Origin of the sequence: Gemella sp. GH3 (assembly GCF_013415425.1) — a bacterium.
Taxonomy (GTDB): domain Bacteria; phylum Bacillota; class Bacilli; order Staphylococcales; family Gemellaceae; genus Gemelliphila.
The window spans coordinates 1-54750 of sequence record NZ_JACBYC010000202.1; the positions used below are offsets into that span (position 1 = coordinate 1).

Genomic DNA, 54750 nt, shown 5'->3' on the forward strand with positions numbered 1-54750 from the left:
TCACTATATTCTATATTAAGATTTTCTAATTTTTGTTTTACATAATTAAAATTCTCTTTATCTGTTTCAAAATAATAAAACCCCACAATACCTTCATCAAAAGAATTTGAAAGATTTTTCACATTAATTTTTACATTGTTAAATATTTCAAGATCTGTTTCTTTTAGATTAATATTTTCTATATTAATATCTTTATTTTTTATGCGTAAAGCTTTTATAAACCTTTCTTTATCTCCAATAGATACGTAAATATTTCTATTATATTGGGATACAATATCTTCCTTAGTTGACTGTCTGTATATATTTATTTTATTATCTTTAGCAAATTGTTCTAAATTTTTGAATATATCTTCTGAACTACTATTTGATTTAATATATCTAATTGTTATCATCAAATTGCTAGTATTACTAAAATATACGCTATCATATTCTTCTTTCATTGAGAAAAAGAATATACTTAATATTAAAATAAAGAATGAACCTACTAAAAATAATATACTCCATATTTTTTTCATTTTACTACCTCTTATCTAAAAAAGGATAAATATTATTTACTAAATATTTATCCTAAGCAAATTAACTATTAATATTTTTTATAACACATTATAATAAGCTTGCGATGTTTTGAACCAACTTGTAGCCATTGAGGCAAATGCCCAATGACCAGGAGATTTCCATCCACTACTATTTGTTCTATCCCCAACTCTTACAGCAGAAGAGTGCGTCATATAATGGTTTTGATAGTCAGAATGAATATCACCATCTTTAGTATAATAGTGCCAATGCCCCCTTTCCATTGATCAAGTGCATAAGCTGTAGATGTATATACTGCAGCAACTGTTAATAATGTAATAAAAATACCCGTAAGTTTCTTTTTCATATTTAATCTCCTTTATTTGTTGTAGCCGCTTACAATCATATAATACTCTTCTCTATATTCTATTGTCAATCAATATGTTATATATCAAAAAATATATTTATATAATATATTTTTGCTCTTTTAAACATTAAATTGTACATATTATAATATACTACTAATTAAATTATAAGAATATTACTTTATATATTTTTAATTTATGTTATAAAACACTTAAAAACTACAATTATTAGTAATAAATAAAAAAATATCAGTTATCTTTTTATATATTTTTTAAAAACTAATCCTAATAAAAACAAAAAAGCTGTATAAAAACGATACAACTTAATTGTTTTTTATATAATTTTAAAGATTATTACTATTTACAACATATCTAAAGTTCCATTTTTTATAGATAACTTTTCCATAAATTTTAAAATACCTACTCCTGAAATTAAAAATATAAATGCTAAAATTAATTCTCCATGGATAAGATATAAATTTGTAATTACACTTTCACCACTTATTAATTTTTGTGCTAATAGTATTGAACGAGTTAATGGCAACATATAACAAAATTGTTCTACAAAATATGGAAAATTACTTACTGGAAAGTTTGCTCCAGTAAATATTAATAATACTTTGTCAATTGTATTAGTTACTAAGTGAAGTTCTGTTGTCAATAGTATAAAACAAGAGAATAAAAATCCAAAACAAGTAGCCACAAAAATTGCAAGTATTAATACTAAAATAAATTCCAATATCTTTTGTCCAGTCCAAGCCAATCCTAATGATAAACTAAGTATACTTACCCCAGAAACTACTGATACAAAACTCAAAAACATAGTAGAAATTGCACTTGATAACAAAATTTCGAAAATACTCGTTTTTGTCGCAATCATTAATGATAGAGTTCCACTTGCTCGCTCTCTTGCTAGTTGAAGCCCTACTCTATAAATTGCTGAAAATGCACTTGTTACTATCGCATTACTTATAACCCATTTTTCAATATTTTCTGCACCATAAACATAGTATCCAACTAGTGAGTAACACATCATTTGCATTAAAGGAACTAATAAATCAATAGTAAAAAATGTTCGCCAATCACTTAATACGGAAGCCATTTTATATGAAAAGCTAATTCTTCTAAAAAATCTATACACATTCTCCATATTAAAATACCTCCAATGTTCCCTTTATTACACAAAGTTTCTTAATTTTTCTAAATGAAACAAAACTTATAATAAAATAAATGATAGTTATAAAAACAAGTATTAGTGATATTTTTAAGAATTGTTCACTACTTCCACCTTGGACAGCTAATTTATATCCTTTCATCGCCCACGTTGGACTCAACAAATACGAAATATATTGAACAAATTTTGGAAAAATTGATATTGGAAAAATCATTCCAGTTAACATTATTATTGTATAATCAATAACATTCATAAGTAAGCTTATTTTCCTTGATAAAGTAAATAATCCTGCCATCATAAAACCGACTGCTATCATAGAAATTATCATTAAAATTGTTATTAATATAAAATATGAAAAGCTAGAAAATACTATACTTATATTAAAGAAGATTTTTACAGTTAACATATTTAATCCAAAGCTAAACACACCCCAAAATGTATTACCTATTATTTTTCCGAATATTATATTTTCAAATCCTATCGGAGAAGTGAAAATCATTGGCATTGTTCCCATTCATTTTTCTCTATCCATATCACTTGCTGATGAGAAACAAATACTTCCCCAAAATGTACTAATTCCCGCTCCTATAAAAGCATATAACATAAAATCGCTAGTACTACGATTTTGATAAATCATTCCTAATAATATTCCACTTAGTATTGGACTAATAAAAACACAAAATCTAAACATTGGACGTGCTATTGATTGTTTCATCTGTACTTTTGCACTCATTAAAATAGCTCTCATATTACTTCTCTCCTAACAATTCTATATAAATATCTTCCAATGTTATTTCTAAATTTTTCTTATTTCTTTCTTCTTGTTCTCGTGCTTTTTTCGCTTTTATTTCTTCTTTTCGCTCATAAGAAACTAAATTTTGTAGTCCTACTACATTATCTAATGCAACTATTTCACCTTTTTTTATTATCGCAATTCTATCACAAAGTTCCTCTGCTTCTGGCATATAATGAGTAGTCAACAATATAGTTACACCATCTTTAGCTAATTGTTTTATAAGTTCACGAAGTTCCATTGCTCCTACTGGGTCTAGTCCAATACTGGGTTCGTCTAAAAAAATTATTTTAGGATTATTTAATAAAGAACGTGCGATTTGTAATCTTTGTTTCATACCTTTAGAAAAGTTTTCCACTCTTTTATCAATAAATTCACTAAGTCCTACACGCTGTATCAAACTTTCAATTAATTCACTTTGCTTTTTTCGTGGTATTTTATAAAGATCAGCAAAGTACGCTAAGTTATCTCTAGCACTAAGACGCCAATATAGACTTCTTTCTCCTCCAAAAACAAAATTAATGTATTCTCTAACTTTTTTAGAATCTTTGAAAGTATCAAAACCTAAAATTTTAGCATTTCCTTCACTTGGTGCCAACATCGTTGTTAAAATTTTTATAGTAGTAGTTTTTCCTGCTCCATTTGGTCCAAGTAAACCAAAAATTTCACCCTCTTTTACTGAAAAGTTTATCCCTTTTAACGCTACAAATTCATTGTTTTTTGATTTGAAAATTCTTTTTAAATTATCAACAATAATTATATCCACAAAATCCATCTCCTAAATATATAAATTTAAGTTAATTTATACTAACACTCATTTAAATTTACTTAAATTATTCCTATTGTATCAAAAAAAAAAAAATATCAATATATTTTACAATAAAATTTTAAAATTAATTTAAGTATATTCTATTTAAATACATAATAAAATCAAACATTATATATTAAGTCTTAACCAAAGATAATCACTTTCTATATTTTCTGAAATATAAAATCCTAACTTTTGCCAAAAGTATAGAGCTTGTTCATTATCCTTGTAGACAGGTAGCGATATTTGAGTTGCATTTAATTCGTATGCTAAATAATCTATACACAATTTTGCTGCTACTTTTCCATATCCTTTATTTTGAAAAGCATCATCAATTAAAAAATTAATAATTTGATAATGATCTTCCTCTGTATACATAGATACAAAGCCAATAACCTTGTCATTTAAATTAATCGCAAATAAATTATAATATTCATAATCTAGCCATGCTTCAGCAAAAGAATAAACAACTTCATCTACATAATTTTTATTTTTAACAGATGTACGCAAAGAAAGGCAATCTTGAAAATTATCGTCATCTATTTTCCTTAGTTCAATCATATACTTCTCCTTAACGATATAATTACATACACAAAAAATTATAGCATATAAAAGCGTACTTTAATATCTTTAACAAAAAATTAAATTCTATTTTAATATTTTTTTACTAAATTATGATTTTTGATTATACTTTCAAAATAATTTTTAGAAAAGTTCTCGTATGACACATTATTATCCCCTAAAATATTTAAAACTTGTTTTAGACTACAATAACCGCTTCTAGCTACTACAATATGATCTAGAACTTCTATTCCCAAGATATTTCCTACATTTAACAACTTATAAGTAGTTTTTATATCTTCTAATGATGGTGTTGCATCGCCAGACGGATGATTATGAACACATATAATACTTGCTGCACTATTTTTTATTGAATTTTTAAAAATCTCTCTAGGATGAATCAAAGACATATCTAAACTTCCTCTAAATACTTCTCTCTCCTCTATTATCTTTCCTTTTACATCTAAATCTATTACTAAAAATATTTCCTGTTTTAGTTCCTGTAACTTATACCTTAAATAATTAGCTACTACCTTAGGATTATTACAAGTTATCAACATTAGCATTAAACATATTTTAACACAATTCAAAATAATACCAACAAAGCATTGATATAATAGCATTTCCGCTACATAATAATTAAAGACAATACTATTTGTGTATTACAAATTTTTAATACTTTTTCTAAAAAATCGGCACTTTTTAGGCACTAAAAAAGCCCACCATTACAGTGGGCTTGATTGTTTGAAAAAATTCAAACGGTTATCATGTTGGACTTTCATTATAGCATTAATTATTTTTAAATGCAAATTTTTAAAAAATATAAAAAAGGGAGCAATTACGCTCCCTTAAAATCTACTCATTAGTCATTTTTAAAATTTAATTTTTTATAAAGAGTTAACAACCCATCTTTATCAGATTCTTCATATAGTTTAGTAAACTCAAATTTCTTATAAAATTTTTCAAACATTTTTCCTCTACATTCTAGAACCAATAATTTTCCACCTATAATAACATTAGCTTTTTTAATTGTCGAATAAGCCTCATTTAAAATTACTTCCCCACTCATATAATTAATATGATTATCGTTTTTTCCGAGCTGCCCTATTAAAAATGCAGGAATGTTATTCAACCTGTCTCTTCCTGGATAATTCCCTAACATCTTTCTCTTTTTCTTTTTAGATATGCTACTAATATCTATAGATGTATATCCTATGGTAAAAAATGCTAGTACATCATAATCTTCAGATAAAAATTTATCTTTATCAAAAAATAAGAAAGTTTTCCCAAAATCTGACAACTCATAATCTAATGCTTTACAATGTAAAAAGTTCTCTAAATCTTTTTCGCGTCGACAAGAGAACTTCCTAAATACTTCGTTTAATAAAACTTTATCTTTATTAAGATTTTCATAAAAATCATTCAAAGAAATAACTATATAATTGCCCAATTATTCTACCTACTTCCTTTCTGATTTTTTAAATCTTCAATAGTAGTATACTTTGAATTAAAATCTTTTTTAATCGTAGGTTTAACATTTTCACTCATTTTATTAACGAACTTGTTAATGTTTTTTTTACTTACAGCGAAGTTTTTCTTAAAACTTGATGTCGCCATAATAATCCCTCCCTGAATAATATCTTTAATATATAATACTATATAACGTGTATAAATGCAACATTTTTTGTATACAAATGAGAACATCTTAAACTCAAATAGGGATATACGGGTACTAAATCAAACTATGTCAGAACATATGTGTACAATACATTAGTATATTGCAAATAAAAAAGGGAGTAACAAAACGTTACTCCCTTAAAACTTATCTATCTAAAATGACCATAATCCATTTGATTTCTATTGTTTGTAAATATTCCTGTAGCTACATATCTTCTTTGACCACTTGATCCTATATAACTAATCCATACAAAACCATTTGCTATACAATAGCTATCATAGTTTATTATATCTCCTTTTTTGTAAGTCGCTACGACTTTGCTATTTAAGCTAGGTGCTTCTCTAACATTAAGCTCATCAACTTCAACAGTAAAATGCCATTGTTCTGGTACTCTTGTCCAGTTTCTATTGTTTGCTGAATCAATAGTATAAGGTGGTCTTATTATTGCAGCTACTAAACTATCATATCTATTTACTACTCTAGCAGGGCCACCTCTTGTTAATGCGTCTGCATTACCATCTACGTTCTGTTCTACACAAGTAAGTAGGTTGCCATTAACTGCAGTACATATTCCTATATGCCCCCAAGGTAATGTCATATTCCATACAATTATATCTCCTGGTTGAATTGTTACTTGACCTTTCTTATATCTTTTAAACCCGTTAGGTAAGGTATTATTAACATAATGAATAGCATTACCATTCACTCTACCTTTCCAAAGTTCACCAACATAAGCCATTATTAAATCTACACACTGAGAGCCATAATATCCGTCCCAGTCAACTCTACCTCCTATCTTACTCTTCGTCCAATTAATAGCTTGAGTTTGTGTCACCATATTTTTTACCTCCATAATAAAAAGCCAACTAGTTTTCTAGTTAGCTTTGATTTTATATTAAACAAAAGTCTATCTTATCTATTTTTCTACATTTTTCTTTTTTTACTTCAGCTACTTTATGCTTTGGTAAAAATTTAAAAACAAATTTTAAAAATAAAATTTTATAAGGATTTCTAAACACGTACATGTGGCACATTAAACTAAAGTACCACCTTAATATGCTTCTATCCATACTACTTCCATACTTTATAATATTCCTTAATTCCTGATTAAAATCATCTATTATATGATCAGATAAATTTATACTAGATTGTTCTATCTCTTCAAATGTCATATCTCTGTCAGTAACATTATATACATTACTTATTATACGATGAACATTAGGATAGTCATTTTCTAAGTAATCTATATCTAGTTTATTAAATCTAGCTGTATATAATACATTTAAAAAATTACACCTTTCTAAAGTTTGTAAAGTTCTTTTCTTTAAATATATATACGGAATTACAGTTATAATAAAAATAGTAGAATAAGTTAAAATATTCATTTTTTATTTCCTCCTTTTGGACTAGTCATAATCAAATTTTCTAGCTTATGAATTCTAATATTTTTCTCTTTTATATCTTTATTTTTATCTTCAAGTTGCAACCTATAATTTTTCAAATGATATATCATTTGTTGCTTAAAATTTTCCCTAGTTTGTTTTAGTAAAGAATAAAAAATATAAACAGTTAAAAACCATATACATACTGCTACAAACGCATTTATATTGTGATTAGATAATTCTCTTAATTGATTTATAAACATTTTAACTACTCCTCCTATTATAATTTTATACCTAAATATTATAATATTAAAATGTGAAAATCAATTTTTTAGTTTCTGAAAATGTTTTTATCCTTAATTCCAAAAAATCATTAAGTTGACTTTGCAAACAAAAAAAGAGAAGAACATTAAATTCTTCTCTAAGTGGGTTAACTTCGATTTTAGGTTGGGCGGCGTATCCAACATCTCAGGTACCATATAGGTGTGTAGAGTGCCTTTTCTACTTCTAAAATCTTATGTTAACCTTCCAAACTAATTATAACATATTTTAAATATGTTTAATATCATTCCCTAACATCACTAACACCTTTAACAACTGAGTGTACACCAGTTGACATCCAACCACTTACTAACCCAGTAATAATTACCTGGAACGATAGTTCTTGTTTTAATCCTATACAAAATAAAATACCTACTACTCCTAAGATAATAGGTATTAAATTATTTTTAATAGGCGTACTGTCCTTAATAATTTTCCCAAATAGTAGACAAAACGCTACTATTTCAAAATTAATATATGCTTGCAAGTTATCCATTTTTATTACCTCCTAGAAATGTTCTATCAAATTTCTTATCTAAAATATCAACTTTTTTAGTTATAGATTCTAAATTAGCGTCTAATCTAATTATTACATCATCTCTATCCTCTAAACGTTGTATTCTTATATCTTGCTTTTCTATAATTTTTTCATTATTTTTAGCTATGTGCTCTAATTTATCAATTTTAATAAGTTGCTCATCACTTCTATTTTTAAAATTAATCGCCAACGTAATAAAAGCGATAATTACTGATACTAAAGCTACAACTTCTGTAATTGTCATGTGCTACCCCCTAACTCCCCAAATTTTTAAATTTGATAAAATTACATCGTTATAACAACCAATGTATATATTATTAAAATCTTCAATCTTGTTAAATGCTATAACTCCCCTAGCAGTACCGCCAATATTCGGTACAAATGTATCAGTGCTTTCAAAAGTAACTTGCCCTTGTTCAAATAATTTAACTGTACTATCTTTTAAATATTCAATATCAAAAGTTGCACATAATTCGCTAACATTCGACAAGTCAGGTACATCAATATTAACATAATTGTTATCATTACTAAACCTAATCTCAATATTATGCTCATAGATACATTCACGGTTTGCGTCAAATTTAAGCTCAGACAATCCAGATTCGACTCTCTGAACAAGCGAATCAAGTTCTTGTTGTGAATGTACATAGCACAAAATAGCGTCATTTTTAAAATTCATAAAATCTGTAATATGATCGTAGGCTAGTTTTGATTCATCACACTCATTTAATGTCTTGAGTAATTTTTCATAATTTGCAAAATCTAAATTAGATATATTGATATTTTGCTCCAAACCATAAGCTTCTTCTTCCAACAAATCATTGATTTTTGATATTAAGTATAGTCTTAAATCAGCCACTGAATCTCCTTTGGATTTTAAACTGCGAACAATAACTTTCGGCAACCCATCATAATTAATTTTAGAATAATTAGTAATAACTGCCTCTATGCCAGCAGTATCGATATCAAAATAAGAATTGTTTTCTTTTAGTTTCTCAAACTTTGAACTAGGATTAACAACGATTCTGAATTTGTTGTTGCTCGGGAATATGTACCCGCCTGCGTGGATTTCTACATAATACTTACCTACTGGGAGTCGTTCTAATATTTTAAACTCAACTGCTCCGTCTTCTACAACGGATTGTCGGTTGTAAAAGACTTCTGACGTTTGACTATCGCATAACACAACAGCTGCCTTTTCTCCGTTAATATCAGATACAGGATTATTATTTTCATCTAGCAAGTTAAATTTAAAATTACTTGAATAATCGCCTTGCTTAATTACTTGACCGCCGTCTATTTGTTTAATATTTGTACTATTAAATAATTTTGCCATTTGTTGTCTCCTTTTTTTTGACATAATAAAAAGCCAACTATTTTAGTTGACTTAATAATTTTCATTTTAACTTTGACTTATAATTCTTAATAAATCATAATTGTAATATTTAACATTTCTTTTCATTGATTTATCTTTATCTAATAAACCTAAATCTACTAAATTATCCAAAGCTTTTTTTACCGTACTTTGATGATTTCCTGTAATTTTAGAAATTATATTTGATGTAACAATAGGATGTTTAAATGTTTCTAACCATACATTTTTTTGAATTTCTGTCTTACATTTAGACAACCCATATAACGCTAAGTTGTCAGAATCATCAATTTTTTTTAGAATTTTATCGGCCATTCTTTCGCTAGCATTTAGGAAGAAATGTATCCAAGTAATCCAATCTGGATCATCTCCTCTAGTTCCATTTAAAGAGTTATAATATCTAATGCGCTCTTTTTCTAGTTCTTCACTAACAAAGAATAAAGGAGAATCCATTATTTCTTCTTGTACAGCCATTAAAGCTATTAAAATTCTTCCTAACCTACCGTTACCATCTAAAAATGGATGTATAGATTCAAATTGAGCATGCATTATACATATTCTTAAAAGAGAATCTATAGAATGATCCAGTGATGTATTATTATCTTGAATTTCAATTTGAAAATCTCTATGCATTTCTCCATTAATGAAATACTCTAAATTTGTCATGTATTCAGGTATTTCATTTGCATTAATAGGTATATACGTAGCATTTTCAATTTTCTCATCTGGTCCTATATGATTTTGAATTTTTCTAAATTCTCCTTTATTAGCAGTCGTACCCCTTGCATTATCCATCAATATAGTATGTAATTTCTTTATCAATTTACTTGTTATTACGCTTCCTTCTTTTATTTCATTAACCCCAAATTTAATAGCTTTTCTGTAATTTTCAACTTCTATTTCTTCCAAAGATTTATTTTTTCTATTCTGACTCTCCATAATTTCATGAAAAGTCACTTGCGTTCCTTCAATTTTTGTAGATTGAACTGATTCATTATACATTAACAAGCTTAAGAGAGAACTATTAATAAGTGATTTTTTTAAGCTAACATCAAGTTTTCCAATTTTTTTATTAATGGCTGATAATTTTTTAAATATTATTAGCGCCTCTTTATCACTAACTATAACAGGAAGTTTTAAAACTCCTTTTAACATAGAAAATCACTCCTTAAGATAATTTTAAATTATTTTTATATTATAAATGTTTTTAGTATAAAAATCAATAGAAATACTTTTAATATCACACAAAAAACAAGAGGAAATTAATCCTCTTGCTCTTTTGAATCTGCATAATTTAATAACTGTCGTACTTTTTCACGATATTTCTTAGGCACATCGTCAATTGTAATCCAACCTTTATCAATTTGCATTGCGTAATAATTAATTCTCATTGCTTTCACCCCCTTTACTGTCCTTTTTACCATCTTCTTCGATTCCTTCGCTAAAATCTTCATCTCCATTATCATCTGCTTCATCCTCCTCTTTTAATAAGTCATTTACTGTTAATGTTAATAGTCTTTGCATTTCTCCCATTTCTGAAATTTTACTAGTAATCTCAGCGACAGTTTTCTCTTTAAATTCAAGTAAATCCGCTTTGATTTCTTCAATGCTTTCGTTTGTCGCTCTAACCGGGAATAATCCGTCATATAGTTTTTTCTTAACTAATTCTAATATTTCATCGTTCTCAGTGACAACTTTATTTAAGTGTATAAACAAATTACCACTATCTTGTTTGTCACTCTCCAAAGACACACTGGCAACAGTATGTGTTGGTGTATCATCTTTATAAACATTATAGCTATTATTTAATATTAACCTCATTATTCATTCTCCTTTAATAAAAGTTTAAATTTAGATTCAAGAATAGACATCCTATCTTCTAATTTTTGGTTTTGTTCAATTAATTCCTGAACACCTTTTAGTGCATACATAAGAATTTTAGGGCTATTCAAAATGTATCTACTGTCTTCATCTTTAATTTTATCAATTAATGTAGGGTCTAACTGTTCTAGTTGTTGGGCTATAACTCCTAAAGTTTCTCGTCTTTTTTTAGCATCTTTCCAATCAAACTCTACAAAATCTATATTTTTAATAACACTACTAGCATTAACTTTAGTGGATTGTATATTTTTCTTTAGGCGCACATCAGAGTTAGACTCAGGTCTAACAGTAACCCATCCTCCAGATCTGAAATAACTTAAAGTCTCGTATCCTTCCTGCCAATCGTGATACATATACATAATAGGCGCCCCATTCTTATCGGCAGACTTTCTTGTAGGTATCCCATAACCTTCGAATTGATTACCGTTACCGTCTCTATAACTCGAAAATTCAATCATACCATTTACAGTCAATAGTACTTCATTAGTTCTGTATGTAGTACTTCCTACTGAAAAATTATCATCTGGATAAATAAATAATCCTTTGGGATAATTCTTACCATTTTTTGAATAGCCTTGGCCTAATACTTGTAATCCCACACCATAATTAGCGTTGCTAGTAGCTGGAGCATTTATTTGTAGTCCGTTTTCTACAGGTTGTAGAAATCCATGTGTACCTAATTTTATTTTAGAATTTCCTTGAATAGTAGCTCCTGTTATTGTTTTACCATATAAATCATCAACAATTGCCCCTCCTGAAATCTTAGTACCTTCTCTGGATTGATTAATCTCTGCAATAACTTTTCCTTTTTCTACGGTTTTAATAGCTACCTTATTTATTCCTACTTCAACTGCCGATTTGACATCATCGTTAGTGGCTAATTTATCTTTTTTAAACCACCAAGCCCAATCTCCTTTATATATTCTTACATTTTTAACATTAACCTTATCATTTAAAGGATATAAGTTAATTTTTCTATTTTTTGGGAGTTTCTCTGGATTATAACTAAATACAAATACATTATCTTTATCAATTAAAGATTGACCTTTAGCATCTATTGAATTATATATACGGGGATTTAAATCTACCCCAGATTGTAAGTTACCAACATCAAATACTAATGTATATAATTGATACGCTTCTAAATCTTCAATAACAGGGTGGTACTGGTCAGATCCAGTTATTACATCCGCTTGAAACTGTGCTATATTCGGCCTAGGTTCAAGTATAGATAATCTTTTCTCCGCATCAGCGACAGATAAGGTAATACTATTCTTAGTCTGTTCAATCAAAGAAACAGTTTCGTGTACCGAATTTTCGACAGTTCCTATTTTATTAGTTACCTCTCCTACACTTGACCTAAGTCCATTTATATCACTTTGAAAATCTCTTATCTTTTCAACAGTTTCTTTAAGAACACGTACATCAACTGTGTTATCAAGTCTAGCATTAGCAACAACGTTTAAATCCTTGTATGATATTAATGCTATAACTTCAAATGACGAACCATCTCTAACACCATCAGGAAATGCTAAATTATGCAAATAACCATCAGAATTGTATGTTGTATTTTTAAATTCTGTCCAAGCAGACATTCCTATACCTTTATATTTTGTTTTTACTGTAAAACCTGATGTTATCTTGCTTCCATCATAATAAACATCAACAAACGCTTTAAATCCAGTCAAATTATTATTTAAATAACTTCCCTCAAGTCTTAAATTCCCAGTCAAAGAATGACCTTGTAAGTCAATAAGAGCTGGACTCCACATTTTCGGTACTTCCGAACCGTATGACATATACGGCTCAGCTATTTTGACATGCCCATTTTTTTCAATTGAAATATAGAAAGAATTATAATCTTCAAAATTAAAATTATTTTCGGCAGTGAATTTTAATTCTTTGATGAACCACTGATTGGTTGGAGTACCTTCACTCAAATTAAATTCTTTTAGAGTTGTATTTTTTTTATGATTTTTCAATCTTAATTTTATACCGCCGTCAACAGCGACATCGTTAAATATGTAGATAGGCAGTCTAATTACAATTTTATTTCCTCTTTTCAGCGAATTAATACTACTATTGACTGTTATCCCTCGCCAACCATTTGCAGCAAGGTTAGACGCTTGCCATTCAATAGAATTGTGACCATTGTAATCATTAACATTTAATTTAGCATTTAAAGTATTAACAAGATTAACATCACTCAAATTTTTAAATTCTGTCGCTATAAGTAAGTTCCTATCGGGTATTACTCCGTCATCACCTTTAATTTTAGCCCATTTATAAGATTCTTTATCAGTAGGAGCTGTGTTAGATGTAGTTATAGCTGTCCCCATATAAGTAGGTTGTCCTTCTGCTGAATTAAAAAAATTGCTTCCATCAGGATTATTAGAATATTTTATAAAAATATTCTTTTGGGCAGGCGTTCTTCTAGTTACATCCATCCATTCATAATCTCTAGGAGAATCAGGTTTATTTACACCCCTACCTGTACCAAAATATCTGTATCTCATGAATTGACTAGGTTCATTAGTAGGGTAATCGTTATAAGTCTTATTACCTTCGCACAAAACATACCAGTCAATCCCAGCTCCGAGCCAACTACCGTCCTCAGGGTATAACATACCTCGTATATTAAATATTTGACTAGGGTCTATATTACCGGTAGTAAAAGTAGTATGTTTTATCTCATAAGTAGGATTTGTAAACTCTAAATATTCTTGACCTGATGTTCTTTTTATATCGCTAAAAATTGAATAATCGAAGTTATCAGGGAAGTGCTCACTTCTTATATTTATCTCCAAACTATCAGCTAAGTAACCGTTTGTTTTTGTAACAGCTCTACATCTAGCAGACATCGTATAAGTTGTATTAGGTTTTAACTTAATTGGAATATTTGATTGCCAAACGTCCGTAATATCATTGTCATTTGTGAAATTTATTCTTGGTCTATTTTTAACTACAATTTTAGCAGTAGGACTTGTTCCAACGGATGTGAAATCTCTTACTCCATCCGGACTATTAGCCCATGCATAAGATGGAATAAACTCCAGCTTACGATTTGATATTTCTGTCTCAACAGCTTTAGGAATATTTAGATCTATCTCATTTACCTTATCCGTTACTTTTTCTTCAACTATATTTTGTAATTCTTTATTTTGCCTTAAATCCATTTTAAAAACACCGTTATCTAAATCCCAATAACTTCTACCGTCAGCACTTTCTATTCTTCCTGTTCTTAATATCCCACTATTCACAGCATTTAGGGTTATCCCGTCCCCGTCAGCTAAAGTTGACCAGTTCCAATCTCCTTGAGCATTTTTAGAATTAGCGATAGCCATTCTCCCAGAACCTATGTAAATAACTTTAGTCGGATTCTCGTTAATAGGTTTGTTAAATGAATAAAGTCCAGCTGGTAAGTTATACTCATTTCCTGGTTTCAAATCATAATTATAGCCATTATCACTATTTATATTATCTACGATTCTTTGTTTTAAATTGTCTAACCAGTAAATAGTGTTATTCTCTAAATTATCTATTTTTTTTGAAATCTCATTTTGTCTTGAAAAAGGAGAAGTCGTAATCTTATCACCTAATATAAACTTGGATAATTTTCTATTAACAAGATTACGTTCTATTTTAAAAACTCTAGTTTTATATTTTATTCCTAATTCTTTTCTGGCGACGCCTACAGTATCCCCTAAGTTTAGATTCCCAACACTTAGGACATCGGCACTATATTCTACTTGAGGGCGACTATTGTTAACTAACCAATCATAAGTTAATTGAAGCAGGTTCTCTGGATCTTCTTCCTCTCCAAATTCAATTATCTTCAATCTTGCTTTTTTTCCTTTATCAAGACCATATTCTGAGGTAATATTAGGTAGCTCTACCCACTCTTGACCAAGAGGTTTATTTACAGGATGTCCTAACTCTGTACGCCATACTACATCACTAAAATTTATCTTACGACCATAGCCCCCTGTAGCTTGACCTTCACTATCCTGTATTTCTTCTCCTTTACCGCGGCCTACTGCTGCACTATAAAATACTTTTGAAACTTTTTCATTGACTGATATTAAATCTTTTCCATGCACAAATACTCGACCGCTATCTTGTCCTATACGGTCAAAAACATCTAAGTACCTTTCATGGATTGCTCCTTTTTTATAAATAATTCTTGGTCTAACTTCTACTTGAGAGATTTCTATCAATTTAGACAAAGCTTCTTTTCTGCTAACATAGTAAAAATTAGTAGTGATTCGTTTTTGTGTTTTCAGCACCCCTAATTTCCAGCTACTTCCATCTAGAATTTTATTGACAATTTCCGTAATAGTTCTATTATTTGGGCGGTAATCTTTAATATATCCATCACTATTCATATCATCAAAAAACGTATGAATAGCCGTTATATACACAGTTTTATCCGTATTTTTGTTTAATTCTTCCACTCTATATAAATGAAAAGTAGATTTATTTTGAGGATCTTTATGACCTAAGTAATAAATTTTAGATAAATCTGCAGTAAACATAATCTTAGCCCTTAGAACTTGTACGGCATTAATTTCTTCTTCGTACACACATTCTAACGGATTTACAACTTTTATTAAATTTTCTTTGTTATCAAATAAGTAAATCATTATATAGCCTTCCCTTTAATAGATATTGTTAATTCAGAACTATATGGAGTAACAGAAATTGTATTACCATTCTTTATATAAAAATCAAAATCCGTCTCTATAAAATCAATCCATTCTGTTTTACCTTTACCATTTATAGTTACCGGATATTCTTCATTTAATCTTATATGTATGACATCGTTTACTACAAAAGTTCCATTTATTACTATTTTTAAACCTAAACTATTATTGTATATAATAACTTTAGAGACATTATCTTTCACTTTTACAGTGATGAGCTCTGGGACAAAATCAACATTCACTAACTCTAAGGGTATAAAATCAACATTAATGCTTCCAGTAGAAGTTTTATTTATATTCTCGCTAGTTGAATATTTCCAAGGATCATAGCAAGTAAACGTTATTGTACCTACCATAGAATTACTAACTTCTTCTAAATCAGAAACATTAGTTACTATTGCTTTAAAATAATAATTAGGCTCATCTGAGAATATTAAGCTACACTCTTCTTTGAAATGTAAAAAATTATTAAGTATTATAGTCGCTCTTCTGTACTCTGCGGTATTAGGAGCATCTATTTGATATTTTAATAAGATATTCCTTAGTGGAAGTTTATTATCTAAAATTACAGCCCCATCTCTTCCCGGTAAAGAAGCAGTTTGAACTTCTCTACCAATAAGAGTTCTCCCTTGAACAGTTAAAGTTTTAAAATATGGGACTTCTCTGTCTAAAACTTTTCCGTTAAAACTAGTATGTAGCTTATTAGCATAGCTATTGATAATAGCACTCTGAGTTGTATCTATAAAATTGTAAAAAGTCATTACTACTCCTTTCTATAGACTATATTCTTCCAATCTTATATTAGAGTTATTAATATCATTAATATCATCAACAAAACCTCTTAAAGTTTTATTGCCTAATCGGAAGGTTATTTGCATTGGTTGTTTTGAAGTATATAATTCGTTATTTAATGACGCTTGGTAACTGAAATCTGATTTAGCTATTTTAGAAGTTAAGTCTGCATCAGGGATACCTGCTAGGGCTAACTTATTAGCTGAATTTTCTACATACCCCAATGTATCTAAAAGCCCTTCTCCAAAACCTTCACCAGTAAAAGCACCTAAAGACTTTGTAACTCGTGATGGCGAATGTATATCTAAAGCACTCCTAATAGTATTAGCAACATTATTGGCTATATAACTAGCTAAAGAATAGATACTACCTTGCGTACTAGATAGACCATTATAAAATCCGATACCAGCATTGTATCCAGCGTTATGTAAGTCAGAAGATAAACGGTTAAATTCTTGATTTATATTATTACAAACATCTCTGATTTTATTAAGGGTGTTATTCATAGAATTCTCCACAGATTGAGTTAAATTTTTAAACGCTGCTTCGAACGTTTCCTTAATTTGATTAGACGAATCCCTAGCAGTATTAGTCATATCATTCATACCACTTTTTGTAGCGTTATTAATATTATTCATTTCGGTAGATACTGATGATGCGGTACCTCCCATATTTCCAGATACTGTTTCTTTTATAGAAGCACTTTCAACACTCATTGTATTAGCTATACCAGCCATAGATCCTGAAGTATCAGATTCCATTCCACTAACATATGATCCTACTTCATTATTCATTTCAGCAAAATCATTGCTAACATTAGTGCTCGCATCTGATGATGAAATAGACGCGTTTTGCTGCATATTAGAAAAATCGTTAGCCATTAAGCTAGCCATCTCACTAGTATCAGATGTAACATTATTTTTCATCTCTTCTGTATAGGTCTGAGTAGAATTTGACATACTTTGGAAATCTTCACTAACCTTTTTATTACCTTCATCACTCTTTCCTGTAATCCAGTTCCACAAATCAGTAAAGCCTTGTTTTATACTTTCCCAAGCTTTTGTTAATATATTAGGTATAGCTTCTATAATACCTTTACCTAATGCCTTTATTAACTCCCATCCCATTGATACTAGTTTGGGAAGTCCTGTTACTAATCCGAATACTAACTGAATAACTAATTTTATACCCATAGCCAAGATTTGTGGAAGAGAACTTGCAATACCTGCTATTAATTGACCTATGAATAGTACTCCTTGATATAAAAGAGTCGGTAATTGCTGCACTAAGCCAGATATAAAATTACCTATTACAGATATACCTATCTGTAATATTTTTGGTAAGTTCGTAACAATACCAACTATTAACTGTCCTATAAGTTGAACTCCTGCCATTAATATTTTAGGAATTTCTCCAGATACGCCCATTAATATAGACCCAATAATTTCTATACCTGATGCTAATAAACTAGGTAAATTTTGTGCAACTCCCATAACTAATTGTTGTATTATTGAACTTGCTCCTTGAATTATCGCTGGAGCATTAGCTACTATAACTTGTGCCAACTTTTGAACCAGTTCTACCCCACTATTTATTAAATCCGGAAGTCTTGATGTTATACCTTGCACTAAATTAGTTATTATTTGAGGACCTTTAGTTATAGCTACTTGTAATATTTGATTTATTTGTGTTCCAAATTGGCTATTTAATAAACCTAAAGCAGCTAGTCCTACACCTATAATTGCTGCAGGAGCTATTGCAAACTTCATTATGGCTATTGATGCAGCAGTTACCGCTCCGCCTACTCCCTGTAGTGCGGGAATCAAAGTTAAAATAAAACCTTTCAATCCTATAAAAATATTAACTACACTTGCAAATGCTTTTTTTAGTATTGGCACTTTCCCTGCTAAAACAAGAATAGCACCTCCAATGCTGCTAATCACTCCATACATTGCAGACACGAACGTAATAGTAAAAGTTGTAGCAAATGCCGCTCCTAAAACAGACAGTAGTGGCAGAATGGGTTCCAAAACTTTTCTGATTATCGCTAATTTCTCACTATTGTTCGCTGCTCCACTTAATGCTGAACTAAAAGCAATCACATTTTCAGTAGCTTCGGTTAATATATTAGTTAACATCTTCATTCCACCTATTGCATTTTCAAAAAATAGATCTCCTACTGTTGAACTTAAATTCTTCCAAGCTTGTTGCAAATTTCCTAAGACATTTTCGTAGCCATCAGCTTCTCGTGCTGCTTGACCTAACGCTCCTGAAACTTTATTGGCATCCTCAAACATTTTTAGCAACACTTCTTGCTGTTGAATACCTTCTAAATCTTTAAATTTCTTACCAAAAAGCTCCATAGCTTTTGCATTTCTTGTAGTTTCCGTAGAGAGTATACCTAGGTTATCAGCAACTTGATAGTTCCCTTTTAAATATGATTTTAAAGTTTCGGTAGTTTCTTCAATAGACTTATCATAAAAAGCTGCGCTATCTGCCGCTGCTCTTGTAGCTCTTTCTGTAAATTGTAAAGCCTGAGCTGTATCCATTCCTGCTACTTTAGCAAATGAAGCAATCTGGCTAAAAGATGGTTTAATCCTATTAGACAAGGCTCCTACTTCATTTGATACCCTATTCAACGAATCATGAGATTCTCTCGCGAAACCTTCAAAAACTTGTGAGAATTGCGCATCCATAGCTCGCATTTCACCAGCGTTTTTTATGGCCATTGTAGTAAAGGCTCCTCCAGCAAATCCAGTAGCTGCAACAACTTTTCTAGCTGCATTAAAGAAGCCTGTAGCAAATTTATTACTAAATTCACTAGACCACTTAGTAAAACTTTGCATTGTATTCTCTGCATTTTTAAATGTCTTTGTGAAATTTAAATCTGACGCTTTTAAATAAGCTTCTACGTTATATGTCTGAGATGCCATTTGTATTATCCTCCTTTCTAGCTTGTATTCTCCTAGCTATTTTTACTAATTTTGAACTCGCTATTTTATTTTTAATACCTGTTATTTCAGCTAAACGTGCTTTTTTGTCATAAAAATCATTAAAGCTATCATATAGAGGCGCTCCATTTTTTTTAGTACCTTTGGCCCGTAAGTTAGCAAAAGCAATCATATGGGCATTATATTCATTTTCAGCTACTTTTAAAAGATATCCTTTCATTCTCAAATTATACTCTTCTAAAGTCATTCTCAACGCCGAATTATAATCCTTCACTTCAAATAATCCAAATATATTAGCTATTAATTCTTCATAAGTTTCCTTAGAGGTTTTCAAGTCTACTAATTTGTTTGATTTTTCATCTTCAGAATTGTTGGTCTCGTCATTGGTGAAGTTTCTAAGCTCAATAAAAAATCGTTAAATAATAGTTCTAAATCTTGCTCTTCTAGCCAACTTTCAATTTCTTTATGTGTGGGTCTAACTTTAGAAGTCTTTGAAGCACATAATATTAAATTGAGTAATACTACAGGATTCCTCATTTCTATGTAATACATCACACTTTGTAATCCAGCTCCAAAGCTAGCCCCGTTAAAATCTACAGTATATAATTTATCTAACTCGCGTATAAAGTTTAGCCCAAAGTATAAGTCACATTCTTTGTTATTTATTGTTAATTTCATTTTATTTCTCCTTTTTTATATTATTGATATGCCACGGTATCCTTGAACGCGTACATAATTTCCTCTTGTTGTTGTGCTGATAAAGTTGCAAATCCAGCTTGTGGTACCCCTTCAATAGTCATTTCTGTAGAAACCTGTTCTAAATCTTCAACGTTAGCGGGTACTTCCCAAGTAGCTAACCTTCCAATAGCATATAGTGCTGCAAATTTCCCACCTTGTTTTTCTCCAGCTAAGTCTACCTCCCATACTTCTAATTTAAAACCTTCTATAACGGAATTTTTTAATAATGTATTTAATTCATCTTTAGTGGCAATCGCTTCTATCGTAAGCTTTGTTTCTAGTCCACCATCACTTACTACAGCTCCGTCTTTTGTCTTTGTAATATCAGTAGAACGCTCATACTCCCACTTATGTTCGATTTGAAGTGCTAATTTTGCAGCCGCTTTTTTATCTCCTAATTTTCTAAACATCAAAACCTTATCTTTCCCAAATTTTGCTTCTGTCATTTTATTATTCTCCTATCCTATAAATTTAAAATTCACGCTAATGATACCGTGATATAACTGTTCATCAGTGCTATTATCTTTGATAATTTGACTATCACTACCTAATTTCATAGACCACTGTCTTTCATCTATCCGTCTTATTTTACTAAAACTGTGCAATAAAGAATGTATAATATCAGACACTTTCTTCCTACTGGTCATATCAGACCATACATGAATATTAAGAGCCACTTCTCCTATTAAAAAAGATTTTGTTGCTGTTGGTAATAAATGAGTATCTCCAATTACAATAAAAGGATACTTTGTCCCCTCTTTTGGTAAAAAAGTGAAAACTCGGTATCCTAATTGGCTAACTATTTTATAAATTTCATCATGTATTTCTTGATCAGGGTATTTCATCTTGATATTCTCCTTAAAAAATTAATAAAATCTGTAGATATTAATTCAAAGGCTGGTTTCACAAAAGGTTGGGCTTCCATAAATCTAGTACCAACCTCAACATATCCAGAATATTCAGAAGTAGTCTTTACGCACCCCACCATTCCATTATTTTTTATTTCTGGAACTACACTCCTTCTAGTAAAACCTACTGAGTATCCTTTAACAAAATAGGCTCTTCTAACTACTTCGGTATCCAGTTTAGCAGTATAATGTTTTATACCTTCTTTAACAAGTGTCATTTTTTGTATTTCTTTCAAATCTTTCTTTAGTTTGTTTGCACCACTAATCTTTATCATTGCTTAACACCTCTCGAACATAAATAACATTTCTTCTTCTCATAAAAGTATTATTATAGTTTATAGCTACATATTTTTTATCTTTAATTAATATATAGTTAAAATTATCCAATTCACCTGAGTTAAAGCGTATTTTTTTTGCATCTAAATCTGACTTATCAAAATACTGATTTTTAAATTCAACACTTAAATTAGAAATTTGACAGGGCACCGTCTTTTTTAAAACTTTACCTTGAACCATTTCCCCCAAGTTGTAATCATAATATGATTTCAATTCTCTTACTAAGGTAACTCTTTCACTTTCTCTCATAGGAAAACAACACTCCCTGAATTAACTTTTTTATTTTGAAAATCTTCTCTAAGTATATCGTCCCACTGCGCGAACTCGTTATCTATATCTTCATATACCATTGAATGCCCTTCTACAGTTTCTGATGTGGCACCTTCAGCACCTCTCCTGTTATATCTTTTAATAACACAATCTTCAATAATAAAACTATACTTATCATCTACATAGTCTTGTCTGTATACAAATTTAAAATGGCTCACTACTTTTATAATGAGCCTTTCTAATATAGTATCTTGTAAGTCGTCTGATATATCTAAATCTTCTTTTACATTATATAGTACATCATCGTTGTCTAAAATTGCCATTTTACTAAACTTCCATCATTAAAACATTATCTATTTGTTCAAATGAAGGTAGAGCAATCATAGATACTTTTGTTTGTACGTTTACTGGGTCTGTAAGTTTAGTAGTAGTAACAGCTATTCCTTCTTCTACAATTTCTACCTCTGCGTTAGCCACATTACCTCCTAATAAATCTGATTCTTCAGGAGTAGTACCAAATACTGTTGTCCCTAACGCACTATTAGGTGCCAATGTCGCATAACCATCTGGATAGAATTTTTTAGTTACCCCGTCATCATCAATATAAGTTCCATTTACTATAACCACAGTTAACTCTAACTCATCTTGTAAATATGACTTAAGCTCATTTTTAGTAACCGCAGCTCCTTTAGGGGCTAAAGGTTTAATAACAGTTAATGTGCTTGCAGAATTCTTAATATTTGCAAATGTTTTTGAATTTAAAATTAATACTTCTGCTTTGCTTCCTAAATCTTCTAATTTTTGTGTAGCTTCTGTTAAATCTGCTAAAGGAGTTGATTTTGCAGTATCATCCCATTTTTTAGAAACCGCTAGTTTATTAGAATCTTTTATTCCATAATCATACTCCATCATAACCCCGTTATTATTAATATCAATTTTTCCTTTTGCTAAAACTGAAAATCTCATTGCTTCTATACGAGCTTTTGCTCCAGCCAATAAATGAGCGGTATCATTAAATATACCTTTAGTTACTACATCAATCAATGTTTGATTTCCAGTTTGAGCTAAAGTGTTTAATTCTTGTCTATCTGCTTCCTTAACTAAAATAGCTTCTTTAAAGAACGGCATTTCTGTTTCCGTTAAGTCTAAGTTCATTCTTTCTCTTAACGTAACTTTAGAATCAAACGCAGACGGTCTTAGTACAACTGCTCTTCCACTTGCACCTTTAACAAAAGCTAACTTCAATCCTAATTGTTTTTTAGCAGGAAATAGCTTTTCTCCGGTAGTCTGATCTACATTTTCTTGAGTAGCGTTATAGTACCCCGCTATATTATTTGCTGTTAATAAATCATAAATTAGTGCCATATATTTGTCCTCCTATACACCTTTCACAAATTTTATATGCGATAATTTTAATTTAGCATTATTATCTACAGAGCCACCATTGACCTTATCTTCTCTCAGGGTACCCTTATAAACACAAGTTCCTACCCCATCGCCATCAGAAAGATCTACATCGTATAATAATACTCCATCTACATACTCTGCAGTAGCTTCATTTGTTAACTTTTTAACCTTTTTAGTTCTATCGTCAAAGATAGAAGCCCCGTCACCACTAATCAAAGTTCCTGCTTTTAAAACCTTTTTACCGTTGATAATTTCTGTACCAGTAGTAGACTTGTCCACCGTAACAGAAATAGCTTCAAAATCTAAATTATGAAGTATTTCTTTATGAAATTGAATTGTTGAATTTTTCATTTTTTTACCTCCTAGAAAATTCTTCCGTTTTTATTATTTGTTTTAGTTGCTAATTTAGCACCATAATTTTGAGAGCCGTCTATCCCTACACTCTGAGTCGGTGTATTTTGACGTACCGTTGATTTTACCTCTTCATTTACTGCTTTTCTGAATATCTTTTCAAAATCAGTAACAGCTTTTAAAGCTTCTTCTGAGTTTCCGCTATTAGCAAAAGTTTCCGCTAATTCCGGTGGCAAGTTCTTAGAAATTAAATCCTCTTTTACTTGCATAATTAATTGTTTACGATTAAACTCAGCTTCTCTCTCATCTAATGACTTTAATTGCTCCTCAAACTGTTTTTTAGCTTTTTCCTCTGCAGATAATTTTGAATACTCTCTATCTTTATTCACGGCTTCATCAATCAATCGTTGCATATTATCATTATGTTTTTTATTGTTATTCTCTAAAGCTTTATTTACCGCTTTTCCAATTAGGCTATCAAGTTCTGATTGAGATGCAGGTGGTATAAACTCATTCTCCTGATTTGTACTTTCAATATTATCTTCCGCAAAAAACTGTAAATTCAAAGGTAATAACCTTTTAAAATCTTTCATGTATTTTCTCCTTTAATCCACGTTAGTTACCTAATAATAAAAAAATAGACCCAAAGTTTTATCTAAGTGTCTATTTCCTTACTCTTTAGCACCCAACAAGTATTTTATAAACAGTTTAATGTCTTGTTTAGGACAAAATAAAAACACCTAGTATCTAACTAAGTGTTAATTTGATATTGAATAATCTTTAATTTTAAAATCTAATTTGTCTTTTATGATATCTAATAAAGTAGATATTTCTTTAGGAGTATCTTTTTTAAAAACTAAGATAATACCATTATCAGTTATCTCTTCAGATAGAATCCAACTATCCACTTTATCAAAATATATTAAAGTTTCCTTTTTAGGTATAATCATTGATTCCATTCTAATACTCCTTTCACTTTGTTTAACAGCTCTTTATCTTCAACTATATCATCTAATACTTCAACTTCTGCAACTAGCTCATTTATATTTCCATTTGAGTAGGCAACCTTGGCATTTTTACTAATGTTTGATAAATATTGTCTATCCAATGAAACTTGTGTTTTCACATAAGCCATCAATTCAGAATCTAAATCACGTTTTGCACTTTCAATATTATTATAGCGTTTAGGGTATTTTTTGTAAAGCGATTTTGCATTATCCCAATGTTTTTTATGAGCAAGTTCATGAGTTAATATATCTTTTAAATTTCTTGCTGCAAAATATCCGCTAGCTAACAATTTATTTATATTGCTTATTGAGTTGAGTTTATTACTAATATATAATATATCATTCTTATTATCATAACCTGCTATGTTTTTAAATTTATCTTCTCTAGCTATAATAATTTTAGGTATATTATTAAAATGCTGTAACTCTTGTTTTAACAACTCTAAGGTGTTTCTCGATTTCTTACTGCTATCCTCTACCCAAACATCATACTTCAAACCTTGTAATTTAGTAGCCCTAATTCTAACATTACTCTCACCGTTATTTAACACATACAGTTTACTATTAGCCATGCTATCAAGCTCAACAGAATCTTCTTCTTGAGAACCTTGTAAATAATCATTCACTAATTTTTCAAATCTATCATCATCGCTGTATGGCGCACTGCTACACTTACAAAAAGGATGCATAGGATAATAATTTTTACCAACTTCTCTATCAGTAATTTTGAAATGATTTCCGTCTAATTTATTACATACTGCACAAGCACTAGGTTCAGCTAAATAGATATACTCATCATAACCTGCTTGCTCAAAACTATCAAGTTGCACATCTCCTTGGACCCTCGCACTTTCTGTAACTAACAACCGTTTTGCCTCATGTTTAGTTACTTTAAATTTATCACGTATTCTAGTAGTTTCAGTTACAGGGTTCACGCCCTGAGTTATTGATCTTCTTAAGGTAACACCTAAATCAGAAACTAACGCATTATGATTAAACCACAATCTTTCACTGAAATTAGCGGTATGAAAACTAGCATTTACTATAGTGTTTACAGCTGCCTTAGAATTTATGATTATATCACCCAATATACCTGCTTGCCTTGCATACTCTTCACTCGCTAAATTAGTCAAATGATTTTGAATTAATTTCTCATTTTTAGCATTTGCCTTCACTAGAGCTAAATTAACTTCTGCTTTCAAAAGCTCTAATCGATTAATGCGCATGGTAGCGTTATAAAGTCGCAATTCTTCATTCGCCCTTTCACTAAAATCTCTATTTTCAACATATTTACGAGCTTTTTCTTCGAAGACTCTAATATCCATAGAACTAACACGCTTCATAGCATCTTCTAAAGAAATATGTTCTTTTCTAGCGTATCGCTCGTAAAAAACTTGTATCTTATGCTCTATCTCAATTTTAGCTTTATCTAGGTTTTTTTCTAACATTGAAGCTACATCATTTTCTCTTGACATTTGTTCCAAGGTGTGTTGATGTTCTCGAATCTTCCAATATTCGTAACTATTCATTCAACACTCCTTCTAAAGAAGTTTGTACGCCATCATCAATATATCCTTCTGCCTCATATTCTGAAATCCCTAAATCGGCAAATAATTTCAAAGCAACATTCCTTGTTATTTGTTCTCTTTTCAACTTCAACAGTATAGACTGAATGGCATAAGCTTTTTTAGAGTTAAACTGATTTTTTTGAGAGTCATAATCATCAGATTGTTTTTCCTCTAATTTTTCTATTTCTGCAGTAGGATCATCTACAATTGCAGTAAGTCTCATAGCAGTTTCATTAGATACCATACCTCCTAACTCTTTAAAAGCAGTTATTTTCTCTTGTAAGGATTTTGGTAAATTAGGGGTAAAAGTTATTTTTAGATTAGAAATATTAAAGTCCATTATTTCTTTAACTATTCCGCCTATATTAGCAATAAGCTGATATCTTCGACGTAATGAACTTTCAAAAAGTGCTTGCGTATCCACTCTCTCTTGTTCAAGTCCGAACAATTTATACTTCATCGCTTCCCCGCTCTGCACTCCTCCGAAATTATCATCCGTCATATCAGGTGTATTAGTAAATTTATGGATATCGTTTACTATTCTAGTCTTATAACTTTCTACACCACTTACATCATATTGTTTATATAGGTATTTAGCATCAACATTACCTACACTTTCTCCTACGTTATTTTGAGGCGGTTTAATCTGCAGTAACCTAGCTTTTCGCATTTTACGTAAATTTGCTATTTTATCATCTATTGAGCCATCCCCCATTTCCACGTCACCGAAAATCCCTAATATGGCATCTGATAAATCAGTCATGTAATTAGCTGTGTCACTTTCGGCGGTATCGTAGCTATCAATTAAGGATAACTCACTTTCGTAATCCCCCATTCCTGAACTAGTATTTAAATATTCAGTAATTGGTACAACTCCAAAACTGTGATTTTCAACAGCTAACTGAGTCATATCCGTCTCATCAAATTTTAATATTCTACTTTCTGTATACAGCTCTATATAATTTTTAGAATCTTCAAAGATTTTAGTACTGTAGTATCTAATGCCTGCTATAACATTATCATCAAGCGTAGTATCGTAAATTAAAAATGTATCTAGAGGATTGAGCCTTCTAACTGTAGTAACATCTTTATCACTTCGATACACTAAATCATACGCCCTTCCTACTCTAGATAAATCTAACACAAGAGATCTATTCAAATTATGAAAGTTATTTACTTTAGCAATATTTTTCAAAACTTGGTCAATATTACTATTTTCTTCTCCATCATCATATTCTACTAATATAGGATTACCTACTAGATACCCCTGCTTAAATACTGATATAGCTTTACCGAAATTATGGACCAACCTATTATCAGCCATATCTTCTTCACTTCTTCGTTTTCCATCAAGTATGTTGTGGTTATTGCCTTCAGAATAATCGTATAGTTCTTGTATCCTAGGTCTTTGTATATTTCTATGATGTTGTACAAACTTTAATATCACATCCGGAGTTAGTTCTTCTACGCTTGATATTCTATATCTAAGTCTTGATTCTCTATGGAATCTCATTGATAGGTTTTTAGTTTTACCCGTACTATCTACAAATTGTTCTGAATATGACATATATTCTCCTTTCTAAAAAACTTTACTCAGCGCATCATAACTATTATCATCAGTCAGTATACCAATCGAATTAATGTGAGGAATGAACGCATATTGACTAGCGTTAATAGTATGGTCATTACGGTCTTCTGGCTCATCTTTATCCTCTTTCCAGCTATAAATATTTAATTCTTTAATGTGTTCAACACAATCATCTACCACTAAATACTTTAAATCTTTAAACCAACCGCTCATTAATTGGATACGATCTATAATTCTAATTGTTTTATTTGCACTGATAAAATTATAAATTAATCCTTTTAAATTTTTATATTTATTAAGCTCCATAATTGTAGCTTGGTCTGCATTATCAATATATACATACTTACAAAACCCCCACTCGTTACTACATTGATTTAAAAAATTATGTAGTTTTACTGCTACATCACTAGGAGCAATTCTTTTTTTATTCTCTTTGTTGTTATATACTTCCTCTTTTAAGACAATGTATTCTCCTTGGTTAGTAATACCTCCAAAAACAAACGATATAGTGTCTTCTGTATGCTCGGAGTATGAAGTATCCACTCCGCAAGTGAAACGTCTGAAAGACATCTTTTTAGCTTTATTTGAGCTTATTACATTTTTGGTTCTATCAAACATACTAAACACAAGCCCCTCAGCACGTCCCCTAAGACCCTGTATTTTATTTTTATATAATTTAGTTCCTATCGCTACAGTAGATTTTATTTGCTCTTTTTTTTCTTCACTCAAACCTGCGTTATGATCAAAATGAAAAAACCAATAAGTCCAATTAGGTTGTTCTGGTTCAATTAGGTATTCTCTTATTTCTTTTGGAGTATCGTATTCGTACTCAGCTAATGCTCTAAATCGGTTTATATATCTCTTATATACAGGCAAATCGGGATTGTCTGGATTCATAGTGCACATCCAGTAGTCACACCTCATCGTTGCTTCCTGAATAAAATCAACATCAGCCGTATTTATCTCGTCGATAAAACCGCATCCGAATTGTGAGCCTAATGCTTTTTCCCATTTTTCTTTCGACGAGTACCCTAATATAAAAATTATCTTTTCACCATTTTTAGTTCTATATTTTAAATGAGGTATTTTATAATTACTATCCCCATTTCCTCGATAAATAACTAAACTGGAAAAAATATCAATTATCCCTAAATCTGATTGGATTATATTCTTTTCACAATCCCCTACAGTTTTACTAGCTATAAAATGTAATTTCTGATTAGACTTAGCTACTTTTAGCATAAATTTAATAACTCCTACTGTAGTTTTTCCTGCAGCAGTAGTCCCTTCTAACGCTTCTGCTTTTGCATTATGGCGTATAAAGTGCTTATATTTATCGGATAAAATAATATCAGGCATAATCATTCTCCTAATTGAGCAACTAGAGAATCTAACTTATCGGTCGATGAAACGTCTACTTCTGCTTTTACTTTATCAGTCCATACGCCATATCTCTTACCAATCAACTCCGCCGCCTTTATTCGATCTTTAGCCCCTACTTTTATCTCTGTAATTTCTTGAGTATAATCTCCAGCATTTATAACAGTTTCCTCCACCTGCTCACCACGCATTACAGAAGTTAGGTATTGAAGTACCTCTCGTTGATCCGCAATTTTTTCAGTATGTAGCTTTTCCAACCTTTCATCTATATAAGTTCTAATAGCAGGTTTTGTAAGGTTTTCTTGAGCGGTTACTCTAGCTGTTTTCTTACTATACCCAGCTTTTATCGCAGCCGCCGTAGCATTCCCACTGATGATGTACTCATCTGCAAAACGTTGTTGCTTTAACGTCAATTTATTCAATTTTCCATCACCTCCACAATCAAAAAACGCCCCAGGGTTGGGACGTTTTCGTAATCTCCTTCTGCCTATTGGTAGATGAGTCTCATACTATTAATTATATACTCTAAAATCTATATTTTCTATAAATTTACAATGAATTTTCTTTAAGTCTTGCCAAACTGTTGCTTCTGACCATTGTATTTCATACGCAATCCTAAAAGGCTGAAAACCATATCTGTACCTATGTACATATACTAGATACTCCCTTTCGGTTAAATTCTTAAGCATATTATCAATAGCAGTACAGTATTTTAATGCTTTCAGATATTCCTTATCAGTTATCTTTTTGATAACTCTACGTTCGGTTGAATTGCCATGCGTGTTGTTTTGAACTTCTGAAACGTCGACATTGCCACTTTCTAAGTTATGCAATCGAACAACGTTTCGATAATATTTTTCGCTACGCAAGATAGCGACAATGTCTTTTGTTTTCATTTTTATCCCTCCTTAACAACAATAGTTTTTTCCGATAACGTCTCAAAAAAATCCTCTAATAAGTATGTATCAAAATCATTCTCTTCCGCATACATATATAACATTCCAGCTAAGATCTCTCCATTTATAGTTAGCCCGTTTTCTATTTTCTCACCTTTAATTACTATCATTTTCGTTCTCCAACCTCCTTAAATCATTCTTAATATTAACTAATGCTTTAATATGTGCATTTTTCATTTTATAATTAGGATAACTCCTATTGTTTATATTGCTAATCAAATCATCAATTATCCTATTAGTACTAATATTTTGATACTTAACACTATTGGTTGGTCTTGCTTGCCCTAGTTGCATATCCTCTCCTTTAATGTTTTTCATCATAATCCTTAGCCATATATTCAATGAACGCTATCGCTTTTACATATCTTAAATTTGCATAGTTTAAATCCGCATTTCTTAAATTTGCATATCTTAAATTCGCATCACTTAAATTCGCATCACTTAAATTTGCATACCTTAAATCTGCATCACTTAAATAGGCACCACTTAAATTTAGTCTTACGCCACCTACCTCATTGTTCAACCATAACCTATGTTTCTCAATCATTTCATTTAATTCCGTTTGTGATATCTGTCTCATACTAGTTCTCCTCTCTCAATTTCTCTAAAACATAAGCTAATATATTAATCATTAATTTGTTATCTTTAAAAAATCTATAATCTTCAATGATTTCAATAGCTTCTGTTAGTATCTTTTTTAATCGTCTTATTTTTGATATTTTGCTAAAGTTAGTCATTATATCTCCTTATTTCACAGGGTAGCTAAAAAGGTAACTAAAAATTTTATCGAAAATCCTTTTATATCAACGTTTGTGATACAGGGTAGCCGTAACTTTTTTAATTTCAATCCTATATATATTCAATATCTTTTAACTTTTTTATATTTTAGTATTTTTTCTCCTCTTTAAAGAAAAAATGGTTACAAAAGTTACCCTATATATATAAGTCAGTAATACCAATGCTTTGAAGTATCAACCATTAGGTATCTTTTAGCCAAAAAGGTATCTTGTAAAAAGCTACCTTGCCCCTTTTTTCTATCAATATCAATTAATTTTCTGACAATTCCAGTTTATTGTCTTCTCCTAAGACATATACTTTTTGATTTTTCCCATTAATTTTCTTTTGAGATATCTTTACTTTGTGATATTCTCTTAACGTTGTATTAAACAATTTAGCACCCTGTTTATAAACCCCATTTTCATCACACCAAGTTTCATAACCATTAAATATCTCTGGACTTCGCTTTCCCAATATATCGTTTAAAGTTAAATCTTGGACGTATTGTAAAGCTGTGTTATTTTCTTCATGATATTTCTCGTTAAAATCTGTCACTAGTTTAGATTCAGTAAATTGTCCGTTTTCATATAATCTCATATAACCTTCAACAATTAATCGAACCCAATAATTCAAAGCTTTAGGTTCAGTTATTTTAGTTATAAACTGCGGGTCTTTTTTCTTAGGTTTAGTATACATAGGAAGCCAATCAACACGTCTTTTATAACTAAATCCTTTTTCAAAAGATTTTAATATATGGTTTGATGTAAATATTAGACTGGTTGTTATTTCAACAGATTGTGAGTTTTCAAACATTTTTCTAGATTCTATAGCGTCACATGTTGATATATTTTTTAACATTTTCATTTCTTTAATGCCTATAGCTTTATCTTCTATATCATCCCCTAGATTAGCTAATTTACCCACCATTGAACTCAAATAACGTTCGTCTCCCATGTTGTCTATACTAAGAGCACTACAATTTTTAGACGTTAAAATACGCCTTATTATTGCTAATAATGTACCTTTCCCGTTTCCTCCATCTCCAACAAATATAAAAAACTTTGCAACTAACCTTTTAAATTCTTTATCTGTAATTAAACAATGTCCTATTATCTCACCTAGTCTAAGTATATAATCAGGATCATTATTACATAATTGTTTTAAATAATTATCCACTATTTCAACGGGTTCAGCATAAGGATTATATTCAATGTCAATATAATATGGAGTAAATCCTTTATAGTCCAATTCTACAAATTGTCCTCTTTTTAAAACACCATTTTTGAACTTAATATCAAACACTGTTTCAGGGTCTATAAGTTTAGACCTTTTATTCATTTGTGATATAACCTCATTAACATATCTAGTTTTTTGACCTACGCAATACGAGTAAACCATTCTATTTAATTTATCTAAATCATTGATATAACTTTCACCATCATAAAAAAATAATGATTCTCCATATTTCACAACATGTTTATCTCTCATTATTAAATCAGCAATAAGATTTTCTCCATCTTTTTCAGCGGTTATATTTATATCTCTACATATTGTCTCAATTTCTTTGGAAGGCAAAGGAGTATCAAATATGACATTGTTTATAAACATTATAATTTGTTTCCATTTTGGAAATCCCGCTAATATTTTTCTTTGTTTAAATAACTTTTCATTTCTACCATCACCTTCTGATAATCCTAATAATTCCTGATTTTTCTTGTTAGATTTAAAGAAATCAGGTAAATCTTCTCTTACTCCTTTATTCTCAATTTCTCTTACCACTCCATTGCGTTTTATAGTTATGCTCTTAGTATTTTTGATATGTTTAAACTCTATTTTAAAACCAAATGCACATATACCTTGAGCTCCTCTAAAATTATCAGGTTTTTTATAATAAAAATGACAACCTCTATCTGTCCATACTATTTGGGTTTTAATATTAAAGTCACTAATCAATTGTTCTATTTGTTTAATTTCTAAACAGTCAATATCTACAACTAATTCGTTTTCTGTAAGAATATAGCCAGCATCGTCAAAATTATCAAGAGTTTCACTAATGTCTGCATTCTTTTTAGCATGCTTTTCACCTTTTATATACTCTACATACATCACATCACTCCCATTCTTTGAGTTTTCTTAATATTAACTGGTAATAAAAATTCACATCTATAATCTTCTTAAAACCGTCTAATTTAGAAATATCATCGTTCCATATATACATATTATCAGGAGTATCGGGAAATCTAACCAATCCTCCGTCATTTCTTAGTTTGTAAAGTGTTATTCCTTCTTTATTTGTAGCAAATACACGATTAATCTTATTGTAGTGCTTTCCTGCGTTATCTACAGTGCCTTGAAACGTACCTCCAGCTTGCAGAACGACTTGAAACACTTCAGGTTTATTTAAATTATCAAGAATAGTATCTAGAACATCATCACCTTTTAATAAATAATTTACTATAGCTAAATCTACAATTCTTACATTATTATTTTTAAAATAAGCACATGTGTTGCTACCGTATCTCCAAACTTCTCCTTTTGTCTTTATAGATGTAAAATCACCTTGTTCGTTCTTTTTAGCACCTATGTAGTTATTAACATCTCTTTGAATAAAGATATCAAAGTAATCTTCTTCCAAGGTAAATCCATAGTCTTCTTCCCATTCTTTCCATACATTTTTATAATCATCTGAATCAGTTGTGAACGCCACACCATCTGTATTTATGTTGACTATTTTACAAGTAGGGGACAACCTTTTGCATAAATCATATAAGCATATTTGACCATATATACATACGCTTTTCGCAGCATTAGGATTATACAATACACTATATTCATTTTTTAGTAATCCATAAACAGAATTTATTACTAACTTTAAAGCATTGGATAAAGTTTTATCACTATGTTTTACTGACAACCTCTCACTAACAATGTTTTTATATTCATCTGTGGCATTACCCAAAGCGTTAAGTTTCATAATTATATTAGGATACATACTGGCCACATCTAATAATATTACTTTTTCATATCTTTTTTTATTATCTACAGGAACTCCGTGTAGTCCACCAAAAGCAAAATCAATATTACATCCAAACTCGGTATGAGTATACTTACCTCTATCATTATTTTTCCAAAAATTAACTATATCATCAGGAACAGCATTAAACAGTTCATATTCGCCATATTTGTTATATTCTCCTAATCTAATATCACTCCATAGATCAAGCGGTTTATCAATCAGCATTTTGGCACTGATTGACGTTGTGTTCCACTTTATAGCTTTATTTTTATCAACATTCTCTAATCGATTAAGAATCCCTAACTTTGGTTCAAAATAACTTTTCTCTCTCATTTTAAAAACATCAATTGTTGTATCTATATCGTAACTACAATAATTTATAGTTTCGGCTAGTTCTTCTTCTGTTAACTTTCTATCTATATTAAAATCAACACTACTTTCAATAATACTTTTACCCGAATTTGCCTCTATCTTTTTCAAAGATGGTTTAGTAGCGTCTATTTGTTGAAAGCAATCTAGTGATTTTATTCTTTTATCAACATAATTAAATTTCACTTTTCTAACAATAATATCATCATTTTTCTCTTTTATTTGATAAGGTGTGTGACAATTTAACATAGATGTTAATATATGATCATCGTAGTAATAGTTGTTATATCCTATTAATACTTTACCTTCAATAACTTTATCTAATCCGTTAAAATCATTGTGAAATACTGCTACAGTCTGTTTATCAATATTCTTAAAAATCACCAGAGAATCTTCTTTGAATACTTCAATATCGTAAAATAATAAATTTTCTTTATCTTTTATCATATTTCAAACCTCCTATTTCTTAAGAGGTTTGATTTCACCGTAAGTATATTTACCCATTGCTTTTTTAACTTCAACCATTATATCTCGTCCTATTAAGGTATTTTTTTCAGAAAATGGTACTTTAAATTTATTTTCAAATTTATCATAAGCTTTAATTTTATTATTAGGTTCAACTAACCATTTTTTAATTGAGTTAACGTAAGTTCCGTATTGGAATTTACTTTGATAAAGAGTATCGTTATATCTATACTTAACAACTATTTTTAAACCATCATCTTCAATTTCTTCAATTTCAGTGTTAAATATATCCCCTACCATATCCTCTGGAAATTTATTCACCATATCAACTTCAAATAAGCTACAAAATCTGTCATATATGTATACATCTCTTCTAACTCCAACACAATCTTCTAATTTATCGAAAGTGGTATCGAAATATTCTTCACACCATTTATCAACTTGCTCTGCTTTTTTAGGATCATCTACAAATTGATTTTTATTAGAATCATAAGCCTGTTTGTTAAATTTAACATTTCTCAAAACACCTTCATCTTCATCTAAAAACATCAACGTTACTAATTTATTATCATATTCAACTTGTACTAATTCTAATTGTTCTTTTTTGTTATTCATTTTTTATAATTTCCTTTCTTATTTATACTCTATATCCATTTCTTTCATATAATTTTTTAATAATTCATAATCTTTTTTATTAAAAACCTTAATGTTAAAAACTTGTCTATCAATTTTTTTATTAACCAATTCAATATCGTTATTCTTACTCATAACTATTTGCATCGCGACTGCTAACGAACCAACTTTCTTATACTCAGTAATTAACTCTGCAGCATTTGGTTCATTTAGCATTACGTTCAAATCTGTTTCTGTTGAGTTTAAATCTTTTACCAAACTTTCTTCAACTTTATTTATACTATATGTTTTGTTTAGATAGACCCCTTTTACGAAATAGGACTCATCTCCAATATATTTTTTAACAAGCGGGTATTGATTCAAATGTTTGTTAAACATATCAATAATTTTATCTTGTTTAATATTTCGTTCTACTTCTTCAAAATCCTTAGTTTGATTTCTTACAACATTTTCAGCTTCAGTTACTATAGATATAATCTCATCAACCTGTACTTTCAAAATATCATAAGGTTGTAAACATTGTTTACGAACTCCGCTTAATTCACTTTTAAGCTTATCTGTAGCTTTTCTAACCCCGGCTATTAATTTTTTATTAGTTTTCAAAGTATCTTCTGTCACTTCTATACTTCTCAAATTTTCAGCCAACTCTAAAGCATCTATCTTTAACTGTTCATACTGAGGAAATAATATTTGATTATTCGTTACTATAAATGTATCATCATTAATTTTTAACTTCATACATCCTCCTACAATCTGTCATATATTCTTATAAATAAATTACCCGATGCTATTATCTTATCCGTGTTTGTTTCAGATAAAGTTGTTTCTAATATTTTGTCAGCCAATCTTTCAAGGCGTTGTCTGTTCAATTCTCTTTGTTCCTCGTTTATTTTAACCTTCTCTTGATACTTACTATGGGGATTGTCAACTAGTACTTTTATTACTCTTTCTCCATCAACCCCTCTTATAACTTGTATCAATTTAGCTTTTTTCAATTTTGATATACAAGATTTAACAGCATCTTTATTGCTATTTAAAAATTTCACTATTTCACTATTTGTCGCTCTTGGATTTTCTCTTAAAAATTCTAATACTAACAATTTTTTACTCATTTTAATAAAACCTCTCACTTTTATGTAATTCTATAAATTTACTATTATTATCTCTTCTATTTACGTAATAAAATTCTGTAGCCTTTTGCTTACTCATATGCCTTAAAGCACTTAGTTTAGGATCGTATCCTTTTGTTCTTTTTGCATTTTTTATTTTTACTTCGTCATAATTACTCTCTATAAATATATAATCATATTTAATCCCGTTATTATGCAATATATCTAAATTATTAGTATCTGTTGCATATATGATTCGAAAGCCATTAACATTCCAAATATACCCATAACACAGTACATCATGTACACATTCAAAGGGAAAGAATGTATAATCTTTTGTATTAACATCATAGCCAGCGTTAGCTATAACATCTACGTCTATTTCTTGAGCTACTTCATAATTGCCTATAATTTTAATGTTTGGAAATAATTTTCTTATTTGCTTTACACAAGATTTATTTAAATGGTCACTGTGGATATGAGTGATTAATAGATAATTGATATTATATAAGCATTCTTTTATCTTTTTAAAAGGTACCCCACAATCAATCATTACATTTTCAATAATCACACAGTTCCCTTTGGATCCGCTAGATATTATTGTGTAGTTAATCACTTGATTTGATTCTCTCATTTAATAAAGTATTAAAAGAAGCCAATGCGTCACTAAACATAAAATCTAAAGATGTGCCACATTCTTCACCTTCTATCTTCTTAAATAATTCAAATAAATCCTCTTGATAAGCTGATGCACTATTCCCATTCAAATCGTTTAACCAAAACAAGCAATAATGCATAACTTTTTTAATATCAGCATTAGGAGTTTCGTGCTTGTCATAAATTCTAATAGGATATTTCAAAACGTTAAACCAGCACCCATATTGAAACCTATCTCCCATTACAGATTGCACCCAGTCAATACTTTCTTGCTTATTTCCTTTGGCATCTGTTTTAATATAATGGTTATTCTCCGTTTTCTTCACGTTTTAATTCCTCCCAATAATCAATCTCTTCTTGTATACTTGATATCACTTCATTTATTGATTTACGTATGTTTTTAGAAAAGTTAAAATCGTTCATAGTAGTATATAACCCCTCTATTGTTGATTTTCCATTTCTTATAGCTGTAGTTAGATTTCCCATTAACCACTCACCTCTACCTTATTAAATTCAGTCAAATCGCTATCCGTTTCATATACAACAAACGCTACACATTCATCGACAAACTGTATGCTTTTTATCTTTTTATTTTGTCTTTCTAAATCAACCAATAAATCATTAACAGCTATTTCTAAATGATATACGGCTTGTACTTTTCTTACTCGTATAGATCTCAATTTTACAATTCCTCCTTTTTATGCTATAATTTAATTAGATTTTTTATTTAAGTGACTGATTTATTCAGTTGCTTTTTTTCTTTTTGATGAATTTTTTTTTACTAAAATCCAAATAACCCCTCTTTCCTTTATTGATACAACTCCTAACATATATAACATCCATATTCCATTTCACGCTTATTATTTTAAAAACTTCATCTGTATAGCCGTGTAAAATTGATATTATAAATAAGAATATATGTATTGGCAAAGGACCTTCTGGATTACGTCTTAATTTAAGGTCAAATATTCGTTTCTTGACATCGTCTTTAGACTTGTTCAACTTTTTAGCTATTTCAGTTGCTGTATAAAACTCCCATGTTTTATACAGATATAAATCTTCTTCAATTGTCCACCTATTTTCCATTACTTAAACAACCTCCCATATCTATTATCGAATAATGCTGCTATAAACAAAGTTGGTATTGCAGCTATTGAAACGATATTTTTCCATTCTATGTTAGTCCACAATATTGCACATACAGTAATCGTTAAAATTGTTATGTATATATTGTTAAGATAAATTCTTTTTAGTTTTCTCATTATTTTATCCTCCTTTTACATATTTTTCAGTTTCGCGAGAAACTATATAATTTTCCCATTTTTCACAATTAAAATATATCTTACGTATTGATTTGACTTTTATATACTCAGCGTAGTTGCTAAGTTGTTTAACTTCGGGCAAATATTTGTAAAACGTAGGTATTGATATACCAATTATCCTGATAAGCTCATCTTTTTTTACCCAAACACTGCTCATTGTTCTCACCTCCTTTTTAATACTTCTTTGTACGCATCATAGCTCGCTTGTCTAGTTGTTAAATAATTAATAATATTGTTTAGATTTCGCATATTGTTTCCTTTCTTTATGTTATAATTACCTCATCTGCAGGTAAAACTTTAGTTAATCATAAGAAAACATCTCATTAAATGTAGAAATATTTTCTTTGATAACCTGGTGCATTACTAAAGATATACGATGTACGGTATCTTCATCTTGTTCTGTATATCCTGCACCATGGAATATAGCATGTGTTAATTCATGGATTAGCACTTGCTTTTTCTTTTCTGTGGATAGTGAACTCCTTATGTATATTTTTTGTTGTTCATAATCGCAATATCCCCACAAGTTCCTTTCATCATCAGGCGTTTTAAAATATTCTTGTTCTATCACTTCATATTCAAGACCTGATATTTTAATTTTCTTTGACATTTGTTCTCCTTTAATTTTATTTAGTTTAACCTTTAAATATATTCAAATCTATATCTAAAATATTTGCTATCTTAACTGCATTTCTTAAAGTAACAGTTTTTACTATTCCTTTTTCAATCTTATCTAAGGTTTGATAATTAACACCGCTCTCTTTAGCTAACCTATATCTACTAATACCTAGGAATTCTCTTTTATTTCTAACAACATCTTTAAATTCGTTCATACTGATAATTGACCTCATTTCTCTTAAATTGTTTAATAGTTTATTTTGTTAATTCACTCTTGTATTTCATTGATTACCGCACCTTTCATTGATATAATTTATTTACAAACACAATTACTATGAAAGGAAGTGTAAATTACTATGAAACTAAATTTTGATTTAATCAGAGAGTTACTACTAGAATGCGAATCTAAAAGTAACGATAGTAAACTTTCTCAAAGTGAAATAGACGTGTTCATAAGAAATAATGACTATTCACTAGAAGAAGTTGCGTATCATATACAAAGGTTATTAGAAGCAGGATTTGTAAAAGGTAAAGTAGAAATCCTTAATGGGCTAATTGTAATTTATCGTATATCTTGTATCACATGGGATGGACATCACTTCTTAGATACCATACGTTCTGAGAAAGTTTGGGATACTGCCAAAAAAGTTAGCAAAGAACTCGGTATAAGATCTCTTTCGGCATTTTTCCAAATAGCTACCACAACTGCTTCTCAAATGATAACTAATTATCTATAAATCCTTAAGAGGTTTTGAACAGTCATAACACAACTCTTGAATTTTTTTTAGTAAACTAGAAATATCCTCAAGAGTTGTTTCTTTATCTTGAAAGACAATTTCAACGTTAAGAGTATGTTTTGTCTCATTTATAACCTGTCCTCTGACGTCTTCTTCGATTAACTCTTTTTGTAAAATTTCATATCCTTTAACAGATATACTAGGAAAGGTAAAATTAGTTTTTTTCTCTATTAAATCTCCGTATGCAGCTTTTCTGTGATAACTTATCATTTCTCTTCCTCCTTAATTTAAAATTGTTAATTGCTCTTTTCTATATAACACTTTTAAATATATTCAAGTCTATATCTAAGACTTTAGCTATTTTTACTGCATTCTCTAATTTCAACGTATTGTCTATATTACTCTCAATTTTAAACAACATCTGTTGACTTAGCCCTGTAAGTTTGTGTAACTTATACCTAGTCATCCCTAATTCTTTTCTTCTTTTCAACATCAATTCATTAAATTTTTTCATATATAATTTGACCTTTCTTTACATTTTTGATAAACTCTAGTTGAGTATAACTTGGAAATATTTTTTGTTCTTTAGTCATTTTTTCGGTTATATAAATCTAATAGAAAGGAGATATAAAATATGAATGTTAAAGCTATTACACTAGATTATTCTATAGAAAGCTCACCCGTTGATGGTGACCTAGATATAAAATTCAAAAATACCTATACCGAGTTTAAAGGCAGTAACATAGTTATTGAACAAACTGCTGACGTTATTAAATCTTTAATGATTTATGATAATGGGCTAATAGTGTATTCAGAAATCTATGCTAGCCGAGCTCTAATTAAAACTAATAAAAAGATAATAAATGAAAATGGGCAACTTTTTATTGAAAATTAATTAAAACTCATTGAAATCATGTTATCAGTTATCTTTATTGATGATGACTTAATAGGCTTTTGCTTAAATGCGAAGTCTATTATTTTTTTTAATCCATATAATGCTAAAGCATTTATAACTAATCTACTCATTTTTCTTCCTCCTTAATTTAGTTTGTTGTTTATACTATTCATATTGTTTACATCCTAGTTTCAATATAAAATATTATTGAAAGGAGGTGTAAGCAATGTCTAAAGAACTTATAAAACCTGGTACAGATAATAAATCTGCTGGTTTATACAAAGAAGTAGGCCCAAGAGGAGGGAACGTCAATAATGCAAGAACTGTTCGCATAGATCAAGGCGACCGCCTACCACCTACTCAAAAACCAGGAAATAGATGGATTAAGAAGTAATATCTTTTCTAATCTTTGAAAAGCAGAAACATTTATTTCCTAAATTTAATTGAATCCAAGATTCTATATACCTTTTATCATTTTCTTGATATTCAGTTAAATAGTGCTTTGTATTTAGTGCTACTTTTAATCCTAGTCCTACGCTAGATAAAAGTAGTGCTATTTTTATTTTTCGTGGCATTCTTTTTCTCCTTCCTCCTTAATTTAATTTGTTGATTAGTCGCAATTGTCAAGGTACTCTTTCAACGCTTGATTAACTATTTGATTTTTTACCATTGAATTTCACTTCTTAATTAAAATATTTATGATATAATGTAGTTAAATATATATTAAGGAGTAAAATTTATGGATTTTTACACTGTATTAACTAGTATTTTTTCGTCTATTATAGCTTCTACATTTTCTTATTTTGCAGCAATACATAAAAACAAATCTTCTATTACAGCTCTTCAACTATCTCAAACAAATGAGATAGAAAAATTAAAGCTTATGTACGAAAAGGAAATAGAAAAATTAAAATTAATCCATGAAAAAGAATTAGAAAATAAATTTAAAAATTAATTCTGCTCTTCTTTTGAAGAGTTTTTTTTGTTTATTAAATTAGTTATTCCTAAAATAGTATCTAATACCCCTCTCATATATCCTCTAGTATAATCAGATTGAAGTAACTTTAAGTGTTCAGCAGTAAAACCTGAATCTTTTATTACTTTTTTTATTTTCTTCTTTCTTTGTCTTTTATTCACTTTTAAATCTCCTTTATTTTAGTTTTTATTTTGTTGAATTTTCATATTGTTTACATCCTAGTTTCAATATAAAATATTATTGAAAGGAGGTGTAATATCATGAGTGAATTAACAAATATTATAGTTTCAACTTTGGGTAGCGCAGCTTTAACTACAATATCGAAAGGACCTACAGAAACATTAAGTCAATGGTGGTACTATAACTTTGGGTACAAATCAGACATAAAATACTTACAAAAGAAGAAAGAAGTTGAGACTTTATATAAGAAAAATATTGTTGATGAAGTTTTAAAAATTCCTGATGAAAATATTCAAGAACCAAGAATGAATATTTTAGGTCCGGCTTTAGAAGCATCTAAATATTATATTGATGATGAAGAATTGCGTTTATTATTTTCTAAACTAGTAGCCTCATCAATGGATAATTCTAAAAACAATATAAGCCAACCTGCATTTGTTGAAATTATAAAACAAATGACTCCGTTAGATGCTCAAAATTTAATTTCTTTATATAAAAGAAATTCTAAAAACGCGATGGTAACATCTATACATTTAATTGATAAAGATACTAATAATTATTCAATAATTTTTGAACATTTCTATTTATACAACAATAACTCAACAAACTATTATCAAATTGCTACTTCTCTTGTTAATCTTAAAAGATTAGGGCTTATTAATATTGATTATTCTATACATCTTTCAGATAAAGAAAGATATAATATTTTTGAAAAAAACTTATTTTATTTAGAAATTAAAAATTCCATTAATAAAACGGAAAATCAAGAAGTTATTTTACAAAAAGGATTAATAACAATAACTAATTTTGGTCTTGATTTTTGTGAAATTTGTCTATAATTTTTTTTATAAATTCTTTTTCCTGATTAAACATTCTATCTATTAATTGTTTTGTTTTATATATGTGATAACTCATCATAATATAAGATATTAAAAAAGAAATTATTAATGGTATTATAAAAACAAGTATCATTTATTCTTTTTACCTTTCTTTTATAAATTACTAACACTCATAGAAATCATATCTGATGTTTGTTTTATTTCACTTTTAGCAATAGATTTTTGTTTTTTAATAAAGCCTATTGCTTTTTTAGTTACTAAAACTAATATACATATTTTTAATAATTTGTTCATTTTTCCCCTCCTTCCTCCTTAAACCAATCTTTGTTGATTAATCGCAATTGTCAAGGTATTCTTTCAAATCATCCATAGAAAACTCTAAAATATTACTTATTAAACATAATTTTTCAAATGATAACTTCCTAGAACCCCTTTTAAAATCGTATAGTATATTTTTATGTATACCCGTTGTTTTTGATAAGTTGTAATAAGTCATATTTTTCTTATCTAAATGCTTATCTATAAAATCTTTCATCCTAACTCCTTTCAATATTGATATGTACACGTTTTTGTTGTATAATTATTTCAGACAATCTTCTGATTGTTATAAAAAGGTAAAGGAGTTGGTCCCTTTGACCAAGTTTTTACTTAAAGCGTAATCTTGTGTAACGTATTCAGTTAACTTTATATTTAGCAGAGTATAGGTCGCTCCTAGAAATACTAATATAAGTATTGGTACCAAGAAAACATTACTAAGTAGCGCGCTGCTGCACTTGCTATAGCTACTTATATCCGTGGAAAGATAACAGGACAAAAGTGTCGAATAAGGGGTGTCGTGTTCCAGACATTCCTTATTTCGTTTTTTTTATTATCAAATTTAATTTGATTTAGTTTGTTGATTAGTCGCAACAGATGATTATTGCGAGTGTTGTTTTTTTTGTCCCAAATAAATCCTATCTTTAGAAATTTTATATAAATCACTCATCGCATTGAGTAAGTTTAAAGGTATCTTACTACTGTCTTTTTCGTATTTCGAAATCGTTTGATGATGCACATTTAATTTCTCTCCTGCTTCTTTCATAGTTAATCCCGCATTTACTCGTGCCGCTTCTAAAGTTATTTGTTCCATACTCTCTCCTTTCTAGTACTATTTTTTTCGTACTTATATTTTAAAGAAAAAGTGAGCTATACTCACAATTTCTAATAGCGGACTAAGACCTATTCGTCTTTATTAATAAAGTAAAAAGATATTAAACATATTACGAAACACAATAATATATATTTCATTTTTCTATATAATATGATATACTTTAGATTGTAAGGGGGCTTTGCCCCTTACATATTCATTTGTGTTTTAGAGTCTTCTTTCGAGAAGGCTTTTTCTTTTTGTTCTTAGCAATCATTATATTTGCTATTCCTGTTAAAAGAACTCCTATACTCGCTATCAACTCTATTACTTCTTTTAAAGTAATCATATCTTTTTCCTTTCTTAAAACTCAGGTCTTAATCAACCTTGTAATAATATTATACGAAAATAATCGTACTTTGTCAATACTATTTTATTAAAAATTATATTTTTTTTCGTACTTTTTTTGCGAAAACTATTGCTAAATTCGAAAAAAATCGTTATAATATAGAAAAGAGTTATCAAACGCTTTAAAGAAAGGAATGTGATTATGGCAAAATATAGCCCTCAAGAAATAGAAAATAGGAAATATTTCGCAGAAAGGCTTAATTACTTATCTCAAACGAATAACAAAAAACAGATTGATTTGCACAGAGATTTAGGCATTCCAAAAAGTACGCTTACTGGATATTTTAAAGGAAGGTCATTACCTAATCCGGGAAATCTTCAAAAAATCGCAGATTATTTTAATGTTTTAAAATCTGAATTAGATTTAAGATTTGCGGAAGAAAAATTCGATTTAATAGAAAAAAACAATTCTACTACTCCCAAACGAAAAGGTGTCAAAATACCTGTACTAGGAGAAGTAGCCGCTGGAGTACCTATAGAAGCCATTGAAGATATAATAGACTACGAAGAAATTACAGAAGAAATGGCAAGCCGCGGAGATTTCTTCGGTCTTAAAATCAAAGGTGATAGTATGGAGCCAGCAATAATGAATGGGGATGTTGTAATAGTAAGGCAACAACCTGACGCTGAAAGCGGAGATACAGTTATAGTAGTAGTCAATGGTGATAGTGCAACTTGTAAAAAAATCAAAAAGCACGCTAATGGCCTAATGCTAATACCTATAAATCCTAATTATGAAACAACATTTTATAGTAATGAAGAAATAACAACTATTCCCATTGTTATCATAGGAAAAGTAGTTGAATTAAGGAGACAATTTTAAATTATACAAAGGAGCTAAATTATGAAACATGGATTATAAAAAAGAAGAAAACAGAAAAGAATTTCTAGAATTTAAAGATAAAATATTAACAAAATTAAACTCCTTATTAACTCATGAACTACCTCATAAAAAATCTGCAATACTTACCTATTGGTTGAAAGACTATATTAATTTTTTAAATAGAGAAAAGAATTTCAAGCCTCATTTTTTACCTGTTTATAAATTTGGTCAAGTAGTAGAAGTTAATTTAGGTTATAATTTAGGAGCTGAGTTTGGAGGGCTACACTATGCCGTAGTCGTAAGTAGTAATGATAACAAATCAAATCCAAACTTAATAATTATTCCTATGAGTTCAAAGCAGTCTGAAAAAGTATATCATCAAAATTTAGATATTGGTAAATCTTTTTATGATGAATTTGAAAGAAAAATAGCAAAGCTTTCTAATAAAGCCGCTGAAGAGGTTATAAGTTTACAAAATGAAATGGATAATAACTGCAAAACCACACAGGATATCCTAAGGATGAGCAAAAAAGAAAAAGAATCTTTTAAACAATACCTTACAGAAATGAAATGTAAGATGGACAAAGCTGAGTCTATAGTAGAATATTGTAAACGTTGTATTATTAAAATAGATAAAATGAAAACTGGAAGTATTATTTTAACAAATCAAATTACTACTATAAGTAAAATGAGAGTGACTAATCCTATTAAGATTGACGATACTCTATATGATATCATACTTTCTGATAACATAATGGAACACTTAAAGAGAAAATTATCTAAAACAATATTTTAATTTATTGACTTCAATCAAATATATGTGTATAATATAAACATACGGCAATTGAGTTTGTCACTACAATTTAGATAGAGCAATTAAGTTTGCTATTACATTAAGGAGCCTATGTTTATAACATGAGCTCCTTTTTTTGCATTAAAAGAAATAAACCATATACCTACTATCGCAATTAACTATAACTTAGATTACAAGATTTGCGAAGAAAGGATGAGGTATTTAAGATAGCACTAGCTATCTATTATGTTCAAAAGAACTCCAAAATAAATATGATATTGAAAGGAGATTTTATTATGAAAAAATCTAAAATTTTATTAACTACTTTAATAAGCACAGGTGTTTTATTGGCAGCACCAGCAAGCACAAATGCTGAAGGACCGCATTTTAAAAATTGTTCTGAAGCTTGGGCAGCAGGATATGCAAATATCAAAGAGGGAGAACCTGGTTACGCTCCACACCTTGACGGAAGAAAACATAAGGACGGTGTAGCTTGTGAACTTAAATATTCTAATGGTAAATACAAGCCAAAAACTAAAGACGGATTACCTTTAAACAAGGTCACTAACAGAACGGAAGATAGTACGTCTAATAACAAGGCAGAAGACAACAATTCTAACAATGATATTGTAGATAACGAAACAGACTACGTTGTTAAACAAGGAGACATTGTAGGTATTACATTAAATAAGTATGGCGAGAATTTAAATTTCTCTATATCTGATGAGAACGTAGCAAAAATAAATAAAGTTACTGATAATGCCTTAAAGTTTTTATACAGTGATAATGCATATAAAATAGATGTAGAAGGGTTAGATAATGGAACAGTTACTTTAAATATATTTGATGCAAAAGGCGACAAAATAGCTGAAAAAACTATAAAAGTTGTTTCTAGTATTGACAGACCATCTTCAAATGCAGATTACACTATTCGTGTCGGAGAGAAATTAGAAGTAGCTACACATAATATTAATGAAATTATAAATGTTTACTCTGAAAATACTAATATAGTTGATACTGATACATATCCTTTTGTAAGTATTGGTAGTCCCGAAGGAACTTTCAGAGGTTTTAAAACCGAGATAATAGGGAAAAAAGAAGGTGTTGTCTATGTGTATATATTGGATAAATTTTACAGAGTAGAAGTCCTACCAGCTGTTAATAGCAACAATGATAACATAAGCATTGATTATCCTACAAACACAAATGGTACCATTGATATGCCTTCACTTGATCCTATATCTCCAGCTACTCCTAACAAAACTAGTGAAAATCATAAAAAGTTAGTTAGCAAGGCAACTAAAACAAATAATAAAAAAGTAGATACTAAAAAAACGTCTACTAAAGTATTACCAAAAACAAGTGCAGTTAAATAATTAATAGGTAGTATAATTTGGGAGTCAGGCGACCCTGGGTTGCCAAGAAAGAACTCAAGTTATAATTAGCTTGGGTTCTTTTTGTTATAAAAATTACTAACACTAGAGCATACAACCCCTTGCTACAACTGAATTCTAGCATTTGCAACCGACTGTAATTACATACGGTTAAAACAACAAAAACCACTACACTCCTGTTTGGCGACATAGTGTAATGGTTTCTTGAAAAATTTTCTAATGAAATTATAACATAAATAAACTCTTAATAAAAGGAGATTGAATATGGATTATAAAAAAGAATTTTTTAAATTTCAAAATAATGAAATTGTGAAAAATAAAATAGGTGAAGTAATAGAAATAATAGATGAAAAAAGAATAATCATATCTATTGGTGAAGATGACGGATTGAAAAAAGGTGATAAAATTTTAATTTATGTTCTAGGACCAGAAATTATAAAAGATGACATATCTTATGGCACCCTAGATAAAAATAAAGAAACTGTAGAAGTAGTTGAAACATATCCAAAAATGTCCATATGCTCAAAAATAACAGTAAAAATTGAAAAACCGAGTAGTAATTTATCCATTTTAACTGAAACATTAAGAGAGCAATTAATTAATAACAATTTAATTGATATAGAGCACAGAGTTGTTGAAGATTTAGATATTGAAGAAAATTATTTTTCAGACGAATTAGCTGAGTTCTTAGATACATATGACAAAACAATAAACATAGGAGATAAGGCAAGGGTTACTATTGACAAAGATAACCACTTATAGTATAATTGGAATATAAGTGAACGGACGCTGCATTAGGTGTCTAGAGAATAACCTTTACAACTTTATTGTTTGTAGAGGTTTTTTTCTTTCCTTTGCAAAATGAATATGACAATAAATTTAGATAAACCTTTTTATAATTATGAACAACAAATTCAAAGATTAAAATATAAGAACATTCAAATAGAGAATAAAGATAAAGCTTATGAAATACTATCGTGCGTATCATATTTTACATTAATCAACAGTTATAAAAATTCACATCTTTATAAAGATAATAAATTTGTTACTGGTGTATCTTTAGAAATATTAAAAGATTTATACTATTTTGATTTAGAATTACAAGGAATATTATTTAAATACTTAACTATAATAGAGGCTTCTTTAAAAACAAAATTATCTTATGAAATTTCTAAAAAATTTGGAGTATACACCCCAATAGAAAATCGTAATGAAAGTATTGATTTAACTACTAGTTACTTAAATAGAAAATTATACTCTAGTACAAATTCTAATAGAAATAAAATACTTGGAAAATTAAGAAAGCATATACAATCTAGTTATGAAAATCCATTAAAATTATATAAGTATGGAGATAAAGAAAAAGGCATATCTGCAAAAAATCATATTCCACCTTGGGTATTGGTTAAGAATATATATTTTAAGGACGCTATAGATTGGTATAGTATATTGCCTGCGAATGGTGAAGACCTGAAATTAAATATTATCAAACAATTTTATAATAAAAATTATTTTAATAATGAAGATTTAAAAAACTTCTTTATATCTTCACTTAAAATACTAAATCAATATAGAAATGCAATTGCACACAACAATAAATCTATAAATATTAAATTAACTCGTGAATTGGATATAAGATTAGTAGAAAAATTTACAAATGACAAATATGTATTTAATAGCTCTGATATTAAACATATGAAAGAAAGCATTTTTCCAATATTATTCATAATAATAACTTTACTACCTATAGAATATTTACGTGCCAAAATGATTGTAGAATTAGAACAAATATTCAAAAAATTAAAAAAACAGTCTAATGACTTGTATAACATAACTCTTTTAGTTGCTAACTTACAACCTGATTTTTTAGACAAATTAGCTAAATTAGTAATAAATATACACCGTGATAAGGTAAATAAATAATAAAAACTCCCCCACTTCGCCAAAAGTGAGAGAGTATGCCAGTAAGTCCACTTTGAGAGTTTTATCCTCGTCAAAATAAAACTAATTATCTCAAAGTTACTTAAAATACAGCGTATAGAATAATACACTTGAACAACTAATATTATACTATACGTTTCTTAATAATGCAAATTTTGAAAGGATCGTATTTTTTATGCACAAAATAAAACTAGAAAACGGCAAATTTAAATTCGTTGAAAGCTACACAGGTCTTGATGGCAAGCGTCATAGAGTTTCTGTCACTAAAAATAACCAAACTCGTGCGACTGAAAAACAAGCTTATCAGGAATTACAAGAAAAAATAAATAAAAAACTAAACAAAGATGTTGGATATAAGAATGTAGGATATTATATTGATGAATTTTTAAAACATAAAAGAAGTTATGTGGCTGATAATACTTATAAACAGTACAAACAAGGCTTAGCCTTATTAGATAGAAATATAATAATAATTCAATTGAATAAAAGCTTTCTAGAAAGCTATATCAATGATTTAAGGAGTAAGTATGCCCCTAATACTTTGAATATTTATAAAACCATATTAAATATATTTTTTAAATATGTAAAAAAATATTACCATAAAGATTTTGACCTAAATATAGAATTTAAATTGACTAAAGAAGACAAAGCAAAAGAAATAAACAAAGTGAAATTTATTGAAACGAATAAAATAAAAGAGATTTTATCAAAAATAAAACAACCTATTGTACGCGATTTTGTAACAGTTCAACTATTAACAGGATTGCGGGCTGGAGAGTTGTTGGCTTTGCAAAAAGAGGACATTAATTTTGAAAATAATATATTAAATATCACAAAAACAAGGCATAAGAATGGGAATGTGGCATCTCCAAAAACTTTAACAAGTATCAGAAAAATAGAAGTTAGCCAAGCTGTTATTGATATATTATATAATAATTTAACAGATGAAAGATATATTTTCGATGTTAGTCTAGGAAACGTAAATTCTTATTTGAGACCTTTCAAATTATCAACACATATATTCAGGCACACCCACGTTGCGCTACTAGTTGAACAAGGCATACCAATTAAAGTAATAAGTGAGAGAATGGGCCATTCAGATATATCAACTACACTGAATATATACACTCACGTGACTCAAAATATGAAAGTTGATTTAGTTAAAAAACTAGAAAATCTAGGCACTTTTTAGGCACTTTAATTTTAAAAATAACTATTAAATTTGATATATCAATCATTATAGAATTATTACAAGTAATACTATCCGTTATATCTTCTGTAAATACACGTCTTACAAATTCTATACTAGCTAGAATATCTATTGCTTTAACTTGACCTATACCTTTATGTTTAACTAATTCATTATAAGTAACATTTTTTAAATTATTAATACCTCCAATATCTTCCAAAATATTATCAGCTAACTCTATTACATTAATATTTTTAGTTCCTGTTCTTAACATAATAGCCAATAATTCCTTATTACTAAGATTACCTGCTCCGTATTTTCTTAGTTTCTCTCTAGGTCTATCTTCATTCTTAATACTTCTAATATTCCTTCCTACAACCATAAAATAATCTCCCTTTGCAAAATTACTGTAATATATGCCAAACATATATACGGCGCTAATGCAACTTTATACTTCTTACTTTCTTTTTTTACTATTATCAAATAAAGAGCAAAAAATCCTGCATAAATAAATGTATATGCAAATAAATATACTCCCTCTATTAATGATAAAATTAGTGATAAGCTAGAAAATAGTTTTATATCGCCATATCCTATTCCTTCTTTCGTTATTAAATAAACTATATTATAAAATAATGTTAATATAAAAAATATAATGATTTGTTGCATATTAAAATCACATAAAAACTTGACTATTATTAATATGAATAAAATTAATTGTAACTTTACATTTATTTCATAAGTATTAATGTCTTCTATAGCTATAAAAATTAAAATCAAAACTAGCCAATAATCTATGTAATTTATAAAAAAAAGATAATTATATGAAAAGATATAAACGAGAGCCATTATAATAGAGGATAATTCATATAAAAAAATGGAATGAGGTATTTGTTGCTTACAATATCTGCACTTACCTCGTAAAAATAAATAACTAAAAAATGGAATTAAATCAAAAAATGATAAGTCGTGATTACAGTTAGAACATCTACTCCGTCTAACAAAAAAATTCTTATTAATTTTACTATCACCCAAACATTTTATAAAACTAGCTAATAGCAAGAAAAGTAAAGAGTTAAAATAAATCATATTAACACCTACCTTTACTAGATAATATGTTAATTATATTGTATTACATATAAATTATGTTCGTCAAATAAAAATAGAATTAAAATATAGAATATTTTAAACTTTTGTTCAACTTGTTCACAAATATTCTTTATTTCAATTCTTAAAAAATTAATAATTATTATTCTAATATTTAACTAATGGCTCTTCGTTTTGCTTGCAATATTAGTTTTAACCCTACAAAGAAGTAAATTATACAACTTATAAACAAAATTCCGATAGTAAATATTAATATTGCAATAGAATAAACTAATAGTACAAAACCAAATAAGTATAAGCTTTTGAATTTAAACTGTAGAAATACTAAAATTAATAATAGTAATATAAAAACAGCCACGTATAAATAAGATAATTTCCCCATAATCTCAAATATATAGTTCAAATCTTTCGTTGAAATATTAGCACTATCCATAGTTAATCTAGTTTGTTCTCTAATTTGATCAACTAACTTAACCCTAAGATAGTCTGTACTAGCATATTCTCGAAAACTTTGAATCCAAATTATAGAAAAAATAATATACAAAAAATATACTATGTTAGCTACAAATAATAAAAATTTTTCTAATTTTGTTAAATTCATAATTATATATTCTCTTCATTCATACAATTTTTACAAGTGCCATATATAGCAATAGTATCATCTTGAACTTCAAAATTATATTCATTATTAACATACTGTATTAACTTATTAAAAATAACATTAGAAATCGTCGTAATATTATGGCACTTGGTACAAATTAAATGATGATGTGTACCGTTATCTAATTTTTGACGTAGATGATATTTTGATATACCATTTCCAAAAGTTATTTTTTCCAAAATTTTCAAATCGTAAAATATATCTAACGTTCTATAAACTGTAGCTAAGCCTATTTCTGGATTAATACCTTTTAATATAAAATATAATTCTTCTGCGCTAAGATGCTCTGATTCATTCTCTACTAATATTTTAACGATAGTTTCTCTTTGCGGGGTAAGTTTATAAGAAGATTGTTGAATAGTAGATATTATATTATCATAAATAGACATATTTAACTAACTCCTTCTCCTTAACCATTCTAAAGCTATTATAGTTTTACTATCAGTTAGTATATTTTTATCTAACATATCATATACTTCGTCTAAAGAATATCTCTTGACGTTCAAAAATTCATCTTCATCTAGTTTCAAATTTCCAAGAATATTACTATCAATATTATCTACAAAATATATAGATATCAATTCTGAGCTATATCCTACTGCAACGTGTGTGTCATAAATTTTAGAAAAATGTTCTTTTGACACTTGATATCCTGTTTCTTCTTTTAATTCTCTAACCGCACAGTCTAATGGATTTTCTCCTAAATCTAATTTCCCTGCTGGAATTTCCAAAGTAACTCTCTCAGCTGCTTTTCTATACTGTTCAACTAACAAAACTTCTTTTTTAGAAGTTAATGCCAAAATAGCGACAGCTCCATTATGCTTTAAAATTTCTCTTTTAGACATTGTCCCATCAGGAAGTTCTACATCATGGACTTCTACATTCAAAATTCTTCCCTTATAAACTATATCTTTTTTTATAGTTTTTTCTTCTAAACTCATATACATACCTCCATACTATATATTATACTCATCTAAGTCATTTACTACAAAAACATTATTAGGTAGATTATTACTTAAATTATCTATGGTAGCTTTATCATAACGAGAGCTAATATGTGTTAAATATATTTTATCAAAATTCTTTAATTTTACAAAATTATAAATATCTAATATATTTATATGTTTATACTTTTGTGCAAGTTCATACTCTTCTTCTTTTAGATATGTACATTCAGATATTATTACATCAGCATCACTTACAAAATCTAATATTTTTTCAAAATAACTCGTATCAGGTATTATGGCAATACATTTTCCCCTTTTATTATCTCCTAAAAAATCCTTAGATACATACTCTACACCATTATAAATAAAAGTTTCTTGATTCTTAACTTCTCTATAAAATGGTCCGGGTTCTATTCCTATTTCTCGTAATTTATCAACTAATAAAGTACCTTTTTGATTTTTAAAATATACTTTAAAACCAAAACATTGTATAGTATGATTCAAAGAAATGATATCTACTTTAACAACACTATTTTCATAAATTGTTGTTGTATCATTATATTCAACATAGTAAATAGGATAGTTTAACTTAGTATTAGTAATTTTCATATTAAATTCTACAAATTTTTCTATCCCTTTTGGTCCGTAAATAGTAAGTGGCAATTCCTCTTTATTTAGAAGAAAACTACGTGAAGATAAAAATCCAATCAGCCCTAAAATATGATCACCATGAAAATGACTTATAAATATCCGATTTATTTTAGATGGTTTTATATTAGTATGCATAATTTTATGTTGGCTTCCTTCACCACAATCAAACATCCAACATTCTTTTAATTCTTGCATAAAATTAAAAACTATACTCTGTGTATTTCTATATTTCGACGGTATTCCTGCTCCCGTACCTAAGAAATGTACTTTCATAAATTATTACAACCTTATAGTTTTACTACAATTACTTGAGCATCTTGTAAACAAGTAATAACGTGCATATTATTTTTTTCTATTTCCAACATTTCAAACTCATTAAGCATTTCAACAGTATCTTCAGTAGCTACAGTAATTTTCCCTGAGATATTAAATATTATGATATTCTTATCATTGCTATAATTATCTGTTTGATTACCACTTTTCAAGTTCATATGAACTACTTGATAATTATCATTTTCAGAAACTATGCCACCTAATAAAATATTTTTATCCAATGTCGTTTTTTTCATTCTTATCGTCCCTTTCTAATATATAATCCGTCTTGCTCTATAGTTATTTTTTTATTTTTGAATAGACGTCCTACAGCTTTCTTAAAGCTTCCTTTACTCATACCAAAAATCGCTCTAATTTCCTCTGGTGATGATTTATCTGTAAAATCACAATACCCGTTATTGTTATTAATATAATCTAGAATAGTTTGACTATCCTCATCAATT

General features: G+C 29.0%; 83 protein-coding genes (1 of these 83 only partly in view). 11 read left to right on the plus strand and 72 right to left on the minus strand.

The features are described from left to right. The 56 genes from HZY83_RS07255 to HZY83_RS07525 form a co-directional block, all read right to left on the minus strand. Positions 1-515 (minus strand): hypothetical protein (locus tag HZY83_RS07255; protein ID WP_179943382.1); only part of this gene is annotated, 515 nt, incomplete at its 3' end. A 78-nt stretch (positions 516-593) separates the two neighbouring features. Continuing rightward, the gene (locus tag HZY83_RS07260) at positions 594-797 is read right to left on the minus strand and encodes a lactococcin 972 family bacteriocin (protein ID WP_179943383.1); all 204 of its coding nucleotides are present in this window, start codon (positions 795-797) and stop codon (positions 594-596) included. A 442-nt stretch (positions 798-1239) separates the two neighbouring features. Next, a complete protein-coding gene (locus HZY83_RS07265) occupies positions 1240-2028 on the minus strand; it encodes an ABC transporter permease (RefSeq protein WP_179943384.1) in 789 nt (262 codons plus the stop codon). 1 nt (position 2029) lies between these two features. Further along, positions 2030-2566 (minus strand): ABC transporter permease, encoded by a 537-nt coding sequence (locus tag HZY83_RS07270; protein ID WP_228098474.1) that lies wholly within the window; start codon positions 2564-2566, stop codon positions 2030-2032. Beyond that, positions 2567-2800, minus strand: a complete 234-nt coding sequence (locus tag HZY83_RS08505; protein ID WP_228098475.1) for a hypothetical protein — start codon at positions 2798-2800, stop codon at positions 2567-2569. It lies immediately after the preceding gene. Position 2801: 1 nt separating this feature from the next. After that, entirely contained in the window at positions 2802-3620 is an 819-nt protein-coding gene (locus tag HZY83_RS07275; protein WP_179943385.1) for an ABC transporter ATP-binding protein, read from the minus strand. Between the two features lie 162 nt (positions 3621-3782). Beyond that, positions 3783-4214: a GNAT family N-acetyltransferase gene (locus tag HZY83_RS07280; protein WP_179943386.1), complete on the minus strand. Its 432-nt coding sequence runs from the start codon at positions 4212-4214 to the stop codon at positions 3783-3785. 92 nt (positions 4215-4306) lie between these two features. Continuing rightward, on the minus strand, positions 4307-4804 hold the full coding sequence (locus tag HZY83_RS07285) for a JAB domain-containing protein (RefSeq protein ID WP_228098476.1): 498 nt from the start codon (positions 4802-4804) through the stop codon (positions 4307-4309). Positions 4805-5076: 272 nt separating this feature from the next. Beyond that, positions 5077-5664: a hypothetical protein gene (locus HZY83_RS07290; protein WP_179943388.1), complete on the minus strand. Its 588-nt coding sequence runs from the start codon at positions 5662-5664 to the stop codon at positions 5077-5079. A 5-nt stretch (positions 5665-5669) separates the two neighbouring features. Continuing rightward, on the minus strand, positions 5670-5831 hold the full coding sequence (locus HZY83_RS07295; RefSeq protein WP_179943389.1) for a hypothetical protein: 162 nt from the start codon (positions 5829-5831) through the stop codon (positions 5670-5672). Positions 5832-6040: 209 nt separating this feature from the next. Next, the gene (locus tag HZY83_RS07300; protein ID WP_179943390.1) at positions 6041-6730 is read right to left on the minus strand and encodes an SH3 domain-containing protein; all 690 of its coding nucleotides are present in this window, start codon (positions 6728-6730) and stop codon (positions 6041-6043) included. A 52-nt stretch (positions 6731-6782) separates the two neighbouring features. Further along, positions 6783-7277, minus strand: a complete 495-nt coding sequence (locus HZY83_RS07305) for a hypothetical protein (protein ID WP_179943391.1) — start codon at positions 7275-7277, stop codon at positions 6783-6785. Next, positions 7274-7537 (minus strand): hypothetical protein, encoded by a 264-nt coding sequence (locus tag HZY83_RS07310; RefSeq protein WP_179943392.1) that lies wholly within the window; start codon positions 7535-7537, stop codon positions 7274-7276. Before HZY83_RS07310 ends, HZY83_RS07305 begins: the two co-directional genes overlap by 4 nt. Positions 7538-7839: 302 nt before the next feature. After that, a complete protein-coding gene (locus HZY83_RS07315; protein WP_179943393.1) occupies positions 7840-8091 on the minus strand; it encodes a phage holin family protein in 252 nt (83 codons plus the stop codon). Continuing rightward, the gene (locus HZY83_RS07320) at positions 8084-8377 is read right to left on the minus strand and encodes a hypothetical protein (protein ID WP_179943394.1); all 294 of its coding nucleotides are present in this window, start codon (positions 8375-8377) and stop codon (positions 8084-8086) included. The genes HZY83_RS07315 and HZY83_RS07320 overlap by 8 nt, the downstream gene beginning before the upstream one ends. 3 nt (positions 8378-8380) lie before the next feature. Further along, the gene (locus tag HZY83_RS07325) at positions 8381-9469 is read right to left on the minus strand and encodes a hypothetical protein (RefSeq protein WP_179943395.1); all 1089 of its coding nucleotides are present in this window, start codon (positions 9467-9469) and stop codon (positions 8381-8383) included. 66 nt (positions 9470-9535) lie between these two features. Beyond that, complete coding sequence (locus tag HZY83_RS07330; protein ID WP_179943396.1) at positions 9536-10660, minus strand: Fic family protein; 1125 nt, start codon at positions 10658-10660, stop codon at positions 9536-9538. A 107-nt stretch (positions 10661-10767) separates the two neighbouring features. Beyond that, on the minus strand, positions 10768-10905 hold the full coding sequence (locus tag HZY83_RS07335) for a CD1375 family protein (RefSeq protein WP_179943380.1): 138 nt from the start codon (positions 10903-10905) through the stop codon (positions 10768-10770). Further along, positions 10886-11326, minus strand: coding sequence for a DUF1366 domain-containing protein (locus tag HZY83_RS07340; RefSeq protein ID WP_179943397.1), 441 nt, complete (start codon positions 11324-11326; stop codon positions 10886-10888). The genes HZY83_RS07335 and HZY83_RS07340 overlap by 20 nt, the downstream gene beginning before the upstream one ends. Then, on the minus strand, positions 11326-16029 hold the full coding sequence (locus tag HZY83_RS07345) for a phage tail spike protein (protein WP_179943398.1): 4704 nt from the start codon (positions 16027-16029) through the stop codon (positions 11326-11328). The genes HZY83_RS07340 and HZY83_RS07345 overlap by 1 nt, the downstream gene beginning before the upstream one ends. Continuing rightward, on the minus strand, positions 16029-16850 hold the full coding sequence (locus HZY83_RS07350) for a distal tail protein Dit (RefSeq protein ID WP_179943399.1): 822 nt from the start codon (positions 16848-16850) through the stop codon (positions 16029-16031). Before HZY83_RS07350 ends, HZY83_RS07345 begins: the two co-directional genes overlap by 1 nt. A gap of 12 nt (positions 16851-16862) precedes the next feature. Next, the gene (locus tag HZY83_RS07355) at positions 16863-19814 is read right to left on the minus strand and encodes a phage tail protein (RefSeq protein ID WP_179943400.1); all 2952 of its coding nucleotides are present in this window, start codon (positions 19812-19814) and stop codon (positions 16863-16865) included. Beyond that, positions 19795-20166, minus strand: coding sequence for a hypothetical protein (locus HZY83_RS07360; protein WP_179943401.1), 372 nt, complete (start codon positions 20164-20166; stop codon positions 19795-19797). Before HZY83_RS07360 ends, HZY83_RS07355 begins: the two co-directional genes overlap by 20 nt. Positions 20167-20171: 5 nt before the next feature. After that, the gene (locus HZY83_RS07365) at positions 20172-20510 is read right to left on the minus strand and encodes a tail assembly chaperone (protein ID WP_179943402.1); all 339 of its coding nucleotides are present in this window, start codon (positions 20508-20510) and stop codon (positions 20172-20174) included. 20 nt (positions 20511-20530) lie between these two features. Then, the gene (locus tag HZY83_RS07370) at positions 20531-21016 is read right to left on the minus strand and encodes a phage major tail protein, TP901-1 family (protein ID WP_179943403.1); all 486 of its coding nucleotides are present in this window, start codon (positions 21014-21016) and stop codon (positions 20531-20533) included. 12 nt (positions 21017-21028) lie between these two features. After that, positions 21029-21415 carry a gp17 family tail completion protein gene (locus tag HZY83_RS07375; protein ID WP_179943404.1) on the minus strand — a complete coding sequence of 129 codons (387 nt, stop codon included), beginning with the start codon at positions 21413-21415 and terminating at the stop codon, positions 21029-21031. Then, positions 21412-21753: an HK97-gp10 family putative phage morphogenesis protein gene (locus HZY83_RS07380; protein ID WP_179943405.1), complete on the minus strand. Its 342-nt coding sequence runs from the start codon at positions 21751-21753 to the stop codon at positions 21412-21414. Before HZY83_RS07380 ends, HZY83_RS07375 begins: the two co-directional genes overlap by 4 nt. Then, complete coding sequence (locus tag HZY83_RS07385; RefSeq protein WP_179943406.1) at positions 21740-22063, minus strand: hypothetical protein; 324 nt, start codon at positions 22061-22063, stop codon at positions 21740-21742. The genes HZY83_RS07380 and HZY83_RS07385 overlap by 14 nt, the downstream gene beginning before the upstream one ends. After that, positions 22060-22407: a phage head-tail connector protein gene (locus HZY83_RS07390; RefSeq protein ID WP_179943407.1), complete on the minus strand. Its 348-nt coding sequence runs from the start codon at positions 22405-22407 to the stop codon at positions 22060-22062. The genes HZY83_RS07385 and HZY83_RS07390 overlap by 4 nt, the downstream gene beginning before the upstream one ends. Positions 22408-22411: 4 nt before the next feature. Further along, positions 22412-23449, minus strand: a complete 1038-nt coding sequence (locus HZY83_RS07395) for a major capsid protein (RefSeq protein ID WP_179943408.1) — start codon at positions 23447-23449, stop codon at positions 22412-22414. Positions 23450-23461: 12 nt separating this feature from the next. Then, on the minus strand, positions 23462-23842 hold the full coding sequence (locus HZY83_RS07400; RefSeq protein ID WP_179943409.1) for a hypothetical protein: 381 nt from the start codon (positions 23840-23842) through the stop codon (positions 23462-23464). Positions 23843-23853: 11 nt separating this feature from the next. Further along, complete coding sequence (locus HZY83_RS07405; RefSeq protein WP_179943410.1) at positions 23854-24435, minus strand: DUF4355 domain-containing protein; 582 nt, start codon at positions 24433-24435, stop codon at positions 23854-23856. Positions 24436-24600: 165 nt separating this feature from the next. Beyond that, entirely contained in the window at positions 24601-24801 is a 201-nt protein-coding gene (locus HZY83_RS07410) for a hypothetical protein (protein ID WP_179943411.1), read from the minus strand. Continuing rightward, positions 24789-26378 carry a minor capsid protein gene (locus HZY83_RS07415; protein ID WP_179943412.1) on the minus strand — a complete coding sequence of 530 codons (1590 nt, stop codon included), beginning with the start codon at positions 26376-26378 and terminating at the stop codon, positions 24789-24791. Before HZY83_RS07415 ends, HZY83_RS07410 begins: the two co-directional genes overlap by 13 nt. Further along, a complete protein-coding gene (locus HZY83_RS07420) occupies positions 26371-27984 on the minus strand; it encodes a phage portal protein (RefSeq protein WP_179943413.1) in 1614 nt (537 codons plus the stop codon). The genes HZY83_RS07415 and HZY83_RS07420 overlap by 8 nt, the downstream gene beginning before the upstream one ends. Positions 27985-27996: 12 nt before the next feature. After that, on the minus strand, positions 27997-29364 hold the full coding sequence (locus HZY83_RS07425) for a terminase large subunit domain-containing protein (RefSeq protein ID WP_218925372.1): 1368 nt from the start codon (positions 29362-29364) through the stop codon (positions 27997-27999). 2 nt (positions 29365-29366) lie between these two features. After that, positions 29367-29807, minus strand: a complete 441-nt coding sequence (locus HZY83_RS07430) for a terminase small subunit (protein ID WP_179943415.1) — start codon at positions 29805-29807, stop codon at positions 29367-29369. 90 nt (positions 29808-29897) lie between these two features. Beyond that, the gene (locus HZY83_RS07435) at positions 29898-30281 is read right to left on the minus strand and encodes a hypothetical protein (RefSeq protein ID WP_179943416.1); all 384 of its coding nucleotides are present in this window, start codon (positions 30279-30281) and stop codon (positions 29898-29900) included. Between the two features lie 2 nt (positions 30282-30283). Beyond that, a complete protein-coding gene (locus tag HZY83_RS07440) occupies positions 30284-30451 on the minus strand; it encodes a hypothetical protein (protein WP_179943417.1) in 168 nt (55 codons plus the stop codon). Next, the gene (locus HZY83_RS07445; protein WP_179943418.1) at positions 30438-30635 is read right to left on the minus strand and encodes a hypothetical protein; all 198 of its coding nucleotides are present in this window, start codon (positions 30633-30635) and stop codon (positions 30438-30440) included. Before HZY83_RS07445 ends, HZY83_RS07440 begins: the two co-directional genes overlap by 14 nt. 10 nt (positions 30636-30645) lie before the next feature. Next, on the minus strand, positions 30646-30921 hold the full coding sequence (locus tag HZY83_RS07450; protein WP_218925373.1) for a pentapeptide repeat-containing protein: 276 nt from the start codon (positions 30919-30921) through the stop codon (positions 30646-30648). A gap of 1 nt (position 30922) precedes the next feature. Then, positions 30923-31078, minus strand: coding sequence for a hypothetical protein (locus HZY83_RS07455; protein ID WP_179943419.1), 156 nt, complete (start codon positions 31076-31078; stop codon positions 30923-30925). 310 nt (positions 31079-31388) lie between these two features. Next, a complete protein-coding gene (locus HZY83_RS07460) occupies positions 31389-33224 on the minus strand; it encodes a DNA primase family protein (RefSeq protein WP_179943420.1) in 1836 nt (611 codons plus the stop codon). 4 nt (positions 33225-33228) lie between these two features. Then, the gene (locus HZY83_RS07465; RefSeq protein ID WP_179943421.1) at positions 33229-34950 is read right to left on the minus strand and encodes a DNA polymerase domain-containing protein; all 1722 of its coding nucleotides are present in this window, start codon (positions 34948-34950) and stop codon (positions 33229-33231) included. A 12-nt stretch (positions 34951-34962) separates the two neighbouring features. Next, positions 34963-35583: a hypothetical protein gene (locus HZY83_RS07470; protein WP_179943422.1), complete on the minus strand. Its 621-nt coding sequence runs from the start codon at positions 35581-35583 to the stop codon at positions 34963-34965. An 18-nt stretch (positions 35584-35601) separates the two neighbouring features. Then, positions 35602-36339 (minus strand): DUF1351 domain-containing protein, encoded by a 738-nt coding sequence (locus tag HZY83_RS07475; RefSeq protein ID WP_179943423.1) that lies wholly within the window; start codon positions 36337-36339, stop codon positions 35602-35604. Between the two features lie 8 nt (positions 36340-36347). Beyond that, on the minus strand, positions 36348-36713 hold the full coding sequence (locus HZY83_RS07480; RefSeq protein ID WP_179943424.1) for a winged helix-turn-helix transcriptional regulator: 366 nt from the start codon (positions 36711-36713) through the stop codon (positions 36348-36350). A gap of 1 nt (position 36714) precedes the next feature. Then, positions 36715-37281 (minus strand): MBL fold metallo-hydrolase, encoded by a 567-nt coding sequence (locus tag HZY83_RS07485; RefSeq protein ID WP_370520058.1) that lies wholly within the window; start codon positions 37279-37281, stop codon positions 36715-36717. A gap of 37 nt (positions 37282-37318) precedes the next feature. After that, complete coding sequence (locus HZY83_RS07490) at positions 37319-37693, minus strand: DUF3310 domain-containing protein (RefSeq protein ID WP_179943426.1); 375 nt, start codon at positions 37691-37693, stop codon at positions 37319-37321. Next, positions 37674-37853, minus strand: coding sequence for a hypothetical protein (locus HZY83_RS07495; RefSeq protein ID WP_179943427.1), 180 nt, complete (start codon positions 37851-37853; stop codon positions 37674-37676). Before HZY83_RS07495 ends, HZY83_RS07490 begins: the two co-directional genes overlap by 20 nt. Further along, positions 37853-38047, minus strand: a complete 195-nt coding sequence (locus tag HZY83_RS07500) for a hypothetical protein (protein ID WP_179943428.1) — start codon at positions 38045-38047, stop codon at positions 37853-37855. Before HZY83_RS07500 ends, HZY83_RS07495 begins: the two co-directional genes overlap by 1 nt. Positions 38048-38111: 64 nt before the next feature. Continuing rightward, positions 38112-38453 carry a hypothetical protein gene (locus HZY83_RS07505; protein ID WP_179943429.1) on the minus strand — a complete coding sequence of 114 codons (342 nt, stop codon included), beginning with the start codon at positions 38451-38453 and terminating at the stop codon, positions 38112-38114. Continuing rightward, positions 38453-38629 (minus strand): hypothetical protein, encoded by a 177-nt coding sequence (locus HZY83_RS07510; RefSeq protein WP_179943430.1) that lies wholly within the window; start codon positions 38627-38629, stop codon positions 38453-38455. The genes HZY83_RS07505 and HZY83_RS07510 overlap by 1 nt, the downstream gene beginning before the upstream one ends. Before the next feature lie 4 nt (positions 38630-38633). Then, complete coding sequence (locus HZY83_RS07515; RefSeq protein ID WP_179943431.1) at positions 38634-38846, minus strand: hypothetical protein; 213 nt, start codon at positions 38844-38846, stop codon at positions 38634-38636. A 144-nt stretch (positions 38847-38990) separates the two neighbouring features. Next, entirely contained in the window at positions 38991-39299 is a 309-nt protein-coding gene (locus HZY83_RS07520) for an ImmA/IrrE family metallo-endopeptidase (protein WP_179943432.1), read from the minus strand. Between the two features lie 25 nt (positions 39300-39324). Further along, entirely contained in the window at positions 39325-39522 is a 198-nt protein-coding gene (locus HZY83_RS07525; RefSeq protein ID WP_179943433.1) for a helix-turn-helix domain-containing protein, read from the minus strand. Between the two features lie 141 nt (positions 39523-39663). Here HZY83_RS07525 and HZY83_RS07530 point away from each other — a divergent pair, with 141 nt between their 5' ends. Continuing rightward, on the plus strand, positions 39664-40044 hold the full coding sequence (locus tag HZY83_RS07530) for a DUF2513 domain-containing protein (RefSeq protein WP_179943434.1): 381 nt from the start codon (positions 39664-39666) through the stop codon (positions 40042-40044). Here HZY83_RS07530 and HZY83_RS07535 read toward each other — a convergent pair. Beyond that, positions 40039-40314, minus strand: a complete 276-nt coding sequence (locus HZY83_RS07535) for a hypothetical protein (RefSeq protein WP_179943435.1) — start codon at positions 40312-40314, stop codon at positions 40039-40041. The genes HZY83_RS07530 and HZY83_RS07535 overlap by 6 nt on opposite strands. 40 nt (positions 40315-40354) lie before the next feature. After that, a complete protein-coding gene (locus tag HZY83_RS07540) occupies positions 40355-40558 on the minus strand; it encodes a helix-turn-helix domain-containing protein (RefSeq protein WP_179943436.1) in 204 nt (67 codons plus the stop codon). Positions 40559-40678: 120 nt separating this feature from the next. On the opposite strand from HZY83_RS07540, the gene HZY83_RS07545 reads away from it, so the two are divergent. Beyond that, a complete protein-coding gene (locus HZY83_RS07545) occupies positions 40679-40939 on the plus strand; it encodes a hypothetical protein (protein WP_179943437.1) in 261 nt (86 codons plus the stop codon). Here the strand turns inward: HZY83_RS07545 and HZY83_RS08510 are convergent. Next, positions 40936-41070 carry a hypothetical protein gene (locus HZY83_RS08510; RefSeq protein WP_255460164.1) on the minus strand — a complete coding sequence of 45 codons (135 nt, stop codon included), beginning with the start codon at positions 41068-41070 and terminating at the stop codon, positions 40936-40938. The genes HZY83_RS07545 and HZY83_RS08510 overlap by 4 nt on opposite strands. Before the next feature lie 95 nt (positions 41071-41165). Between HZY83_RS08510 and HZY83_RS07550 the strand changes: the two genes are divergently transcribed. Continuing rightward, a complete protein-coding gene (locus tag HZY83_RS07550) occupies positions 41166-41333 on the plus strand; it encodes a YjzC family protein (protein WP_179943438.1) in 168 nt (55 codons plus the stop codon). Here the strand turns inward: HZY83_RS07550 and HZY83_RS07555 are convergent. Further along, positions 41323-41514, minus strand: coding sequence for a hypothetical protein (locus HZY83_RS07555; protein ID WP_179943381.1), 192 nt, complete (start codon positions 41512-41514; stop codon positions 41323-41325). The genes HZY83_RS07550 and HZY83_RS07555 overlap by 11 nt on opposite strands. A 164-nt stretch (positions 41515-41678) precedes the next feature. Here HZY83_RS07555 and HZY83_RS07560 point away from each other — a divergent pair, with 164 nt between their 5' ends. Continuing rightward, positions 41679-41894 (plus strand): hypothetical protein, encoded by a 216-nt coding sequence (locus tag HZY83_RS07560; protein WP_179943439.1) that lies wholly within the window; start codon positions 41679-41681, stop codon positions 41892-41894. Here the strand turns inward: HZY83_RS07560 and HZY83_RS07565 are convergent. After that, on the minus strand, positions 41891-42076 hold the full coding sequence (locus tag HZY83_RS07565; RefSeq protein ID WP_179943440.1) for a hypothetical protein: 186 nt from the start codon (positions 42074-42076) through the stop codon (positions 41891-41893). The two genes, HZY83_RS07560 and HZY83_RS07565, sit on opposite strands and share 4 nt — an antisense overlap. 99 nt (positions 42077-42175) lie before the next feature. On the opposite strand from HZY83_RS07565, the gene HZY83_RS07570 reads away from it, so the two are divergent. Then, entirely contained in the window at positions 42176-42934 is a 759-nt protein-coding gene (locus HZY83_RS07570) for a DUF4393 domain-containing protein (RefSeq protein ID WP_179943441.1), read from the plus strand. A 153-nt stretch (positions 42935-43087) separates the two neighbouring features. Here HZY83_RS07570 and HZY83_RS07575 read toward each other — a convergent pair whose 3' ends face one another. The 3 genes from HZY83_RS07575 to HZY83_RS07585 all read right to left on the minus strand — a co-directional run bounded on the left by HZY83_RS07575 (position 43088) and on the right by HZY83_RS07585 (position 44063). Further along, entirely contained in the window at positions 43088-43228 is a 141-nt protein-coding gene (locus HZY83_RS07575) for a hypothetical protein (protein WP_179943442.1), read from the minus strand. A gap of 37 nt (positions 43229-43265) precedes the next feature. Further along, positions 43266-43469, minus strand: a complete 204-nt coding sequence (locus HZY83_RS07580; protein ID WP_179943443.1) for a helix-turn-helix domain-containing protein — start codon at positions 43467-43469, stop codon at positions 43266-43268. 381 nt (positions 43470-43850) lie between these two features. Then, positions 43851-44063, minus strand: a complete 213-nt coding sequence (locus tag HZY83_RS07585) for a helix-turn-helix domain-containing protein (RefSeq protein WP_179943444.1) — start codon at positions 44061-44063, stop codon at positions 43851-43853. Positions 44064-44610: 547 nt separating this feature from the next. On the opposite strand from HZY83_RS07585, the gene HZY83_RS07590 reads away from it, so the two are divergent. From HZY83_RS07590 to HZY83_RS07615, 6 genes are all read left to right on the plus strand, one after another. After that, entirely contained in the window at positions 44611-45291 is a 681-nt protein-coding gene (locus HZY83_RS07590) for a LexA family transcriptional regulator (protein WP_179943445.1), read from the plus strand. Positions 45292-45319: 28 nt separating this feature from the next. Further along, positions 45320-46087 (plus strand): type II toxin-antitoxin system PemK/MazF family toxin, encoded by a 768-nt coding sequence (locus HZY83_RS07595; protein WP_179943446.1) that lies wholly within the window; start codon positions 45320-45322, stop codon positions 46085-46087. A 293-nt stretch (positions 46088-46380) separates the two neighbouring features. Beyond that, on the plus strand, positions 46381-47460 hold the full coding sequence (locus HZY83_RS07600; protein WP_179943447.1) for an excalibur calcium-binding domain-containing protein: 1080 nt from the start codon (positions 46381-46383) through the stop codon (positions 47458-47460). A 282-nt stretch (positions 47461-47742) separates the two neighbouring features. Continuing rightward, a complete protein-coding gene (locus HZY83_RS07605; RefSeq protein WP_179943448.1) occupies positions 47743-48240 on the plus strand; it encodes a hypothetical protein in 498 nt (165 codons plus the stop codon). 105 nt (positions 48241-48345) lie between these two features. After that, positions 48346-49401, plus strand: coding sequence for an Abi family protein (locus tag HZY83_RS07610; protein WP_179943449.1), 1056 nt, complete (start codon positions 48346-48348; stop codon positions 49399-49401). A gap of 193 nt (positions 49402-49594) precedes the next feature. Then, a complete protein-coding gene (locus tag HZY83_RS07615; protein WP_179943450.1) occupies positions 49595-50611 on the plus strand; it encodes a tyrosine-type recombinase/integrase in 1017 nt (338 codons plus the stop codon). Here HZY83_RS07615 and HZY83_RS07620 read toward each other — a convergent pair. The 8 genes from HZY83_RS07620 to HZY83_RS07655 form a co-directional block, all read right to left on the minus strand. Then, the gene (locus HZY83_RS07620; RefSeq protein WP_179943451.1) at positions 50580-50990 is read right to left on the minus strand and encodes a UPF0758 domain-containing protein; all 411 of its coding nucleotides are present in this window, start codon (positions 50988-50990) and stop codon (positions 50580-50582) included. The two genes, HZY83_RS07615 and HZY83_RS07620, sit on opposite strands and share 32 nt — an antisense overlap. Next, complete coding sequence (locus HZY83_RS07625) at positions 50981-51697, minus strand: prepilin peptidase (RefSeq protein ID WP_179943452.1); 717 nt, start codon at positions 51695-51697, stop codon at positions 50981-50983. The genes HZY83_RS07620 and HZY83_RS07625 overlap by 10 nt, the downstream gene beginning before the upstream one ends. 172 nt (positions 51698-51869) lie before the next feature. Then, a complete protein-coding gene (locus HZY83_RS07630) occupies positions 51870-52316 on the minus strand; it encodes a hypothetical protein (RefSeq protein WP_179943453.1) in 447 nt (148 codons plus the stop codon). Positions 52317-52318: 2 nt separating this feature from the next. Then, positions 52319-52765 carry a Fur family transcriptional regulator gene (locus HZY83_RS07635; RefSeq protein WP_179943454.1) on the minus strand — a complete coding sequence of 149 codons (447 nt, stop codon included), beginning with the start codon at positions 52763-52765 and terminating at the stop codon, positions 52319-52321. 6 nt (positions 52766-52771) lie between these two features. After that, positions 52772-53317 carry an NUDIX domain-containing protein gene (locus HZY83_RS07640; protein WP_179943455.1) on the minus strand — a complete coding sequence of 182 codons (546 nt, stop codon included), beginning with the start codon at positions 53315-53317 and terminating at the stop codon, positions 52772-52774. A gap of 15 nt (positions 53318-53332) precedes the next feature. Next, positions 53333-54247 (minus strand): ribonuclease Z, encoded by a 915-nt coding sequence (gene rnz / locus HZY83_RS07645; protein ID WP_179943456.1) that lies wholly within the window; start codon positions 54245-54247, stop codon positions 53333-53335. A 14-nt stretch (positions 54248-54261) separates the two neighbouring features. After that, positions 54262-54543: a hypothetical protein gene (locus HZY83_RS07650; protein WP_179943457.1), complete on the minus strand. Its 282-nt coding sequence runs from the start codon at positions 54541-54543 to the stop codon at positions 54262-54264. A gap of 2 nt (positions 54544-54545) precedes the next feature. Beyond that, on the minus strand, positions 54546-54750 hold the 3' end of the coding sequence (locus HZY83_RS07655; protein WP_179943458.1) for a CvfB family protein. 674 nt of this gene lie beyond the right edge of the window; the window shows 205 of its 879 coding nt (coding positions 675-879); the start codon falls outside the window, past its right edge; the stop codon is at positions 54546-54548.

Excerpts from the sequence above, each read along its gene's own strand:
- HZY83_RS07425 (WP_218925372.1), bottom strand. The coding sequence starts at position 29,364 with ATGCCTGATATTATTTTATCCGATAAATATAAGCACTTTATACGCCAT.
- HZY83_RS07540 (WP_179943436.1), bottom strand. The coding sequence starts at position 40,558 with ATGAAAAAATTTAATGAATTGATGTTGAAAAGAAGAAAAGAATTAGGG.
- HZY83_RS07640 (WP_179943455.1), bottom strand. The coding sequence starts at position 53,317 with ATGAGTTTAGAAGAAAAAACTATAAAAAAAGATATAGTTTATAAGGGA.
- HZY83_RS07310 (WP_179943392.1), bottom strand. The coding sequence starts at position 7,537 with ATGTTTATAAATCAATTAAGAGAATTATCTAATCACAATATAAATGCG.
- HZY83_RS07370 (WP_179943403.1), bottom strand. The coding sequence starts at position 21,016 with ATGACAGAAGCAAAATTTGGGAAAGATAAGGTTTTGATGTTTAGAAAA.
- HZY83_RS07445 (WP_179943418.1), bottom strand. The coding sequence starts at position 30,635 with ATGCAACTAGGGCAAGCAAGACCAACCAATAGTGTTAAGTATCAAAAT.
- HZY83_RS07300 (WP_179943390.1), bottom strand. The coding sequence starts at position 6,730 with ATGGTGACACAAACTCAAGCTATTAATTGGACGAAGAGTAAGATAGGA.
- HZY83_RS07325 (WP_179943395.1), bottom strand. The coding sequence starts at position 9,469 with ATGGCAAAATTATTTAATAGTACAAATATTAAACAAATAGACGGCGGT.
- HZY83_RS07305 (WP_179943391.1), bottom strand. The coding sequence starts at position 7,277 with ATGAATATTTTAACTTATTCTACTATTTTTATTATAACTGTAATTCCG.
- HZY83_RS07390 (WP_179943407.1), bottom strand. The coding sequence starts at position 22,407 with ATGGCAATTTTAGACAACGATGATGTACTATATAATGTAAAAGAAGAT.
- HZY83_RS07505 (WP_179943429.1), bottom strand. The coding sequence starts at position 38,453 with ATGGAAAATAGGTGGACAATTGAAGAAGATTTATATCTGTATAAAACA.
- HZY83_RS07545 (WP_179943437.1), top strand. The coding sequence starts at position 40,679 with ATGAATGTTAAAGCTATTACACTAGATTATTCTATAGAAAGCTCACCC.
- HZY83_RS07605 (WP_179943448.1), top strand. The coding sequence starts at position 47,743 with ATGGATTATAAAAAAGAATTTTTTAAATTTCAAAATAATGAAATTGTG.
- HZY83_RS07635 (WP_179943454.1), bottom strand. The coding sequence starts at position 52,765 with ATGTCTATTTATGATAATATAATATCTACTATTCAACAATCTTCTTAT.
- HZY83_RS07395 (WP_179943408.1), bottom strand. The coding sequence starts at position 23,449 with ATGGCACTAATTTATGATTTATTAACAGCAAATAATATAGCGGGGTAC.
- HZY83_RS07630 (WP_179943453.1), bottom strand. The coding sequence starts at position 52,316 with ATGAATTTAACAAAATTAGAAAAATTTTTATTATTTGTAGCTAACATA.
- HZY83_RS07415 (WP_179943412.1), bottom strand. The coding sequence starts at position 26,378 with ATGAATAGTTACGAATATTGGAAGATTCGAGAACATCAACACACCTTG.
- HZY83_RS07465 (WP_179943421.1), bottom strand. The coding sequence starts at position 34,950 with ATGATAAAAGATAAAGAAAATTTATTATTTTACGATATTGAAGTATTC.
- HZY83_RS07265 (WP_179943384.1), bottom strand. The coding sequence starts at position 2,028 with ATGGAGAATGTGTATAGATTTTTTAGAAGAATTAGCTTTTCATATAAA.
- HZY83_RS07345 (WP_179943398.1), bottom strand. The coding sequence starts at position 16,029 with ATGATTTACTTATTTGATAACAAAGAAAATTTAATAAAAGTTGTAAAT.
- HZY83_RS07460 (WP_179943420.1), bottom strand. The coding sequence starts at position 33,224 with ATGTATGTAGAGTATATAAAAGGTGAAAAGCATGCTAAAAAGAATGCA.
- HZY83_RS07260 (WP_179943383.1), bottom strand. The coding sequence starts at position 797 with ATGGAAAGGGGGCATTGGCACTATTATACTAAAGATGGTGATATTCAT.
- HZY83_RS07520 (WP_179943432.1), bottom strand. The coding sequence starts at position 39,299 with ATGTCAAAGAAAATTAAAATATCAGGTCTTGAATATGAAGTGATAGAA.
- HZY83_RS07295 (WP_179943389.1), bottom strand. The coding sequence starts at position 5,831 with ATGGCGACATCAAGTTTTAAGAAAAACTTCGCTGTAAGTAAAAAAAAC.
- HZY83_RS07330 (WP_179943396.1), bottom strand. The coding sequence starts at position 10,660 with ATGTTAAAAGGAGTTTTAAAACTTCCTGTTATAGTTAGTGATAAAGAG.
- HZY83_RS07350 (WP_179943399.1), bottom strand. The coding sequence starts at position 16,850 with ATGACTTTTTACAATTTTATAGATACAACTCAGAGTGCTATTATCAAT.
- HZY83_RS07570 (WP_179943441.1), top strand. The coding sequence starts at position 42,176 with ATGAGTGAATTAACAAATATTATAGTTTCAACTTTGGGTAGCGCAGCT.
- HZY83_RS07405 (WP_179943410.1), bottom strand. The coding sequence starts at position 24,435 with ATGAAAGATTTTAAAAGGTTATTACCTTTGAATTTACAGTTTTTTGCG.
- HZY83_RS07375 (WP_179943404.1), bottom strand. The coding sequence starts at position 21,415 with ATGAAATACCCTGATCAAGAAATACATGATGAAATTTATAAAATAGTT.
- HZY83_RS07440 (WP_179943417.1), bottom strand. The coding sequence starts at position 30,451 with ATGATAGTAATTAAAGGTGAGAAAATAGAAAACGGGCTAACTATAAAT.
- HZY83_RS07560 (WP_179943439.1), top strand. The coding sequence starts at position 41,679 with ATGGATTTTTACACTGTATTAACTAGTATTTTTTCGTCTATTATAGCT.
- HZY83_RS07580 (WP_179943443.1), bottom strand. The coding sequence starts at position 43,469 with ATGAAAGATTTTATAGATAAGCATTTAGATAAGAAAAATATGACTTAT.
- HZY83_RS07320 (WP_179943394.1), bottom strand. The coding sequence starts at position 8,377 with ATGACAATTACAGAAGTTGTAGCTTTAGTATCAGTAATTATCGCTTTT.
- HZY83_RS07455 (WP_179943419.1), bottom strand. The coding sequence starts at position 31,078 with ATGACTAACTTTAGCAAAATATCAAAAATAAGACGATTAAAAAAGATA.
- HZY83_RS07550 (WP_179943438.1), top strand. The coding sequence starts at position 41,166 with ATGTCTAAAGAACTTATAAAACCTGGTACAGATAATAAATCTGCTGGT.
- HZY83_RS07340 (WP_179943397.1), bottom strand. The coding sequence starts at position 11,326 with ATGAGGTTAATATTAAATAATAGCTATAATGTTTATAAAGATGATACA.
- HZY83_RS07385 (WP_179943406.1), bottom strand. The coding sequence starts at position 22,063 with ATGAGAGAAAGTGAAAGAGTTACCTTAGTAAGAGAATTGAAATCATAT.
- HZY83_RS07435 (WP_179943416.1), bottom strand. The coding sequence starts at position 30,281 with ATGAAAACAAAAGACATTGTCGCTATCTTGCGTAGCGAAAAATATTAT.
- HZY83_RS07470 (WP_179943422.1), bottom strand. The coding sequence starts at position 35,583 with ATGAATAACAAAAAAGAACAATTAGAATTAGTACAAGTTGAATATGAT.
- HZY83_RS07535 (WP_179943435.1), bottom strand. The coding sequence starts at position 40,314 with ATGATAAGTTATCACAGAAAAGCTGCATACGGAGATTTAATAGAGAAA.
- HZY83_RS07555 (WP_179943381.1), bottom strand. The coding sequence starts at position 41,514 with ATGCCACGAAAAATAAAAATAGCACTACTTTTATCTAGCGTAGGACTA.
- HZY83_RS07575 (WP_179943442.1), bottom strand. The coding sequence starts at position 43,228 with ATGAACAAATTATTAAAAATATGTATATTAGTTTTAGTAACTAAAAAA.
- HZY83_RS07625 (WP_179943452.1), bottom strand. The coding sequence starts at position 51,697 with ATGATTTATTTTAACTCTTTACTTTTCTTGCTATTAGCTAGTTTTATA.
- HZY83_RS07515 (WP_179943431.1), bottom strand. The coding sequence starts at position 38,846 with ATGAGCAGTGTTTGGGTAAAAAAAGATGAGCTTATCAGGATAATTGGT.
- HZY83_RS07365 (WP_179943402.1), bottom strand. The coding sequence starts at position 20,510 with ATGAAATTAACAATAAATAACAAAGAATGTGACTTATACTTTGGGCTA.
- HZY83_RS07595 (WP_179943446.1), top strand. The coding sequence starts at position 45,320 with ATGGATTATAAAAAAGAAGAAAACAGAAAAGAATTTCTAGAATTTAAA.
- HZY83_RS07355 (WP_179943400.1), bottom strand. The coding sequence starts at position 19,814 with ATGGCATCTCAGACATATAACGTAGAAGCTTATTTAAAAGCGTCAGAT.
- HZY83_RS07590 (WP_179943445.1), top strand. The coding sequence starts at position 44,611 with ATGGCAAAATATAGCCCTCAAGAAATAGAAAATAGGAAATATTTCGCA.
- HZY83_RS07270 (WP_228098474.1), bottom strand. The coding sequence starts at position 2,566 with ATGGGAACAATGCCAATGATTTTCACTTCTCCGATAGGATTTGAAAAT.
- HZY83_RS07410 (WP_179943411.1), bottom strand. The coding sequence starts at position 24,801 with ATGGAATCAATGATTATACCTAAAAAGGAAACTTTAATATATTTTGAT.
- HZY83_RS07650 (WP_179943457.1), bottom strand. The coding sequence starts at position 54,543 with ATGAAAAAAACGACATTGGATAAAAATATTTTATTAGGTGGCATAGTT.
- HZY83_RS07495 (WP_179943427.1), bottom strand. The coding sequence starts at position 37,853 with ATGGGAAATCTAACTACAGCTATAAGAAATGGAAAATCAACAATAGAG.
- HZY83_RS07315 (WP_179943393.1), bottom strand. The coding sequence starts at position 8,091 with ATGGATAACTTGCAAGCATATATTAATTTTGAAATAGTAGCGTTTTGT.
- HZY83_RS07525 (WP_179943433.1), bottom strand. The coding sequence starts at position 39,522 with ATGAACGAATTTAAAGATGTTGTTAGAAATAAAAGAGAATTCCTAGGT.
- HZY83_RS07420 (WP_179943413.1), bottom strand. The coding sequence starts at position 27,984 with ATGTCATATTCAGAACAATTTGTAGATAGTACGGGTAAAACTAAAAAC.
- HZY83_RS07475 (WP_179943423.1), bottom strand. The coding sequence starts at position 36,339 with ATGAAGTTAAAAATTAATGATGATACATTTATAGTAACGAATAATCAA.
- HZY83_RS08505 (WP_228098475.1), bottom strand. The coding sequence starts at position 2,800 with ATGAGAGCTATTTTAATGAGTGCAAAAGTACAGATGAAACAATCAATA.
- HZY83_RS07600 (WP_179943447.1), top strand. The coding sequence starts at position 46,381 with ATGAAAAAATCTAAAATTTTATTAACTACTTTAATAAGCACAGGTGTT.
- HZY83_RS07450 (WP_218925373.1), bottom strand. The coding sequence starts at position 30,921 with ATGAGACAGATATCACAAACGGAATTAAATGAAATGATTGAGAAACAT.
- HZY83_RS08510 (WP_255460164.1), bottom strand. The coding sequence starts at position 41,070 with ATGAGTAGATTAGTTATAAATGCTTTAGCATTATATGGATTAAAAAAA.
- HZY83_RS07610 (WP_179943449.1), top strand. The coding sequence starts at position 48,346 with ATGACAATAAATTTAGATAAACCTTTTTATAATTATGAACAACAAATT.
- rnz (WP_179943456.1), bottom strand. The coding sequence starts at position 54,247 with ATGAAAGTACATTTCTTAGGTACGGGAGCAGGAATACCGTCGAAATAT.
- HZY83_RS07615 (WP_179943450.1), top strand. The coding sequence starts at position 49,595 with ATGCACAAAATAAAACTAGAAAACGGCAAATTTAAATTCGTTGAAAGC.
- HZY83_RS07620 (WP_179943451.1), bottom strand. The coding sequence starts at position 50,990 with ATGGTTGTAGGAAGGAATATTAGAAGTATTAAGAATGAAGATAGACCT.
- HZY83_RS07400 (WP_179943409.1), bottom strand. The coding sequence starts at position 23,842 with ATGAAAAATTCAACAATTCAATTTCATAAAGAAATACTTCATAATTTA.
- HZY83_RS07530 (WP_179943434.1), top strand. The coding sequence starts at position 39,664 with ATGAAACTAAATTTTGATTTAATCAGAGAGTTACTACTAGAATGCGAA.
- HZY83_RS07480 (WP_179943424.1), bottom strand. The coding sequence starts at position 36,713 with ATGAGTAAAAAATTGTTAGTATTAGAATTTTTAAGAGAAAATCCAAGA.
- HZY83_RS07275 (WP_179943385.1), bottom strand. The coding sequence starts at position 3,620 with ATGGATTTTGTGGATATAATTATTGTTGATAATTTAAAAAGAATTTTC.
- HZY83_RS07280 (WP_179943386.1), bottom strand. The coding sequence starts at position 4,214 with ATGATTGAACTAAGGAAAATAGATGACGATAATTTTCAAGATTGCCTT.
- HZY83_RS07585 (WP_179943444.1), bottom strand. The coding sequence starts at position 44,063 with ATGGAACAAATAACTTTAGAAGCGGCACGAGTAAATGCGGGATTAACT.
- HZY83_RS07510 (WP_179943430.1), bottom strand. The coding sequence starts at position 38,629 with ATGAGAAAACTAAAAAGAATTTATCTTAACAATATATACATAACAATT.
- HZY83_RS07380 (WP_179943405.1), bottom strand. The coding sequence starts at position 21,753 with ATGATAAAGATTAGTGGTGCAAACAAACTAAAGAAAGATTTGAAAGAA.